Genomic DNA, 55,106 nt, shown 5'->3' with positions numbered 1-55,106 from the left:
TTCCGTAGATAACCGCGCGGACGTCCATCCGCAGCGTCACGATTGCGTAATCGTACCGGACTCGAATCGCGCGGCAGACGCTGCAGTGCTGCTTGGGCCTGCGCACGCTCGGAGTCGCTGCTCGAGGGCCTGCGGATGGTCTCTTTGAGCTCTGCTCGACGCGATGCCCACCGGGCGACGACGATCTTGCGTTGCTCGTTCTTCGCGATCTTCGACTTCTTCGCCATGGCTATCGCTCCTCTCGAAAGTCCACGTGCTTGCGCACGACCGGGTCGTACTTCTTCATCACCAGTCGGTCGGGATCGTTGCGACGGTTCTTCCTGGTGACGTAGGTGTAGCCGGTGCCGGCGGTCGATTTGAGTTTGACGATCGGCCGAACGTCGGTGCTCTTGCCCATCAGATCTTCTCCCCGCGTGCGCGCAGCTTCGCCACCACGGCGTCGATGCCGTCGCGGTCGATGGTCTTGATGCCCTTGGCCGAGAGGGTGAGGGTGACGCGTCGGCCGAGGCTCGGTGCGTAGTAGGTCTTGCGCTGGATGTTGGGATCCCATCTCCGGCTGGTCCGCACGTGGGAGTGCGAGACCGATTTTCCGAATCCGGGGGTGCGGCCGGTGACTTGGCAGTGCGCTGACATGAGCACTCCTTTCTTGCCGTTATGACAATCGTTTTCGACAAAGCGTGTTCACGAATGTAGCGTGCATCCACAAGTAATGACAATCGTTGTCGAGAAGAAGGGTGCTCGTGAACAACTCACCGGACGATCGAACCCCGATGGTCCTCGTCTCCGGCTGGACCGGAGCCATGGACGCAGTCGTGACATCACTGCTCGCGCCGGGGACCGTCGCGGTCCGCCACGATCTGAGCCGCGTCGCCGAAGGCGTCGTACGTCGCACGCTCTCCGTACTGGGGGAGAATCCGCGCGAGACCATTCTGGAGCTGGCACACGGCTGCGTCTCGTGCACGCTCCGGGAGGATCTGCTGCCGTTGCTGCGCGCACTGTCCGCCCGCAGCAACGTCGATCGCATCGTGCTCGCCATGGACCCCGCGCTCGAGCCCGAGGCGCTGTGCTGGGCCGTGGACAACGTCGTCGTCGCGGGTGTCGTCGGACAGATCGACGGCCCGGCCTCGCGTGACGTCCGCATCGAGGCGGTGGTCGATTGCCTGGACGCCGCAACCTGGCTGGCCGACGCCACCGGGGACGACGCCATGGCCGACCGAGGCATCGTCGCCAGTGGCGACGACGATCGAACCGTCGCGCAATTGGTGGTCGGGCAGGTCGACTACGCCGATGCACTCGTCGTCACCGCAGGCCCCGACGTCGACGCTTGGGAACGCGCCCGGCTCGCTGCCGTCCTGGCGCGGTTGGCTCCGAACGCTCCCGTCGTGTGGGTTTCCCGGGACGCAATGGTCGACGCCCCAGCACTTCTCGCGAGTGTCCCTGCCGATGCGCGACGCGGTGCGATCAGCGATGCGCACTCGCCGCTGTTGCGTGGTGAGCCGCCGTTGGCCGTCGACTGTGGAGTCACGCTCGTCGAATTCACTGCAACTCGGCCGTTCCATCCCGAGCGGTTGCACGAGGCCATCGACGTGCTGCTCGACGGCGTCGTCACCGCCCGCGGGCGGGCGTGGGTCGCCACTCAGCCCGACGAGGCGCTGTGGATCGAATCGGCAGGCGGTGGTCTTCGGGTGGCGAGCGCCGGAAAGTGGCTTGTCGCAATGACTCCGGAGCAGCAGGACCGCGTCGATGCCACCCGTCGGGCAATGGCGGCGCTGCGGTGGGACGGGAAGTTCGGAGACCGAGACACCTCACTGGTGATCCTCGTCCACGAGGCCGACCCCACCGAGATCGACCGAACCTTGCAGTGGGCGTTGGTATCCGACGAAGAATTGGCAGACCCCGCGGCCTGGTCCACCTGGCAGGACCCCTTCGGTCAGTGGCACGAAGACCCATGCGAGAGCAGCGAATCCCCCTACGCAGAACAATCACGAGAGGCTACAGAATGAAACCAGGCATCCACCCCGACTACCACCCGGTCGTGTTCCAGGATTCGAGCACCGGCAACAAGTTTCTCACCAGGTCCACCGTCACGTCCGCGCGCGAGACCGAGTGGGAGGACGGCAACACCTATCCGCTGATCGTCGTCGACGTCTCGTCCGAATCGCACCCCTTCTGGACCGGAGCCGCCCGCGTGATGGACACGCAGGGACGCGTCGAGAAATTCGAGAAGCGTTACGGTCGACGAAGCCGAAAGGACGCCTGATCATGGCTGTTCCGAAGAGGAAGATGTCGCGCTCGAACACCAGGAGCCGTCGTGCGCAGTGGAAAGCCGTTGCTCCTGATCTGGTGACCGTGCGGTTCCAAGGTCGCGAGTTCCGAGTGCCACGGAGATTGGTCAAAGCAGTACAGACCGGGGTGTACGACCCGAGCTGACCCTCTACGGGTCTATCTTCACTGTCATGAACGACGGACCCAGTGCGCGAGATGTGAAGCGGTGGCGGCAGTATCTCGCCGACGAGCGGGCCGAGGCTGCCGTCTATCGCGATCTGGCAGGACGACGCGTCGGCGAGGAGCGCGACATATTGCTCGCACTCGCCGATGCGGAGGGCCGCCACGAGCAGCATTGGCGAAACCTACTGGGCGAGCGGGTCGGCATGCCGCTCAAGGGCGACATCCGCACCCGCATCCTCGGTGTGCTGGCGCGTCGGTTCGGCTCGGTGTTCGTGCTCGCATTGGCGCAGCGCGCCGAAACGCGCTCTCCGTATGCCACCGACTCCGATGCCACCGACGCTATGACGGCCGACGAGCAGATCCATGCCGAGGTGATCAGGGCACTGGCAGCTCGCGGTCGCAATCGACTGTCCGGCACGTTCCGGGCCGCAGTGTTCGGTGCCAACGACGGCTTGGTGAGCAACCTGGCTCTGGTGCTCGGTATCAGCGGATCCGGTGTGTCCAATCAGATCGTTCTCGTCACCGGACTCGCGGGCCTGCTCGCCGGCGCGCTGTCGATGGGCGCGGGCGAGTACGTCTCGGTCCGCTCGCAACGCGAACTGCTCGAGGCGTCGTCGCCGGACAGTGCCGCGCGCGATGCCGTCCAACACCTCGACGTCGACGCCAACGAACTGGCGCTGGTCTACCGGGCGCGGGGAATGACCCACGAGGAAGCCGACGCCAAAGCCGCCGAAGTGCTGCGATTACTACCTGCCGACGAGATGGCCCCCGATGTCGATCAACACGAGTCCATCGGAACCGGCCTCGGTGCCGCCGGGGCCAGCTTCTGCTTCTTCGCCTCCGGTGCCGTCATCCCGGTGCTGCCGTATCTGTTCGGCCTCGAAGGTTATGTGGCACTTGCCGTTGCCGCAGTCCTCGTCGGAATCGCATTGATCTGTACCGGACTGGTGGTGGGACTGCTCAGCGGTGGGCCACCGGTCAAACGCGCTCTGCGCCAACTGGCCATCGGCTACGGCGCGGCTGGGGCGACATATCTGTTGGGACTCGCATTCGGTGGGGGAGTGTAGGTCCCGGCGTTGTGGGCAGGTTTGCACACTATCGGTCCCCAGCGACGGGATCCCGTCATCACAGCACACCTCTGTGCATTCAGTCCCACTACGTTTCGAATAATTCGCTCGCTTGGGCAAGGTCTCGCTCGATAGGGTCCTCGTCATGCGCGCAACCGTTCTGTCTGGTGCCGCTCTCGACACGAGAGCCGGTACGAGCCTTGTGCTGCGCGCGTATTCACCGGAGCGATGCGCCGCTCTCTGCGGCAAACAAGCTCCGCTCGTGAATCGACCCATCGAATAGCGCCCTCTTGTGCAAGGGGGCAGGAAGGAACATCATGCCCCCGAACAAGGTGGGCTTGCGTTTGCTCAATTGGGCGTCACAGCTCGAGGACAAGACTCTCGAGCAGGCCCGTGAAACAGCGTCGATGCCGTTCGTGCATCCGCACGTCGCCCTGATGCCCGACGCTCACAGCGGTATGGGAAGCGCAGTAGGAACAGTGATTCCCACGCTGGGCGCTGTCATCCCGGCCGCCGTCGGAGTCGATATCGGCTGCGGAATGATCGGCGTCCGAACGGAATTCACACTCGACGACGTCGACGGCCGTAATCTGACGAACCTGCGACTCGCCATCGAGGCAAGCATCCCTCTCTCGCCCGGCAACTACAACGTCGGCGTCGACCGGTGGGATTTCACCGCGCCCAAGTTGCTCGAACTCGAGGAGTTGGCGGCTAAGGACGGTGTCGAGCTGAACCACTCACCACAGTGGCGTGAGCAGCTCGGTTCGTTGGGCGGCGGCAACCACTTCATCGAGCTGTGCCTCGACGAAACCGATCGGGTGTGGCTGTTTCTGCACAGTGGATCGAGGGGCGTGGGCAACAAGATCGCCAAGAAGCACATCGCCATTGCCCAGCGTTTGTGCGCGCAGTGGTGGATCTCGTTGCCGAACAAGGATTTGGCGTACCTGCCAGAGAGCGCACCGGAATTCGGACGGTACATCCGAGATCTGAAGTGGGCGCAGCGGTTCGCGTACCTGAACCGTGCCGAGATGATGGATCGGTTCGGTGCGGTGTTCGCCGAGTGGATGGGAACCGACGACCATCGCGAGGTCGAGCGGATCAATTGCCATCACAATTACACGGTGAAGGAAACGCACGCGCACAAGGACGTGTGGCTCACCCGTAAAGGTGCAGTGGACGCACACGAGGGTGTCGAGGCGATCATTCCGGGCTCGATGGGAACTCGTTCGTACGTGGTGGTCGGCAAGGGTTCCAAGGCCGGCCTGTGCTCGGCTCCTCACGGTGCCGGTCGGCAGTTCTCTCGGACCGAGGCCAGGAAGCGGTTCACCCACGAGAACCTGCAGGAGCGGATGAAGGGGATCGAGTTTCGCGACAGTGCAGACTTCATCGACGAGATTCCGGACGCCTACAAGCCGATCGATGTCGTGATGGAGGACGCCCGCGACCTGGTGAGCATCGAGCACGAACTGCGGCAGATCCTCAACGTCAAGGGGACCTGAATCGACCTCCCGTCGTGCGTGGGAATTCGTAGTGGGTAACGAAGTTCCATGCACGACGGGATTGTCCGCGTTCGTCCCGTTGTGCATCGGTGTTCTCGTGTTGTTCACCCAACAACTTCGCTTGGTTAACGGATACAGAGAGCGTCACCGTCACCATTGAGGCATGACGCTCAATCCCGCAGGCGAGACCGTCGCGACCGGCATCCCGGGCACGCTCGCCGACAACATGACCATGGCCGAACAGCACGATTGGCATCGGTCGTTCCTGCGGCGACACCCCGTCAGTCGTCGAAACTTCCTGGTGGGAGCCGCCGCAACAGCCGCCGCGGTAGGCGTCGGGAATTCGGTGTTCGCGCGTACCGCCTATGCGCAGGACGCCCCGCTGGCCGTGGCCGGACGGCACATGGGCTTCGGAAACGACCCGGCGACACAGTTGCGCTTCTCGGCACAGCTCTCACGCAATCCCGGGCTCACCGGGGTCTTCCTCGATCACGGCCCCACGCCCGCACTCGGCGCTACGACGTCGGCGGAAGTGCGCAACCTGATCAGTCAGGTTCCGCAGACCGACGGCGGAATTCTGCCGGCGGAGCAGTACTACGTGCACGTACCCGTCGACAATCTGACGCCCAAGCTGCCGCACTACTACCGCTGGCGCACCGCCGACGGCTTCGTGAGCGACATCCGCAGCGCATCTCCGGCCTTGCCGTCGGGCCGCATCGCACCGTTTCGATTCACGATGATGGGCGATCAGGGCGTCGACGAAACCCCTTCGCAACCATCAGGTTTGGTCGCCGGCGATTACGACGACCAGTACTACAAAGCGGACAACGAGCCGTCGGTCAAGCACGCGCGCAACATCAATCGGCAGATCGAGGCCTCGCACCCGGACTTCCATATCCTCGCCGGTGATATCGCGTACGCGGACCCGTCCGGTGCCGGTCTGCCGCCACAGTTCGCGAAGCACGGTCAGACGCCGCCGAAGGGGTTCGACAAGTTCAACCCGTTCGTCTGGGACGGCTACTTCCAGGCGATCGAAGCCAGTGCGTCGACCGCGCCGTGGTTGTTCGCCACCGGCAACCACGACATGGAAGCGCTGTACAGCCCCAACGGATACGGCGGCCACGCGGCGCGTTTGGATCAGCCGACCAACGGACCCGAGGGATGCCCGTCGGCGTACTCGTTCGTCTACGGCAACACAGCGGTGCTCTCGCTCGACGCAAACGACGTGAGCTACGAGATCAAGGCCAACACCGGGTACAGCGGAGGAGCCCAGAACACCTGGGTGGAACAGACATTGGCGAAGTACCGCGCCGATCCGAACATCGATTTCATCGTCTGCTTCTTCCATCACTGCGCGTACTCGACCACGTCGACGCACGCGAGCGACGGCGGAGTGCGCGACGCATGGGTTTCGCTGTTCGACAGGTACGAGGTGGATGTGGTGCTCCAGGCGCACAATCACGTCTTCGAGCGCACCGATCCCATTCGCGGCAACCGTGCGACTCGGGTCGCCGGTGACAACGCCACGGTCGACGGAAAGACCGACGGCACAGTGTATTACACCGTCGGTGGTGGTGGTCGTCCCCGCTACACGTTCCAGGACGGCGAGGGCGTGAGCTACCGCGGCAACGAGTTGCCCGACACGGCAGTCCCGAACAGCTACGTGTGGGCAACGGACGGCACCAAGTCGGCCGAGTCCATCACCTGGTCTCGGGTGCGATTCCTCAACTACTCGTTCGTCAGAGTCGATGTGGTGCCGGGTATTCCGGGCATCACCGCCAGCAGGATGACCATCGGTGCCATCGACGAGTACGGCAACGAGTTCGATCGTCTTACGTTCGAGCGAGACATCCCGGTGGGTCCGGTGTTCGGCTCGTCCTAGTGCCAGCGGCAGTGGTGCGGTTGAGTGCTCCCTGGGGCACCTAACCGCACCACTGCGCGGAGCGCACTACAACCACTTCTGGCGTTTGAACACCACGAACAGTGCGGTCGAACAGATCACCATGGCGATCAGTGCCATCGGATAGCCGAGTTGCCATTTCAATTCCGGCATGTCCTCGAAGTTCATGCCGTAGATGGCGGCGATCAGGGAGGGCGCGAAAAGAATTGCGCCCCAGGACGAGATGCGTTTGACCTGTTCGTTCTGCTCGAGGCTGGCCACGGTCATGTTGCGCATCTCCTCGTTCTGCTGTTGCGCAACAATGGTCGAGTGCACGGTCAACGCATTCTGCAGGTTGGAGCGGAAGGACTCGATGCGGTCGGAGACGCGGATCGCGTGATCGTGCACGTCGCGCAGGTATCGCTGCAGTTCCACGTCGACGTTGTACTTGTCCGAACCTCGCTTGAGCGATTCGATCATCTCGACCAGCGGCTTTGCGGCACGGTCGAATTCGGACACCTCACGGAGCAACGAATAGATACGACGTGATACCGACGGGTCGCCGGTGAACAGTTGATCCTCGATCTCGTCGATGTCGTTCTGCAGTCCGGTCACCACCGGGACGTACTCGTCGACAACTTGATCGAGGATGCCGTAGAGGATCGCCTCGGGACCGAGTTCGATCAGTTCGGGCGATCCTTCGAGCCGCTTGCGCACCATCGCCAGATCGGGGGATTCGGCGTGGCGGATGGTGACGACGAAATCGGGTCCGAGAAAGATGTGCAATTCGCCGAATTCGACCTTTTCGGTCTCGTCGACGTATCGAGCCGGCCGGAGAACGACGAACAGCTGCTCGGCGTACCGTTCCAGCTTCGGGCGCTGGTGGGCTGCGATGGCGTCCTCGACAGCAAGGCGGTGTAGACCGAACTCGTCTGCCACAGCCATGATTTCGGCGACCTCCGGACGGTACAGCCCGATCCAGGCCATCCCGTGCCGCTCGCGCATGACCTCGAAGGTGATATCGAGGCTCTCGGGATTGGCAGTACGTTTCCCGTCGACGTAGACGGCATTGTCGATGATCGGCACTTGTTCGTTCACCTCGGTTCCACGAAATTCTGCTGCGCACCGAGACTATCGCCTGTGGCAACAACGCCGACAGTCCAGCCGCCGTCGGCGACTGGACTGTGCGTCCGGGCTAGTGAACAGTTCCGGTGATCACCAGAATTGCGGCGTTCTTGTCGACCTCGACACCCTTCTGGTAGTTGGTTCCGATCGCGGTTCCGTCGGTGTCCCCTCCCTTTATGTTGACGGTCGTGAATCCGAGATCCTCGAGGGTCTGTTCGGCTGCGGTCGCTGTCATGTCGTAGACGTCCGGGATCTCGATCAGGTTGTCGGAGGTCGACGCGTTGGCGACGGCTCCCCCGCCCAGCGTGAGTGCTGCGGCGGCTGCGACGGCTGCGATCGACTTCTTGAATCCTGTGCGCATGATGTGCTCCTCGTTGTGGTGATCGGTGATGTCTCGAAGCTGCTCTCCGAAGCTGTGGCGGACCTCGGATGTTGCTGTCAAATCCCTGTCAGCGCCGTGACATGCTGGTCCGATGCTTCTCGACGTGCTCGGATTGATCGGTATCGCGGCCTTCGCGGCCTCGGGTGCGTTGATCGGAGTGCATCGACGGTTGGATCTGTTCGGGGTCTGCGTCGTCGGAATCACGACGGGCATCGGCGGCGGAATCATTCGCGATCTGCTGCTCGGCATCCACCCACCGACGTCCCTGGACACGTGGCCGAACGTCACCGTCGGCTTCGTCGCCTCGCTGGTCGTGTTCGTTGCGCACCGGCAGATGGGCAAGGTTCGACGCGGAGTTCTGGTGCTCGACGCGTTCGGGATGGGACTGTTCGCATCGACCGGAGCGACGATCGCGTTGGCTGCCGGTGGTAGCGCGTTGGCGGGAGCTCTGATCGGCACCACGACGGCGGTGGCAGGCGGCGTGATTCGAGACGTGCTGGTCAACGAGGTTCCCCTGCTGCTGCATCGGGACCTGTACGCCCTGCCGGCCTTGCTCGGCGCGACGGCCGTCGTGTTGGCCGATGCTGCAGCTCTGCCGGAGAACGTCGGTCTGATCGTGGGAACACTGCTTGCGACGGGGTTGCGTCTGCTCGCACTGTGGCGCAAGTGGAATCTCCCGCTGGCAAAGAACCTGCCTACGCTTTAGATCGCTATCCGTACCCCTCTCAGACAGATCTCAGTCGACCAGGACAAACTGTACGAATGCGGATATTGGTGGTCGACGACGATCGAGCAGTGCGTGAGTCGCTGCGCAGGTCGCTGACGTTCAACGGGTACACCGTGGACCTGGCGGTCGACGGTCTCGATGCGCTCGAGCAGGTTGCGGCGGCGCGTCCCGACGCCCTGGTGCTCGACGTGATGATGCCTCGCCTCGACGGCCTCGAGGTGTGTCGTCGATTGCGCAGTGTCGGTGACGACCTGCCGATTCTGGTGTTGACGGCACGGGACTCGGTGTCCGAGCGCGTCGCCGGCCTCGACGCCGGTGCCGACGACTACCTGCCCAAGCCGTTCGCTCTCGAGGAACTGCTCGCCAGGCTGCGGGCACTGCTGCGTCGTACCGCGATGGAAGCGGGTATCGACTCGGAGACCATGACGTTCGCGGACCTGTCGTTGGACCCGGTCACCCGTGAGGTCTCGCGCGCCGAGCGCTCGATCAGCCTCACCCGGACCGAGTTCTCGTTGCTCGAGATGCTGATGACCAATCCGCGCCGAGTGCTCACCAGAAGTCGCATCCTCGAGGAAGTCTGGGGATACGACTTCCCGACATCGGGCAACGCGCTCGAGGTGTACGTCGGTTACCTGCGGCGCAAGACCGAGGCGGAGGGGGAGTCGCGGCTGATCCACACCGTTCGCGGTGTCGGGTACGTCCTGCGCGAGACGCCTCCGTGATGGTCGCTTCGTTCGGGCGCAAGTCGGCCGACGGTGTCGGCTCGTCGCCGACGGGAATGCGACCACCGACGCCGCTGACGCGGTCGGTATCGCTGCGGTGGCGGGTGACGTTGCTCGCGGCCTCCGTCGTCGCAATTGCGGTGGCGGTCATGGCCATTGCCGCGTACACGGTGGTCTCGCGAGCACTGTACGGCGATGTGGACACTCAATTACGTTCCCGCGCTTCGGCTCTGGCTGAGTCCAGTCTGGTGTCCTACGACCCGCGGTTCGTCGCGGGAGCCACGTTGTACAGCACCGATGTCAGTGTTGCGCTTATCTATCCGGACATGTCCAGCTACAACCCGCCCGGGCCCAAGGTGCCGATCGGCGATGCCGAACTCGCGGTTGTCAGCGGAGAGCAGGAGTCGTCGCTGCGCACACTCGACGATCAGCGGGTGCTCGCACTACGTACCAAGGACGGCAGCACTCTCGTCGTCGCACAGAGACTGCTGCCGACCGGGGAAGTGCTCGACCGACTGGCATGGGTGCTGTTGATCGTCGGTGCCTGCGGAGTGGTGCTGGCTGCCGGAGCAGGTATGGCCGTGGGACGCACCGGTTTACGCCCGATCGCCCGACTGACGGCAGCAGCCGAACGGGTGGCGCGCACCGACGACCTCACGCCGATCCCGGTGACCGGCGACGACGAGTTGGCGCGTCTGACCGAGAGTTTCAACACGATGCTCCGCGCACTGGCCGAATCTCGCGGCAGGCAGAGCAGATTGGTCGCCGATGCGGGCCACGAACTTCGCACCCCGTTGACCTCGCTGCGGACCAACATGGAGTTGCTCATCGCGGCGGGACGCCCAGGAGCGCCGTCCATCCCGGACGAGGACATGGCCGAGCTGCGGACCGACGTGGTGGCGCAGATTCAGGAATTGTCCACCCTGGTGGGTGATTTGGTCGACCTGGCGCGAGAGGATGCGCCGGAGACGGTGTTCGAACGTGTCGATTTGGCCGATGCCGTGGAACGCAGTCTCGAGCGAGCACGCCGCCGTCGCAACGAAATCGACTTCGATGCGACGTTGATGCCGTGGTTCGTCTACGGCGATCAAGCAGGACTGTCGCGGGCCGTGCTGAATGTGCTCGACAACGCGGCAAAATGGAGTCCGAGCGGCGGTGAGGTGCGAATCGCGATGCGGCAGATCGGCGATGGCCTGCTGGAGTTGACGGTGGACGACGCAGGCCCCGGTATTCCCGAGGAAGATCGCGAGCTGGTGTTCGAGCGCTTCTATCGCTCGACGGCGTCGCGTTCGATGCCCGGATCCGGTCTGGGACTTGCCATCGTGCGACAGGTGGTCGTCAAGCACGGCGGCACCATCGGGGTGGAGGTGTCCGAGCGGGGCGGCGCGCTGATCCGAATCGTGTTGCCCGGCGAAGGTGCTCCTGATCCGACGACACTCTCGGCAAACTGATAGCCGGATCTCAGCGCGCTCTCAGTACCGCCCTGCACAGTGAGTAGCAAGAAGGCGGGCGGACCCTCTGGGTCCCTACTGAAGGAAGCAGCAACGATGAGCGACGACCGTAACGAATCCGAACAGAGCGGACAGGGTGCCGGTGGCGAGCAGCATCCGGCGGACCGGGCTTCGCGCGGCGACGAGCAGAGTTACTCGGCCCAGCAGCCTCCGACTCGGCAGGATTCCAGTCAGCAGCACCGGACGCAGCAGTTCCCGCCGCAGCAGGGCTACCCGCAGCAGTACGCCGGTTACGGGCAAGGGGGCTACCAGCCCGGCTACGGTCCGTACGGACAGCAGGGCGATCCGCAGCACACCCAGGCTCACCACGCTCAACCTCAGCACGTTGCGCCGCAGTCGAATTCGGCACCGAGCGCGGTGAAGTCGCGCCCGGGTCGGTCGGTACTGGTGGCCGGAGCCATCGCGCTCGTTCTGGTCGGTGGCGGAATCGGCGGCGCGGTCGGTGCGATCGCCACCAACAACGCCAACGGCAACGGCGGGGGAGTGACCAACTCGTTGAACTCCACGGTCACTGCAGCTCAGCCTGCCGCCAACTTCCCCGACGGATCGGTTCAGGCGGTAGCGAACAAGGTTCTGCCGAGCGTCGTGCAGATTCAGGTGAAGGGCTCTCAGGAAGAGGGTGAGGGCTCGGGCGTCATTTTGAGCAGCGACGGCCTGATCCTCACCAACAATCACGTCGCGACGGGTGCGGGTGCCAATGGCAAGCTCACCGTCGCGTTCTCCGACGGATCGGTCGCCGACGCGACGATCGTCGGTGCCGACTCGGTCTCGGACATGGCCGTCATCAAGGCCGAGGGCAAGTCGAATCTGACGCCGATCGAACTGGGTTCGTCGTCGAACCTCGAAGTGGGCCAGCAGGTTGTCGCGATCGGCTCCCCGCTCGGCCTGGCGGGCACCGTCACCACGGGCATCGTGTCCTCGCTCAACCGGCCGGTGTCCACCTCGGGAGAGGCAGGCAACCAGAACTCGGTGATCGACGCCATCCAGACCGATGCTGCGATCAACCCGGGCAACTCCGGCGGTGCGCTCGTCAACACCGACGGACAGTTGATCGGTATCAACACCGCGATCGCCACGCTCGGCGGCAGCCAGGGATCCGGAGCCCAGAGCGGTTCCATCGGGCTCGGGTTCGCCATTCCGGTGGATCAGGCGAAACGAATCGCCGACGAGCTGACCACCACCGGTAAAGCCACCCAGGCCATGATCGGGGTGCAGGTGCCGTCGCAGGACGATGCCAACGGCGCAACCGTCGTCGAGGTCACCGAGGGGGGCCCGGCGGCAGCGGCAGGTATCCCCACGGGTGCGGTGATCACCAAGCTCGACGATCGCATCGTCTCGAGCGGTGACGCGTTGATCGCAGCGGTGCGCTCGCACGCTCCGGGAGATTCCGTCACCGTCACCTACACCGACGGCGGCAGCGAGAAGACAGCGACGGTGACGCTCGGTACCGCGGAACCTGCCGCGGCGCAGCCGCAGACGCAGCGGCAGGAACAGCAACTGCCGTTCCAGATCCCGTCGCTTCCGGGCGGTCGCTGATGTTGCGAGAAGCAGGCAGGCGCGGCACGGTTGCAACGATTTACGCACAGCGTGAGCCGGGTAGGGGCCTTACTACTACGGTGAGCGGTATGGAACTCGACGCACCACTGGCAGGGCGCGCGTTGGTCGTCATCGTGGACGACCGAACAGCGCACAGCACCGAGAAGGACTCGAAGGGCCCGCTCGTCACGGAACTGCTGACCGAGGCAGGTTTCCTCGTCGACGGCGTCGTTGCCGTGACTGCGGACGAGGTGGACGTGCGCAATGCACTCAACACCGCGGTGATCGGCGGTGTCGATCTGGTGGTCTCCATCGGTGGCACCGGCGTCTCACCCCGCGATGTGACTCCGGACGTCACCGCGGAGGTGCTCGACCGTGAGATTCCGGGTATCAGCGAGGCGCTGCGATCGTCGGGGCTGGCGGCCGGTTCGTTGGACGCAGGTCTCTCCCGTGGACTGGTCGGTGTCTCCGGTAGCACCCTGGTGGTCAATCTGGCCTCGTCGCGGGCTGCGATTCGCGATGGGATGGCGACGCTGACGCCGCTGGCGAGTCAGGTCATCGCCGAGCTGTCGGGATTGGACGCATAGCGATACCGATGAGCGACAAGCCGAACGACGATCGATCGGCCGAAGACGACGCGAGCCGGGCCCGAGCAGAACGGGCCCGGCTCGCTCGCATCTTCGGTGAGGTTCTGCCGGAGACCACCGGAGACGAGCGAGGAGCCGGCGCAGGCACTGAATCCGGCGGCTCGTTCTCGGACGAATGGTTGAAGCAACAGCGACCACCTCATTACTTCTGATGTGATCCACGACACATTTATCGGCCCGGAATGACAGGTCTGTTAGTTGCTCGTTTACCTGCCGTTAGCGGCCGGACGGGCCGTCGAGGCCGAGGACACGGGCGGATGCGGGGCATCCGGACCGTCTGTAGCACCGATCGAGCGCTCTCCTCGATGGGGTCCGGATTGCTGTCTTCCCATATCAGGGCTGTTTCACCCACGGTTTCGATGTGTAACGGTTTGGCGTCTCCGGAAGATGGTGTGACGCGGGTTACCACCAATGGTCATGTGAAAGTTGTTCACGCCGCCGAAACACATCACGAGAGAGCAACTTTCCAACGCCGATCGTAGGGATTGTCACGATCAGGCATCTCCTCTAATGTTCCCCTCAGCTTCCGACAACCGGGGTGTGGGACCAACCGGTCCCGAGCCCCGAACTCGGAACTGAACAACAGGATGAGGCCGCCACGGTCGCATCCGGCTCGGGCTCGTCTGCACTGACGCAGGCGATCCAGTTCGAGGGTGAAAGCCACAAGCTTCCCCGTGCGACACCGCGCTGGGACTGAACATGATGAGGAATAAATGACGGAGATCCAGAAGTCGCGGCGTAGCCGGGGACTCAAGTCCATGAGCGCTGCGGTTGTCGCCGGCGCGTCGGTCGTCGGTCTGGTACTCGGTACCGGAACCGCGTCCGCTGCAGTGGACAGCACCAACACGGTCGTCGATGCCAACGGCAACGTCATCACCGTGTCGCTGTCCGACACCTTCATCAACAGCGTCTCGCCGCTCGACGGCAACCCGCTCACCCGTGAGTGGTTCGCCAATGGTGTCGCAGGCTGGACCGTCACCGGTCCCGACGCCGACGACTTCGAGGGCACCGTCGCCATCGGCTACCAGGTCGGCTACCCGGCCAGCATCGGTGGATCGATCACCTTCGGTTACACCACCCCGAACATCAGCGCAGAGTTCGACGTTCCGCTGGGCTCCGAGCCCTCGGCTTCGATCTCGACGAGCGACCTGCTGCCGTCCGCTGGCTTCGAGGCCGAGATCGCTCCCGGCCCCGGCATTGTCGACGCCACCGCTGCCTCGGGCAACATCCAGGGCACCGAAGGTGACGCCGAAGGCCCCTCCGGCACCATCCAGATCGCCAACGCTCACGGCACCGCTACCGGCATCCTCGGTAACGTCCGCGTCCGTCCGTACGTCTCCGTCACCAGCTCCACCGGTGACGTTGCTGTCACGTACGGCGCACCGTGGACCTTCAACTGATCTCGATCGGTTGATCAACAGCAGCACCCTCGGCTGACCTAGCCGAAATCGATTGGGCCCGCCCGGGTATCCCGGGCGGGCCTGATTGCTGTGTACCAGTGGAACCGAACGAATCGACACCGCAGGACAGTGCTTCGGAGCTGGCTGCGAGAAGGGGTCCGGGGGACCGACAATGAAAACGAAAGCTCTCTCTGCCGCCGCCTGCGCGGCATTTCTACTTCTGGCCGGCTGTAGCAGCGATTCATCGGATACGGCGTCGGGGGAGAATGCCGATACCTGCACGGCCTTCGCGTCATCGCACAATGCCTTTGTCGCCACCGTCGAAGCCGTCCCCACCGATCAGGCCGGCGTCGAGCAGTGGACCGCGGACAAGGCCGCTTCGCTGAGTGAATTCACCACCCAGTCGGAGCAGGCGACAGGCGAGGTCAAGAATGCTCTGACGACGCTGGTGGCCGACCTACCTGGCGATTCGCTGGAACTCTCCGAGCCGGACAGCGAATCCGGCCAGAAATTCGTCGACAATTCGAATGCCGTTGCATCGGCTTGTGAAGCGGACGGCACTGCCGTCACGCTGGACGAGTTTCCGTTGTTGAAGTTCTAGTTCGGGGGAAATGCTCGACGATGCCCTGCAATCGAAAAAATTGCAGGGCATCGTTGTATCGGTCGAATGAATGATGCGGAGAAAGAGATCGCCGGATCATGCCTGCGTCGGTACTGGATTCGGTTTGTTGCATACATTGTGTATTTGAGGTGCGTTCTCTTGCTTTGCGTCAGCACAATTCGAGCGTTCGCTCCGAATACGGACGTCGAGTTGCGAGCGCAGGCGCTGTTTGGGTAGCGCAAGCAGGGAAGGTATCTGTGAGCTGCTGAAACATGCATCGATAGTGCGTCCGTTGTGGATGCTTCGTACCGATTTGTACAGTATTCTTCTGCGAGAAAAGATGTCTCCCGATCGGTCCGGCCATCGGATGGGGCATCGGCCGGTCATACGAGGGGAATCATGAACAATATTCGTCACTCCGTGCTGCGCAAGGTAAGTCGAATCGCTGCAGTGAGCGCGGCGTCGGCCGTTGCCATCGGAATGCTCTCGGTCGGCGCAGCCAACGCCGATACGTTCGTTCCATTGCCGAACGGTGAGAAGGTCGCGGGGCCGTACAAGATCTCGCACGTCGACGAATCGGCTGTCATCTCGCCCGCGATCGCGAACAACCCTCTCAACCGAAACGGCTGGGTCACCGGCACCGCTACCGCCGACGTTCCCGAGGGAGTGACCGGAACCCTGAAGACGGGCTACCTCGTCGGTTGCCAGCTCGACATGGATGATCTGAGCCTCGACATGAACGCGGGCTTCGGTATCGAAGGCGGCAACACCAACATCATCACGCTGTTCCCCATCCCGTTCCTCATCGGCGGCGAGGGTGAGACCACCAACAAGTTCGAGGGCGGCGTCGGAGTCAACGTCCCCATCAAGGACAAGGAAGTGGCGCAGGTCGAGCTCGGCAGCAAGGACGTCAAGGGCCCGTTCACCGCGATTCAGTACCAGGACGTCGGGATCTCCGTGGAGAACTGCGGTGGCTACGCGCAGGCTCGCTCGTACACCACACTCGAACTCACCGGCAACTACCGCTACAAGGGCACGCTCTACGGCCAGCCGTTCAGCCTCGGCTGAGCATCCCACCACTTCATTCACCCTCGCCTAGAGCGCGTGTCACTTTCCCAAAAGGGGTAGCTATGCAGAACACCACCACCATGCGTCGTGGATTCCAGACCGCCGCGGTCGGAGCCGTCGGCGCGATCGCCATCGGGTTCCTGTCCGCCGGAGCGGCCAACGCCGACACCTTCGTTCCACTGCAGGACAACGAGATCAGCAAGACGCTGATCGACGGAACCACCGTGACCGTCAAGGGATTCGGCCAGAGTGCACTGATTTCGCCGTCGATGGGTGCCACACCCACCCAGCGCAACGTGTGGGTCACCGGCAACTACACCGTCGAGACCTCCAACGCCAGTGGCGGATCCATCGAGCCGGGCTTCCTGGTCGGCTGCCAGGTGGACTTCAGCGCCGCGATCGGTGCCGACGGCAACGCATCGTTCGGCCAAGGAAATACGATCGGCCTCGAGCCCGGCACGCTCGACCTCACCATCGAGAGGACTCAGCCGAACACCTACGACATCGGTGCAGGCGTCGAGCTGAATCTCGCCCCCGGGCAGTTCAACGACGTCAAGCTTGTGGCCGACGAGAAGTCCGCCGAGATCGACGGCGTCACGGTCGCCACCGAGGTTTCGAACAAGTTCTCCTTCGACGGCAACGGCGGTGGCTACACCTACGCCGACGAAACCCTGAGCGTCGCTGGATGTGCCGGTTACGCCGAGGCCCGTTCGTACGTGAAGGTCACCATCGACAACGATGCCGTCACAGCAACGACCACACTGTGGGGACAGCCGTTCAGCATCGGCTGACGCCACAGCCGTAAGTCGGCTAGGGAGTCGGCCCCGGCCCCCGGCCCCCGGCCCCGGCCCCGGCCCTCGGCCCCCCGCCCCGCAACGAATGAATGCGCCATTCACGCTGTCAGACAGCGTGAATGGCGCATTCATTCGTCGAAGCAGACCGGCGTCAGTCCTTGGAGTGCTTGCCCAGGTCCGGGGCAGCGTCGATTGCTTCGCCGCTACCGCCGGTGGTGTCGGCTGCCGTCGAAAGCTTCTGTCCCGCTGTGGTTCCCCCCGCGAGGATGTCGCGAATCTGCACCAACACGTCGACGTCGCTCAGTTCCTTCTCGGGCTGGCTCACGAAGCGCTTCTTCGCCGTGTTCACCGGGAGAATCAGAACGAAGTAGACGACTGCCGCGATGATGACGAAATTGATGACCGCGGTGATGACTGCGCCGACGTTGACGAACGATTCCGGCGACGACGTGATGTTGAAGCCGAACCCGTATTCGTTGCTGCCTCCGAGGGCCGCGACAAGGGGATTGATGATGTTCGTGGTGAATGCGGTGACGATGGCGGTGAATGCCGCGCCAACGACCACGGCGACTGCGAGATCCACGACGTTGCCGCGGAGTAGAAAGTCCTTGAAGCCCTTCAGCATGAGCCCTTCTCCCAACGTTCGGTTTGTTCTGTCTCGAGAGACGTTAGTGCAGGGTGACGGTTATTGCACTGACCAACGAGGCGGCCGCGACCGTCGTCGCATCGTTCGTCGGTAGAGCCAGCAGTACGACGCGGTCTCGCTGTCGATTGCCACCGGCGTCGGCGGAGACGAGTACGACCATCGCTCCCGACGCCAGCACCCGTGCCGCGGGTACGGCATTCGGGTCGTCCTGAGACTCGACCGTCAACACGTCGACGCGGTCGCCTTCCCGCAGCAGGTCGGTCACCGCGGCGTCGGCGAGATGCACCGGTACGACGCGTGCCTCGGTCCCCAGAGCCGTCGTGGCCGTCCGAGATCCGAGCAGGCGTACGTCCGTGAGCAATTCGCCCGCTCGGACCGGTCCGGTGAGTGTCCGACCGTCCACGGCCTCGGATTCGACGAGTGAGCCCTCGGGAACGTTCGCCCGGTCCCAGTCGGCCACCACCACATCGGCCGACGTCAATACGGTGCCGGGCGTCAGGTCGCGTCCGGCCGTGATCACCCGTACTCGGTCGTCGCCGGCAGCGTCGTCGACGAAGAGCACCGCGGCGACAGCGACCAGAACTCCCGCTGCGATTCGTCTGAATTTCGTGGATCCGACCCACGCCGGACGCATGGTGATGCGATCGAGCAGCGTCGAGTCGAGTCGATTCTTGCCGGCAACCATGGCCGAAACGCTATAGCCGACGCAGGTGTCTCGGACACCGAAAAGGCCGGGCTGTGGATAACGGCCCGGCCTGTGGATGAAGCGGAAAACTACTGGCTGGCAGCAGCTTTCGTGGTGGACGAGGAAGGCGAAGAGTTCGACGACGACGAATCGGAAGATTTCTTCTCGGCGGGCTTGGACTCGGACTTCGAGTCCGACTTCGCGGCGGCCGCATCGGACTTCTTCTCGCCTGCGCCCTCGCTCGAGGTGCTCGAACCACCGCGGCTGTCGGTGCGGTAGAAGCCACTGCCCTTGAAGACGATGCCGACGGAGTTGAACAACTTGCGAAGCTTGCCCGAGCATGCGGGGCACACCGTCAGTGTGTCGTCTGTGAAGGACTGAACGATGTCGAAGCGGTTGTCGCACTCGGTGCATGCGTATGAATAAGTGGGCATCGTGTTTCCTCCGCGCTGGTCACCGAGGAAATTCGCCGCTCTGCTGGCCGAGGCCGAACCACGCCGGTGTCTTGTCTGTTCGTCGAAACTGTCGAAACTGGGGAGAGCATTAGCACTCTACAGTCAGGAGTGCCAACGAATCGAATCGTAGCGTTATTCCGTACCCAAGCGTACGAGCCCGCTGCCCGGGGTCAACGCGTGCGTCACCCGTCTGTCGTGCGGCTCGGCGGGTAGCCGATCGACCACTTCGCTCTCGCGGACCACCGCGACCAGCATGGCGTCGGGTCTGCACAGGTCGAGGGTGCGGTCGTAGAAACCCGCGCCTCGGCCCAACCTGGTTCCGCGCCGGTCGACGGCAAGCGCCGGAATCAGCACCAGAGAGCACGTCGACACGGCGTCGGGATCGAGCGTCGGTCCCGACGGTTCCAGCAGCCCGAACGGGGCCGTCACCAACGACTCGCGTCCGGCGTACCGAGCCCAGCGCAACGGCCCCGGCTCGTGCGCACTCGGAAGCAGAACGGTCGACCCGGCCGCGGCCATCGCGTCGAGCATCCGAAAAGAACCGGGCTCCCGGCCGACGGGAACGTATGCGGCCACGACCTGGTGTTCGGCTGCCAACTCGCCGAGGACGTGACAGAGTGCAGAGGACTCCATTGCGCGTTGCGCACCGTCGAGCAGTCGGCGTTCGGCGAGAACATACTTTCGCCATCGATCCTTGGGCGTGTTCTCCGTGAAATCGGGAACGGTCACAACGATTCGTCCTCCTTCCTGTGCTGTCGTTCAACGATATGCACTCGGGGGTAAAACGCAGCACACGGCAAGCAGATCACCAGAAACCATGGATAGGGTGAGCACCATGACAGAAGCCGTTACAGCGACGACCGCCGCCACGCCCGTGCATTTCCGCACGGCCATCGTTCCCGCAGCGGGCATGGGTACCCGGTTCCTGCCGGCCACGAAAACCGTTCCCAAAGAACTGCTTCCGGTGGTCGACACTCCCGGTATCGAGCTCGTCGCCGGCGAAGCCGCAGATTCCGGCGCGCATCGACTCGTGATCGTCACCTCCCCCGGCAAGGACGGCGTCGTCGCCCACTTCGTCGAGGACCTCGTACTCGAGAACAAGCTCGAGGCCAGCGGCAAGCTCGAGATGCTCGAGAAGGTGCGCGTTGCCCCCGGTCTGCTCGACGTCCAGTCGGTCATCCAGCACGAACCGCTCGGACTCGGACATGCCGTCGCCTGTGCCGAGGAAGTCCTCGACGACGACGAGGATTCCGTTGCCGTTCTGCTTCCCGACGATCTGGTGATGCCCCGCGGTGTGCTCGACGTCATGGCCCGCGTGCGCGCCAAGCGCGGTGGCTCGGTGTTGTGCGCCATCGAGGTCCCCGACGACAAGGTCTCTTCCTACGGCGTCTTCTCCGTCGAGATCGTGCCCGACGCGGTCAACCCGAACGTCCTCAAGGTCACCGGTATGGTCGAAAAGCCCAAGCAGGAGGACGCCCCGTCCAACCTGGCTGCCGCGGGCCGTTACCTGCTCGACCGCGCGATCTTCGACGCCCTGCGCCGGATAAAGCCCGGTGCCGGCGGCGAGCTGCAGCTCACCGACGCCATCGCGCTGCTCATCGAAGAAGGCCATCCCGTGCACGTGGTGGTGCATCGCGGATCGAGACACGACCTCGGAAATCCCGGGGGATACCTGCGCGCTGCGGTTGACTTTGCTCTACAACGTGACGACTACGGCCCCGCCCTGCGCGAATGGCTGAACGAACGCTTGAGCGACAGCTGGGCACCGGAACTGACCACGTACGAATAGCATCGCGGGTCGATGCCATAGAGGAAGGGCCAGATGCGCTCGGTCGAAGATCAGCAGACCCGGGTGACCGCAGCGGCGGTGGCTCCACGGCCTGTTCGGGTCGCCATCTCGGAAGCACAGGGTCTGCTGTGTGCCGAAGAAGTGGTCACCGAGCGTCCCCTTCCCGGTTTCGACCAGGCAGCCATCGACGGCTACGCAGTACGCAGCGTCGATGTAGCGGCCGCGGGCACCGACCTGCGCAACGAGGACGACGAACGCATCGATCTGACGCTTCCCGTCGTCGGCGAGGTGTCCGCCGGATCGCGTCAACCCATCCGGTTGCAACCGCGTCAGGCAGTACGAGTCGATACCGGCGCGCCACTGCCCACACTGGCCGACGCGGTGTTGCCCCTGGATCGAACCGACAGCGGTCGCGCCCGCGTCAAGGTGTTCCGTCCGGTGCGCTCGGGTGACTACGTCCGGAAGATCGGCGACGACGTGCAGCCCGGTGACGTGGCGGTCCGCGCAGGCACGATCATCGGCGCAGCTCAGGTGGGACTGCTCGCCGCCGTCGGGCGCGACAAGGTGCTGGTGCATCCTCGGCCGCGTCTGTCGGTGATCTCCGTGGGCGGCGAGTTGGTCGACACCGATCGGACCCCGGGGCCCGGTCAGGTGTACGACGTCAATTCCTATGCGCTGGCCGCCGCAGCGCGCGACGCCGGGGCAGACGTCAACCGCGTCGGGATCGTCAGCACCGATCCCAAGCGACTGCGCGAGGTGGTCGAGGGGCAGCTGATTCGATCCGAGATCGTGGTCATCGCCGGAGCAGTGGGCGGGGGCGCATCGGACGGTGTGCGTGAGGCGCTCGGCGAACTCGGCGACATGGAAGTGGAGCGAGTTGCCATGCACCCCGGATCCGTCCAGGGCTTCGGTCAACTCGGACGCGACGAAGTACCCACCTTTCTGTTGCCGGCCAACCCCGTCAGCGCGCTGGTGGTGTTCGAGGTCATGGTGCGTCCGCTCATTCGCATCGCTCTGGGTCGACGGCAGCCGATGCGACGGACCGTCACCGCCCGCACCGTCGCGCCGATCACCTCGATCGAGGACCGCAAGGGATTCCTCCGCGGCCAGCTCATGCGCGACGAGGGGACGGGCGAATATCTGGTCCAGGCCCTCGGCGGTGCACCCGGATCGTCCTCGCACCTACTCGCGACACTCGCCGAGGCGAACTGCCTGGTCGTCATCGATCCCGAGGTCACCGAAATCCGCACCGGCGAAGAAGTGAAGGTCTCGTTCCTCGCTCAGAGAGGCTGACGCCAGTGGTGCGGACAAGTGCCGCCTGGGGCACTTACGCGCACCACTGCGCGTAGCGCATAACATCGACGGATGCCGCGAACGTGGTCGAGCCACCCAGGTTGGCCGGCGAAATTGGGTCCAGTGAGAGTGGCCGGCGGAACCGTGACCGTACGGCCGGTGCGGATGCGCGACGCGGCCGCCTGGAGCCGGATTCGCACCGCGGATCGCGCCCACCTCGAACCGTGGGAGCCCAGCGGCGAAGGCAGCTGGAACTCGCGGCATCACATCTCCTCGTGGCCGAGCCTGTGCTCGGGGCTCAAATCCGAGGCGCGCAAAGGACACATGCTGCCGCTGGTGATCGAGGTCGACGGCGAATTCTGTGGCCAGATCACCACCGGAAACATCGTGCGGGGAGCACTCCGATCGGCCTGGATCGGGTACTGGGTGTCCAAGGAGGTCAACGGTAAGGGCGTGGCGACCGCGGCTCTGGCTCTAGGGCTCGACCACTGCTTCGGTCCCGTCGGACTCCATCGCGTCGAAGCGACGGTGCGACCGGAGAACCTTGCCAGTCAGGCAGTGCTGCGCAATGTCGGTTTTCGCGAAGAGGGGCTGCTCTACAAGTACCTCGACGTCGACGGCGAATGGCGCGATCACAAGCTCGTCGCGATCACCTCGGGCGAGGTGCAGGGCACCGTCGTCGATCGGTTGGTTCGTGCGGGCCGGGCTGCGTGGGCCTGATTTCCACTGCTGCTGCGCGAGCGTTCGTGTTGTCAAAGTGACAGGAGTGTAATTCGGGTCGGCGCGTCTGCGTCGTTCTCGTTCCTCCTCCGCATAGCCTGAGGACGTCTTTCACTGTCGCAGTCGTCCAAGGGGAGGAGAACAACGCCGATGCCGAACTCGATCATCTGGATCGGTCTCGTAGCCGTCTGGCTCTTCGTTCTTCTGCCCATGCTGATGACCAAGCGTCCGCAGATCATGCAGACCACGGACGCTGCGCTCGCCACGCGCGTGCTGCATCGGGGTGGCACGAAGCGAAAGCAGCGCGGCCCCGCGACCGGTCACCGCAGCGATCCCGACTGGCGACCGGAGGACGACCTGCGAGTCTCCGCGCCGGCCCGCGAGATCTTCGGCCCCACGATTGCGACTGCTCGTCCAGACTCACCCGATCTACCCGGTACCGCGGAGGACCCGATGGACACTCACGCAGCAGACAGCGACCTCGATCGCGAGGCACTGGACACGGATGCACCGCGTGCAAGTTCGCCCGCGCACGAACCCGGTGTAGTCGACGACGATTTCGTCCCTCGCCGTCGCGGCCGCGGCGGTTTCGATCCCGAGGCCGACGCGATTGCTCGGGCCGCGCGGTATGCATTTCGACAGCGCGCAGTTCTGGGGCTGGTCTTCGCGGCGATCACCACCGCGGCCCTGGCCTTCATCATCTCCCCGACGGTGTGGTGGCTGTGTGGACTGTCCGTCGCAGTTCTCGTCGGCTACCTGTACTACCTGCGTCGTCAGGTGCAGATCGAGGAAGAGGTGCGCAGGCGTCGGCTCACTCGGATGGGCCGATCCCGTCTCGGCGTGGAATCGGAAACCGACGACGAGCTCGAGCTCGTTCCTCAACGACTGCGTCGCCCCGGTGCGGTGGTGCTCGAGATCGACGACGAGGATCCCGAATTCGAGCATCTCGACCACTACGAGGAGCCGTTCCAGGCACGTCGTGACGAGGACCGGGACTTGCGCAGAGCCCAGGGCGCGTAGCCACCGTCCGACGCGGCTTTGCTAGAGTTACCCAGTCGGTCGGCATGACGGCAAAGGGGCTGTGGCGCAGTTGGTAGCGCGTCTCGTTCGCATCGAGAAGGTCAGGGGTTCGATTCCCCTCAGCTCCACCATAGAGTCCGTACTTGAACCGGCGACCGAATAGATGCCGGCGAGGGTGGATTCAAAGAAGTTATGTTCATGACCAGGAACTTTCGCAAAGCGGGAGTCCCTTTGGTTTGGCACCCTTGCCGGCTGACCCTACCCCAAAGTTGTCGCACGAAAGATGGTCGCGGCATTCTCGATGTCGTCGAACGGTGGGTTCAGCTCGTCGCTGACGCGCCCTCCTAGCTGATAGCCGATGAAACGGCAAAACCTCTGATTCGAGCTTCGTTCTGCAGTAGCGGTGCCCGAAGCCTGTTCGTGCACCAGGTGGTGGTTCTGCGGCGATGCATGTTCGTCGTGATGTCGGTGCTGGCTCCTACGCTGAGCGCTACCAGCGAACTACTCAGGAGCTTCTCGTGACGACCGCACAGTACATCGGCGACAACAGCAACGGTAACCAGCAGATCCGGGCGGACGGCGACGTTACTGCCTCGCTTACTAAAGACGGCGGCATTAACATTGGCGGAGACAACCACGGCGTCGTGATTACCTCGGTGCCGAGGGCGGAGGAGCCGCGGTACACCTTCGACATCACCAAGAAGACGCGGATCCCCACCCCGGCCGCGCTGATCGGCGTCGTCTCTGGCCTGATCACGATCGCGGGGTTCGTCACGGGCGGCTTCTCGATCAAGCAGCTCGTCGATGTCTTCGTGTCGGGCAATGGCGTCGACCTCACGAGTGGGACGCCCAAGGGGTACTGGTGGCTCCTCGTCTCGATCCTCGCGGTCGCCATTGGCATCATCGGTTGGTCGTTTTTCCGTTTTCTCCGCCGGAATGTGCTTCGCCTTCCGAAGCGGTGGTGGTTCTTCCGTGGCTGGGCGGGTATCAAAGAGGAGAACGGCAGGACGTACCCATATTCGCTTCGTCTCGCGATGTGGTGCCCGAAGTGCAAGAACCAGAAGCTCCGTTTCCAGCAGATTCCGGCGACGTGGGTCGATTTCTACGACAACACGGGCAAGCGCACCAAGCGCGACGTAACGAAGTGGGCATCGATGGCTGTCTGCCCTCGGGACGAGGCGCACTCGATAGCGGTCGATATCTCGGGCAACGATTTTGACGACGCGCTTCCGAGATAATGGGCATTGCACTCGAGGTTGCTGACATCGATACCGCGAACGCCACGTGCTGGTGTGCCGGGGTTCTATCTCTTGACACGGCTGGTCAAGTACTCATCAACCCACTTCCGGCTTGACCGCCACTGGCCATCTGGCCCCTTGTGGGCCTTGAGCCTGCCTCGGTTTGCCGCGACCCGCAGGGTGGTGCTCGACGCCTCACCGTTGGCCAAAGCCGCTAAGGGCACGATCTTCGAGGGACCCGCAACAGCGGGGACGATGAATTGATGAAGATTCTGGAGGATGGCCCGTGCGATGAACTCACCCAACGCCCCAACATCGCCGTTGTCCGCCCTGGCCAAAGCCTTCAAGTATTTGCTTCGGTCACCTTTGTAGATGATTGCGGGTGGGTAATAGGACCGAACCAACAACAGATTTAGAACCAAGCGTCCAGTTCTGCCGTTTCCGTCGAGGAATGGGTGAATGTACTCGAAGTCGCGGTGTAGCTGCGCGATCTCCTCTGGGAATTGCTCTCCCCGGGCCTTCAGTTTGTTTGCCCGGTCGACCCATCCGCGAATCTCGGCGTCGATCAACGTCCAGGAAGGGGGTTTCATACCGCTCGAGAACTGCGCGATCTCGTGCCGTCGAAATGATCCCGGTCCTTCATCTCCTCCGGCATCAGGGTGGGGTGCGACGTCCCACACGGGCTGCATGACGAGCTGGTGAATGTTGCGGATTTCGTGAAGTGTGATGATTGACCCCGGTGAGAAACTGGAAGGCTGAATGCCTTCCCGATAGACCCACGTGGCCGCATCGGCGTACCCTTTTACCTCGTTGTACTCTTTGAGCGCTTTGCCGCCGACTGCACGTCCTTCCTTGAGGAGCTGTTCGACCTGCTTGATCACGAGGGTGTTGCCCTCGATAGCAGTCGAGTGGTGTGCTTCCGCTGTCCAGATGTCGTCCCAGATGTCTGCTGCTTCGTCGGGGGTCGGCAAGCCGCCCAGCCGAAGCCACAACTCCTCAATTTGAGTGTCCAGGGTCAGGTAGATGTCAGACCGAGCTGGTCGACCGCTTCCTTTACCACCCATGATTAGCCAGTGCAACGTGTACGCTTGTCATAATAAAAGCGTACCGTACACACTATCGATGTATGTGCAGGTCAGAGGGCCTTGGTGTATGTACACCCGGGTCAAAGCGATCAATTCAATTTGTGTCGCAAATCACCGTAGCGGGAGGCTAGGTATCGGACACGTCCGCAGCACATTCCTGGGTGGGCGGCGTTGCACGGTATGCGGGATCGGAAGTACTACCAAAACCAGAACGATGAAGACCAGCGATCACGGGCGTGTGGCTGCCTAATCCGAACTATGCGTCTGTAGTGGGCGCACAAGACGGCAATGGCCGGTCTCGTATCTGGTTTGCGACGACGTCCATCGGGATTCGTTCCTGCTCCAGTCTCAGCCCCTCACTTCGTAGCAGTGTCAGCGCCGCGAGTTCACCGGCGGTCAACAGAGCGGCGTCCACCGGTTCGACGGCTGGGTGTGGCACCGCGAGATCACGCCAGCCTGCCAAGGTGGCGAGGTCCATGAGCAGGCTCTCGCAGGAACGTCTCCCTCGGAAGCGGGCCAAGATGGCGAAACCGTCGGTGTCCAGATCGCCCCAATAGAGCACGTTTTGAGCGTTACGCACCCATGGGAAGTCGGCAACCGCCAGCGCATGGCCGCCCCACCCGAACACGGCGATGGTATCGGGTAGGTCCGCCAGTGCTTCAAGCGTCTGCAGGTTTTCGACGACGAGAACCCGCGGCGGTGCCAAATTCAGAGCCGACAGCTCTCGGTCGGATGCCGCCACCAGGCGTGGAAGTCCCTGGCGCAGCGTGGGATCGAGGATTGCGATCGCACGCAGCAGCTCGCGCTCCCGCAAGCCCAGGTGCTCGGGTATGCCGAGCGGGACGGCGAGCGATGTCACGGCTGCCCGGTGGGTGCCGAGCCATTTGGTGTCGACGCCAGGAATGGGCAACTGTCGAATCAACAGCCCGGAGGCCGGGTTCTGCCGCAACCAGTTGAGTATGGCCATGAGTCGATCGAAGTCGGCGTCAGTCAACGAGTTCCAGTGCCGGAAGGAGACAGGCAGCGCATCGGTCCATGGTGGCCGGTCGTCGAGGGCACGTAACCTAGCCAGCCGCATATTGACAGTTCGCCAACGCTCAGTGGCACCGGCTGTGGCGGCGATCGCTTCAGCCCCACCCAGTGTCACCGACACCGGCAGCAGTTGCCGACCCAGGCTGGGCCAATGCCGCTCCTCCCAACGGATCTCGAGGTAAGAACTCTGCCATGCCCGTACCCACGCTTCGACTGTCGAGTGGTATGCGGCGACGAGTGCCTCGCTGGGGCTGCCGAGTCGCACCGTCAGCGGTGAGGCGGCAGCACCGAATAGCCAGGACTTGAGATTTCGGTCCAGGCTCCGTCGCGCCCTTTCCACGACATCGTTTGGCAGCACTAGTTTCGGAGGGTCAGCCATCGGCGGCTTCGCTGATCGAGGCAACTCCTAGTCGGGACGCCTTCGAATCTCGGATCGAGACGGTGGCAACTCCGCCGACATACTCTTGAAGGGTTCGGATCATCTTCAGAGGTGTGGCGAGAACGAGGTGAAAACCGAACTGGTCGAATACGCCTGCCGCCCGGCGTGTGTACTCGGGGTCGGATCGGTCGAATGCCTCGTCGAGAATGACTGTGCCGTAACTTGGCAGATCGCCGTCAGGTCCGACCAACTGGTACCGAAGTGCCGCGGCGAGGCAGAAGAACACCAGTTTTTGGGCCTGCCCGCCGGACAGGGCGTCCGAAGAGTCATGGTGATTAACCGCCCTCCCTTCAGTATCGACCTCGACGCCTACGAACGTGACATGGCGACGGGTGTCGAGGCAGCGAGTACGCCAGGCGACGTCACTGGGATCCGATGAGCCGAGCCGAGCCAGCAGCTCGCGTATCCGCTGGAAACGCTGTTCCTGGGCCGCTCTGTTATCGGCGAGCAGCGACCGGTCCTGCATGCGTGCGATGGACGCGAGGAATTCGGTCACGTCGGGGTGCTGGGAGTCTCGAACATCGATCGTCAAGAAGCGGCCGCGGTCGAATTCCGAACGCTCCAGTGAGGAATTGACCTCATCGATTCGTCTCCGGATCTCACCGGGGGCACGGCGAATCCGCATCGCCAACGTGCCCAGGTTCTGGTTCGATTGCCGATCATTGAGCTCGAAGAACCGATTCTCCACGCTCGGCAGGTCGTCCGCGCGCAGCCGGCGTAGGAAAGCCACGGCATCATCACCATAACCGTGTGCGACGGCAAGTTCGGGATGTGCCCACTGATTCAGGTACTGCCGCAGCACAGTTTCGATGTCGTGCTGTGCTTTCATCAGCTCCTTCACCGCCATTGAATGGGCGGCTTGAACCTGCTTCGCCACAGCCCTTTCTGCGGACTGGAAGCCCCTATCCGCAGGGAGGCCCGCCGGCCGTCGTCGAACCGGGCGCGATATCGAGCAGTCAGTTCATCCGATGGATTCGCAGTTCGGCCGCTACCTCGCGTAACTTATCGATCCGCGCCACGACCTGGTCGGCATGTTCTTGCGCAGAGCGCAGTGCGTCGCGCGCGTGAAGGTATGCGTTTTCGGCATCAATCGACGAATCGCGTGCCGAAACGACTGCTGCCTCCAATCGGTCGATTTCCGCATCACCACGCAATGCCGCGAGACGTTCGGCGATATCCAGGCGATGATCCTCGGCACTCCGCAGGTCGAGCTCGTCCCACTGTATCGGCGCAATGCTGGGGGCCGACACAATACGGTCCCGGCGATTCCTGGATTCCGAACCTGCCGCCGTGGCGCTCTGGCGAGCGGAGACGGCGACGGATTCCGCGCTGCGTAATCCGTCGCGCAACGCCTGGAGCTTGGTGTCATTGCTGGTGCCGAGCACGTAGTTGCGGCGGTCGCCGATTGCACCCCGGTCATCCTTGATGTGGCGGTCGCCATTGCGGGTCTGGCCGGCGCGGCTGACCGCACGCTGGTGCTTGCCGAGGTCTCGGGCATCGTCGACCCGGCGGTAATCGAATCGGGAGGTGAGCTCGTAGTGCAGCCAGAGCTGCCACGGCGATTCGGCGATCCTGAGCACACTGACGATCGATTCGCTATCGACGGCCTGCACACGGTGTGTGCGGTGCAGATCGACCCGCCGCCACACCAGCCGGGTACCGAGGTGGGCGGCGTCGACGGCGGACGCCACGTCATCGGCGTGCTCGCCGGCTACCAGTAGAGTCCGGCCCAGTCCGCCGAGCACCCTCTCGGCTGCGCCCTCCCAGCTGGGGTCGGTGACATCGATGAGCTCGCCCGCAAACGGCAGTGAACGCGCCGGCAGGCCAGTCGCCTGCATGATCAGCGCTCGTGCATCCAACAGCTTGGGGTCGATGTTCGACTTCACTTTCGCCAGTGCGGCGATCTGCTGTTTCAGCTCGGTGACACCCTCCTCGGCGCGAGCCGATGCCAGCATCAGGGCGCCGTCCGCTGCGTCGTGCTCAGCGGCCTTTGCTACCAATTCCGCTGTTTCACTGGCAATCTGGGACTGGATGGTTGCGAACTCATCGGCAGTGTCAGGCACCGTCGCACCCCAGGGGAGCAACGCGACGTCCAACCGGTTGCGCTGTGTCACGACTCGCTCAACCCGCTCAGCGGCGTGGCCGAGGGCGTCGGTGAGTTCGCGCAGGGACTGATTCCCGTCGCGGGCGCGCTCGGCATCCTTGAGGGCAGCCGCGGCGTGCTTATGCGCGGCATGGGACTGCCTTTCACGGGTAGCCGCGTTGGCGTGTGCCGCATCGGCATCGGTGTGCCAGCCGCGCGCAAGGTCGAGCTCGAAGTACGCGGCCAGCCCGTCAAGGGCGGCCTGTTCCTCGCCGAGCTCACGGGTATCCCGATTGGCGTGGTCTCGAGTGGTGGTCAATTCCTCGAGCGGTGTGAGCGTAGTGATTTGCTCGCGTGTCTGCACCACTCTGCGGTGCGCCTCGTCCAGGTCGGCGAAGAACTCCACCGCACGCCGCGCTTCCGCAAAAGTCTCCGGCTCGTCCAGCATGTAATCACGGAACAGCCGGTCGAGGCTGTCGAGCCCCTTAGCTGACATGGCGCGATGCAACAACAGCTGGGCGTTCTCATCGGCGATGCCCAAGCGCGCGCGCAACCGCTGCCCGAATTGCGGGTAGCTCTTGTTGTAGAGCGCATCTGGCCAGCATTTCTTCAGCGCTCGGACGTTGATGCCTTCGGTCACTACTTGTCGTAGTTCAGTGATGTCCAGGTGGTGGTCGAACAGCAGGAAGGCACGGCCTGACTCGCCAAGGTCGTTGCTGCCGCGTCTTAAATGGAACAGCGCCACCAACGTCGTGACTGTGTCGACATCACCGGGTCCTGCGGTGGTCATCGTGAGTCCGACTGCGCTCCAGGTGGCTCCCTCCCGCAGGTAGCGGGCCCGCAGCTCGCGTGTATCCGCGTCCGATCCACGTGCGTATGCACCCCGAACGTAGGACGGCACAGTGCGGCCGCGGCCCTGCGCGGCGGCATTGAAACTGAGCTTCGTCGGTGGCACGAGAACTGCGGAGATCGCGTCGAGCAGCGTGGATTTGCCCGATCCTGAAGGGCCTGTGATGAGGAAACCTCGCCGGGCGACGGGCAGGTCGTGGTAGCCGTCATAAGTACCCCAGTTGAACAGCTGCACGCGGGCGAGTCGGTGTTGGCCGTGACGCAGCAGGTCCTCACCCATCGGTGTTCTCGTTCTGCAGACCGTCGCGGCCCTCGAGTAGGCGGCGGTATTCGGCTTCGACAAGGGCGACCTCCTCGGCGTCGAACAACTGTCTGAGCACCGGAGACACCTCGAATCGGCCGGGTGTGTCGGCGGCCGAGACCAGCGAATAGTTCTTCATTTTCTCCCATGATGCGTTGATCCGCTTCCGAAAACCGGCGTCATCGGTGGTGTAGCGGCCGCGGTACGGATCCATGTCCGCCGCGATGTCGTTGTACTCCACGATGACGCGCTGACCAGGTGAGGCCACTAGTAGTTGGTATCGCAGGGTGAGCAGAACCAGGGTGTCCATAAAGGTCAGGGTCTCAGTGCGAAGGACCTGTGGCGGAGCGAGTTTGGGATCGTCTGGGGTGGATTGGGGTCGGGTGAACGCGATGCCGTCGTCCTCATCGAGGACCAAGGTCAAAAACACGTCGGCCAACCGGCGTTCAATCTCATTGCGGTGGGCCAGAATTGCCGACCACTGTTGCTTGTGGATACCGTGCGTGACCACCGGGCCGCGTAGCAATTGGACGAGCGCACGTTTGGCTTCGAATGGAAAGGTCTCTTCGGGGTTCATCGACTGTCCTCGAAATCGCCTTGCCGGAAGGTGATTTCGGGAAGAGTGACAGTGCGTCGCTCCAAAGTAACGCGTTCGGTGTGCTCGACGGTGGTGTCACCATGTTCGGCACCCAAGACCATCAGCCCCACAATGCTGGCCAGGCCTTGCGTAGCGGGATACGCATCGAGCACCTGCGCGACGGTGACCGGCCCATCAGCATGGTGCAGCGTTGCGATGACATTGCCGCGGAGTTCGTCGAAGTCGATGTCGGATTCGCGCGCCTGTGCGGCGAGCTCGGCGAAGTCGACTGCGCCGGTATCGTGCCGCTCGAACTCCGTTGGCACCCGGCCCTCGCCGGGGTTGTGCAATTTGAGCGCGGTGATCGAGCGGATCTGCATGCCTATGCGGGTAAGGTCCAAGCTCACTGGCTTTTCAGGGCGGTGGTGGGCACTGACCTGAACGGCCAGTGACTGGCATCGCTGGATCAGTTGACGTAACCGCCGATGCTCCTCGTACTGGCGAGAAAGCACGAAGTGACGAAGCGACCTCGACAGCAGGAGCATGGTCTGACGCACGGTGGCGGCTTCATCTTCCAGACGCGAGAGCAGCGTTCTGAGGTCCGTCCGTTCCTGTTGCGGGAGATCCTCGGCGAAATCACGGGACAAGATCGCGGCGATCGCCTCCTGTAGGCGGGTAGATTGCTCGGCATCGAGTATCACGTCGTAGAAGCCGTTCACGGAGCGCCCGGCTTCAGATTCGGCAAGCAAGTCGACGCCACGGAACACATTGCCCAAAGTCGCTCCACCGTCGGCCGAGTCGTCCAGGATCTTAGCGCGTAGCTTTCGGCTGAGTTCCTCTATTGTTGATCGCACCCGAGCGAAATCCACGGGCACCTCCCGCGCCAGGCTCAGTGTTTCGGCAACGCGTTCCTTGGCATCGTCCGGGTCCAGCACCGTGAAACTGCCAGTCTGCACCTCGGCGATGCGCAGATCGATCGCGTCCCGTTCAGCGTTCAGCAAAGCGAGGCGGGTTGCAGAATTGGGGTCCGAGTCACGCTGGAGGGCGATCAGGTTCGAAGCGATTGAGCCCAGCCGTGATGCCGACGCGGCGCGTTGAGGCGATTCGACTCCGCTCACTATGCCCGCTGCGTTCAGGGCGGCCGCCGACGGTGTGAGCGTTTCGGTACCACGTGTCTCGCCTGGGCGACGAATGAGATAGCCGGCACCCACCCAACCGGAGACGTATGCCGCGGCGGTCGACTCGAACTCCGGAGTGGCCTCGCGGAGCTGCACCAGATCTTCGTCGAGCTCTGCAATTACCTCGGCCGCCGGGCGAACACGTCGCTCGGGCGGGAAGTAGTCCTGGACCACGGCGACGATCAGGGCTGCGGTTCGGGCGCGAAGCATGGACCACTCCGGTGCCTCCTTGTGCAGGCGCTGATAGCGCAGCACTGACGACGAAATACCCATCGTGTGAGGGTAAGCCCCGGTGGAGACAAGTTCGGCGTGTACGCAGGGGATTACCAGCCTGAGGCTGGTGCCGAGGCATCGGCTGCGCTCGTGCAGTGCTTTGGGCGAGACGGCGTCACATGTGTTGGCGCATGTCGGGCGGTCGATCCGCGAACCGCGGCCGGAGTTGCTCCGGGGATCGTCAGGGTTGCCCGCTTCCAGTGTGACCCTGAGGAGGCCAATCGGAAACCGTCACTCACACGAGTGGCGGTTTTTTCGTTGTCCGGCGACGGCGGAGACGAACGTTACCGCGAAGTGAATTCCACACGGATTTATATCGACGGAAATAGGTCGTCGGTTCGGGATTCGTCTTTCGAAGACGCGCGTCGATGAACTCGAATTGCAGAATTGCCGTGCGAAACCTTCGATTCGAATGCTTGGAACGCCGCGAGCCAACTCGAAGAATTGTTCAGGCCGCTGAGCTGCGGATATGCAATTTGGACAGCTTTAGGCAATTTCTGGAACATGTCGTAAGTTCGAAGACGTGGCTTCGCTGTATTCAATGTCCGAATTTGTCAGGGGATCGAAATGAACACTCTCAGTGTGGTAATTCCGGTGCTCGACGAGGTCGATCATCTGGGTGAATGCCTGACGCTGCTGCTCGATCAGGGCGACGATATCGACCGCATCGTCGTCGTGGACAACGGGTCGACCGACGGAACGCTTCAGCTGGTGAACAACGTCCGCACGGTGACGAACAAGGTCGTGTTGGTGCACGAGCCCAATCGCGGCGTTGTCCATGCTCGCAATACCGGATTCGACCTGGTGGACTCGTCGATCATCGGTCGAATCGACGCCGATACCCGTGTTCGGCCCGGGTGGGCGCGCTCGATCGTCGATTTCTTCGACGAGCATGCTTCCGTCGCTGCCACGGGTGGCCGGACGTTCCTGTACGAATCACCCTGGGCTCGACCCCTGGCGTGGATGCATTCGCGCGCCGAACGACGTGAGCCGTCGGTGCGGGCGGCCCTGGCGGTATCGGGCAACAACTTCGCGATTCGCGCATCCGCCTGGCGCACGGTTCGCGGCGCGGTCAGTGAGCGAACCTGCGTCCACGAAGACATCGACCTGTGCCTGTGCCTGGCCGCCGAGCATTTGCCCGTCGCTCAGAACGGTTGGATGAAGGCCTCGGTGTCCGGTAGGCGCGCGACGACATCGCCGGTGAAATACGTCCACTATGCGTTGGCGGGCTATCGCTCGTACCAGGAGCACGGTCTCGCGTCGCGCAAGCTCGGTCGCATCGTGGCCATGGACTGGCTGATGCACACGCTGCGGTGGCCGATCTCGCGACTGTTCGCAGCAGTGCCGTGCCGGGCATTGCCCGTCGACGATCGTGCCGAGTCCGACGAACGGATGCGAGCCGCCGCGTGACGGCCGGCTCGCGTATCCGCGACTGGATGCGTAACCCGTCGGACGTCCGCTGGGCCCTTGTGCAGATGCGTCAGGCCACTGTCGTCTCGTTGGCGAATGCGCCGTTCTTGCCTGCCGTGCTGCGCGCGTCCGTCCTGCGGCCTGCGGGGCTGCGGACAACCGGTCCGTGCCTGATGTACGGCGGTTCCATGATTCAAGGGCGGGCATCGATTCGGCTGGGCACCGGTGTGTTCGTGAATTTCGGCTGCTACTTCGACACCGTTGCCGACATCGTGATCGGTGATCATGTCTTCATCGCCGATCACGTCCGCATTCTCACCAGTACTCACGAGACCGGACCGTCGCGTCAGCGAGCAGGCGAATTGCGGGGAGAGTCGGTGGTGATCGGCCCAGGAGTGTGGATCGGGTCCGGCGTGGTGGTGATGCCGGGCGTACACATCGGTGCCGGATGCATCATCGGGGCGAACTCGCTGGTGACGGGAGACTGCGAACCGGACGGTGTGTACGTCGGCTCTCCGGCGCGCCGCCGCCGAGAGTTGAACGACCTTCCCGCAGCGGAGCAGTGGATCGGGGAGAAGGCCGATTTTTGTGATCGGGAGGCAATGCAGAGATTGATACTTCCGCCGAATTCCGAATTCTGAACCATAAAGTCCGAATAATTCGACGGGTTCTTTTCTTGAAGTAATGATGTAGCATCGTCAACGTCAGCGGCTCGGAATCGAATGCATTCACCGTGTAAGGATGTCGGGCTACACGATTGCCAAAAATGTGTCAGGGGTTGGCGTTGTGAATACTCTTTCCATTGTTGTGCCTGCGTTCGACGAGTCGGCTCACATAGGCGAATGCCTGGACGCTTTGCTCGTTCAGCGCGAACACATTCACGAGATAATTGTCGTCGACAACAATTCGACCGACGACACCGCGGCCATCGTCACCGAATACGCGCGGCGTTTTCCGCAGGTGGTTCTGCTGCGAGAGTCCGAGCGCGGCGTCGTGCACGCCCGCAACGCCGGTTTCGATCACGCTCGCGGATCGGTCATCGGCCGCATCGACGCCGATACCCGCATCGAGGCCGGCTGGGTCGACTCGGTGCTCGACTTCTTCGAGCGCCGCCTCGACTATGTCGCAGTCACCGGGCCGATCTACCTCTACGACTCCCCGTGGGCGCGACCGTACCGGGCGTTCGTCGACCGTTCCGTACGGAAAAGGCCCTCTGAGCGTTGGGTTTCCGCCGCTTCGGGCAACAATTTCGCTATCCGCAGATCCGCGTGGGAAGCGGTTCGCGCTCGCACGAGTCTGCGTACCGATCTACACGAGGACATCGATCTGTCTCTGTGTATCGACAAGGTCGGTCTGCGGATCGCGCAGATCGAGCCGATGCGCGTCGAGGTGTCCGGACGTCGTTTGCTGACGCCACCCCTCGAGTACCGGCACTACGTCCAGAGTTCGTATCGCACGTGGGCCCATCATGGGCTGGCCGGCGGTTGGCTGCGCAGATTGCTGATTTCGGACCTGGTTCTGCACACGATGCATTGGCCCCTGACGCGAATTCTGTCGTCGTGCGAATCTCGAATTCTTCCGGTCTCGCACTCCGGAGCGGGCACTACCTCTGTGCGTGAGCTGTCCGGTATTCGCGACCAGAGTTACGCTGCAGCAACGCGCGGAGAGTGAATCGTTCGACATTGTTCTGTGCCCGATTCGCAGTTGGGGGAATGTAGGACCGCGCTCTGCGCGGGGACCGTCGATCCGTACCGGTTTCCTGTATCGGTTCTTCGGTAGGTGCAGGCACGGCCGAAATTGCCTGCGGAATCGAGCGCGTCCGGTCGACGGGACAGGGTGGGACGAGGTAACCGATGCGGCCTCCGGGTCTCCGGAGAAACCGTCGACGACAGCTGTTGCGGCGATCGAAACGGGTGCGAAGTACGGTTGATCGATTGACGATCCACCTACCAGTCGCGCCGGTAGATTGACGGGCGATATTGTGAACGGACCGGTTCCGAGCACAGGATCTGCCCCTGCAACTTCTCTACGGAGTGTGAATGTCGTTCGAGATCGTCGACCTCGCTGAAACGTGGGTCGCGGGTCTTCCCGTTCGCAGCCCCAAACGGGCGCTCGGCCGCCTCGACGACCCGGCTCTCGATCAAGCGTGGTCCGCAGTTCTCAATCAGGAGACCTCGGGTCCGCTCGCGTCCATTTATACCGACTTCGCCCCCGGTATCGGCTCGTACAATACGCAGGTAGTCGGTTATCAGTGTTCTTCGCTCGATCGAGTTGCGCGCGGACATCTGGTGGCAAAAGTGCCCGCGGCGAAATACGCACGGTTTTCTGCGGTGGGGTATTTCCCCGACGTTCTCACCCGATTGTGGAACCAGATCGATCATGCCGAAGAGCAGGGCGAGATAGTGCGATCGTTCACCGGCGACTACGAGTGCTATCCCCACGCGTACAAGATCGACCTCTATCTGGCGATCACCGCGCCCGGCGGTTCGTGATGACCTTCCGGGTGACGGCGCGCAGTGCAGAGCTGTTCAGTGGGTTGGTGGCACCGCGAGTGGAGCCCGGCGCGGAATCGAGCGGCAGCGAATGGATGCGATTCCTGCGAGATCGTCTGCGCGAGAAGCATATCGACGCGCACCAGGTGTGCACGGTGTACGTTCCGGACCCCCACGGTACGGTCAACGCGGTGGTCGCCGTCTCGGTGGACGCGCCCGGCGACGTCGCGGTGGGGGATGTCTTCGTGTCGGTACCGACCGGAGTGTTCGCGGTATTCACGCCCACCGGAGCATTGGCGGATCCGATCGAGGACGTGTGGGCTCAGGTCGAAGAGTGCGTTATGTCCGGATCGATATTTCGCGCCTACAAAGAGGAAGTCGAAGTCGTTACGAATACCGGAGAAGTGGAACTTTTCATTTCAATCGTTTTGTAAACGAGCTGTTCTTCATGCAATTGTCACTTTCGAATCACAAAATCGCCACCGAACCGGTTACTATTGTCGAGCGCTGGCAGCCCGATATGGCGAAGTGAATTCCACGTTCACCTCGATCGGACTACGGGTAGGCAGCGGATACAGAGCGTCGATGTCATGCAAGGTCGACAGAGCAGGGGTGTTCCAACATGGTGAGACAACTGAGAGCAGAAGCAACACGAGCGGCCGCGCTGCGCGCTGCAGCAGATCTCTTCCTCGAGGTGGGGCATGCGAATGCCACGCTGAGTCAGGTGTCAGCGCAGTCCGGTGTGACCAAGGGTGCGTTGTACTTCCACTTCGCGTCCAAGGAAGAACTGGCGCGTGCGATCGTCGACGAGGGACATGATCGCGTGTCCACCGCGTGCGCCGGCCTGGTCGACAGTCGTAGCCCGGCTCTCGAGTCCGTCATCGGAATCTCGTATTCGGTACTCGAGCTCGCCGCATCGGATCCCCTGGTGCGCGTCATGTACCGGTTGCAGATGGAGATCGACGGATCCGACACCGCCCGCGGCAGTGTGTTCGGTACCTGGGGAAACATCTTCGAGCATCTCTTCGAGCGGGCAATCGAGCACGGGGACGTCGCCGACCATCTGGATGCAGGCAACGCTGCGCTGCTGGTGTGCGAGATGCTCGCCGGAGTTCTGATGGTGTCCGAGGCGCAGTCCCGTCTGGAGGATGCCCCCTCGCGCATGGAGAAGGTCTGGAACACAGTCCTTCCGTCCCTCGTGCCCGCTGACAAACTTGCCTACTTCCGCGAATTCGCGGCTCGTAGTCTGTCCAGTTTCGTGCGCGAGAGCATCACGTCGGCATCTGTCACAGTCTGAGAAATTCCGTGATCTCGGGGTGCTTGCCGCGCACCCGGTTGCCGGGCACACTGTGTGACATGGAACACACTGTGCACCGTCCGCGGATGTCGGACAACGAGCTCCGGAAAGCGATCGGCACCCTGCAGCAGCGTGCGGACGACGCACGTAAACAGGGTGCCGACGACGATGCTGCGCGAATCGAGCGCACCATCGCCGACTACCGAGACGAGATGTCGCAAAGATTGTGACAACCCTCCCGGTCGTCACCGCGTAGGGTCGAAATCGAACTGACACGTGGCAACCGGTGGGGGTTACAAGCTTCGATGGCTACATACGATCTGCGCGGTAAGAAGACGTTGATCACTGGAGCAGGCAGCGGAATCGGTCGGGCAACGGCCATCGCTGCTGCAGGAGTGGGAGCGGAACTCTTCCTGACCGATATCAACGGCACCGGTTTGGCGGAGACGGTGGACCTGGTCGGTCGCGCGGGCGGTACCGTCAGTCACTCGTTGCCCTTCGATGTGTCCGATTTCGAGGCCGTCACCGCGTTCGCGGACGACATTCACGCCGAGTTCGGCAGCCTGGACGTCGTGATGAACGTTGCCGGAATCTCCGCATGGGGAACCGTCGAGAATCTCGAACACCGGCACTGGAAGTCGATGGTCGACGTCAATCTGATGGGGCCTATTCACATCATCGAGAAGTTCCTACCTCCGATGATCGACGCCGGACGGGGTGGCCATCTGGTCAACGTCTCGTCCGCCGCCGGATTGATTCCCCTTCCGTGGCACGCTGCCTACAGCGCCAGCAAGTACGGTCTGCGCGGAGTCTCCGAGGTGCTCAAGTACGACCTCAAGCGCCACGGAATCGGCGTCAGCCTGGTGGTACCCGGTGGCGTCAAGACCGGGCTGGTGCAGACGCTTCAGATCGCCGGCGTCGATCGTGACGATCCGCGCGTACAGAAGCTGCAACACCGGTTCGAGAAGCGTGCCGTGGAACCCTCGGTTGTCGCCGACGCCATTCTCGCCGGAATTGCCAAGCGCAAGTACCTCGTCTACTCCTCCAACGACATCCGGTTCGGGTACTGGGTCGCCAGAAAATTCGCCCCGCCCTACGAATTCGTACTGCAGAAGGCGAACGATCAGTTCTCCAAGCTGCTCGTGCCGCGTCGAGTCGAGGGTTCGTCGAAATCGACGTCCAGCGTGCGCGCACCGGGCCCCGAATAGGACAGTTCGTCGTGTGGGTTGACCAATGCGCAGCCGGCCAGCGACAGGCAACCGCACCCGATGCACCCGGTCAAGTTGTCCCGAAGCCGGATCAATTGCTCTATCCGAGAGTCGAGTTCGCGATGCCACTGCGTCGAGAGCCTGGCCCAGTCCTCGCGCGTCGGAGTCCGCTCGTCCGGTAGTTCGCTCAACGCCTGCCGGATGTTCGCCAGTGGGATCCCGACCTTCTGCGAGATCCGGATGAAGGCAACCCGGCGCAGAGTTTCGCGATGAAATCTGCGCTGGTTTCCCGAGGTTCGGCGACTGCTGATCAGCCCCTGTTTCTCGTAGAAGTGCAAGGCCGAGACCGCAACTCCGCTGCGCTCGGACAGCTGGCCGGGAGTCAGTTCTCGGACGTTCCACTCGGGCATCGGCACGACCTCGACAATACTTCAGGTCCTGATCCCAGCGGCGGCCGGCGAATGGGATTACCGTTCGTTCATGAGTGTCGATGCGGTTGCGGGCCCGTTGGGTGCCGACTCCGAGGTAGGGGTGCTGCGCACCGTCATGCTGCACCGGCCGGGAGGTGAGCTTCGACGCCTCACACCGCGCAACAACGATCAGCTGCTGTTCGACGGTCTGCCGTGGGTCGATCGCGCACAGGACGAGCACGACGCGTTCGCCGATCTCCTGCGAGGTCGAGGGGTCACCGTGCTGCTTCTCGGCGAACTTCTCACCGAGGCCATGACGGTCAGCGGCGCAGCGCGAATGCAAGGTATCTCCGCCGCCGTCGATGCCCGACGGCTCGGCCGGTCGCTCGCCGAGGACCTCGCCCAACATCTACGAGGTGTGCCGGCGGCCGAATTGGCGCAGATCCTCATGGCGGGAATGACTTTCGACGAATTGCTCGAAGCGGAGACGGGGGAGCCGCAACCGAGCGGGGCATCGCTGGTTCGGCGAATGCATCACGGTGGGGACTTCGTCATCGACCCGCTGCCGAACCTGTTGTTCACCCGCGACTCGTCGTTCTGGATAGACGACCGAGTGGCGATCACCTCGCTGGCGCTGCCTGCCCGTGTGCGGGAGACGTCGCTGACCGATCTGATCTATGCATTCCATCCGATGTTTCGCGGCGTGCGGCGCGCGTACGAGTCGCGGACCGCTCCGGTCGAAGGCGGCGACGTGCTGCTGCTCGCTCCGGGGGTGGTGGCAGTCGGAGTTGGCGAGCGCACCACGCCCGCAGGCGCAGAAGCGTTGGCGCGCAGCCTGTTCGAGGACGATTTGGCGCACAGTGTGCTGGTGGTGCCGATCGCGCAGGAGCGCGCGTCCATGCATCTGGACACGGTGTGCACCATGGTCGATACCGACGCGGTGGTGATGTACCCGGCGATTCAGAACACGTTGTCCGCGTTCACCATTCACCGCGAAGATGCAGGGGTCACCATCCGGGGCGGTGACCCCTTCCTCGAGGCGGCCGCCGATGCGATGGGCATCGGCAAGCTGCGGTTGATCGATACCGGACTCGATCACGTCACCGCCGAGCGCGAACAATGGGACGACGGCAACAACACGCTCGCCATTGCGCCGGGAGTCGTCGTCGCGTATGAGCGCAACGTCGAAACGAATGCACGGCTGGAGGCGTCGGGCATCGAGGTGCTGCGGATCTCCGGATCGGAACTGGGTTCGGGGCGGGGCGGCCCCCGCTGCATGTCGTGCCCGGTGTCGCGCGAGAGGTTGTAGCGCTCTACAGCACGGTCTGTACCTTGTCGGCCGGGCGAGCGAGCACGGTGCCCTTGTCGGTCACCACGATCGGGCGCTCGATGAGTATCGGGTGCTGGACCATCGCCGCGATCAGCGTGTCGGCGTCCGCGCCTGCCAGCCCCAGTTCCTTGTAGATGCTCTCGCGAGCTCGAATGGCCTGACGCGGTTCGAGGCCGGCGTCGGCAAGGAGCGCGCGCAGCTCGTCCTCGGTGGGAGGCGACTCGAGGTATCGAATCACCCGCGGCACCACACCGGTTTCCTCGATCGCTTTGAGGACCGTACGAGAGGTGTTGCACCGGGGATTGTGGTAGATGGTTGCCGAGGCAGTCATGTTTGCAATCCTGCCACGCGGGTAGCCACCCCGACAGATTCACGTCAGGAACGGGAGTGGTTATGACCGACAAGCGCATTGTCATTGCAGGTGGCCACGGCCAGATCGCGCAACATCTGACTCAGGTGCTCACGGCGCACGGAGATCGTGCGGTATCGCTGATTCGTAACAGCGACCACGTCGATGCCGTCACCGCGCTGGGCGCGCTGCCGCAGGTGATCGATCTCGAATCGGCCTCCGTCGACGAGGTTGCCGCAGTGCTCGCCGACGCGGACGCGGTGGTGTTCGCCGCAGGTGCGGGCCCGAACAGCGGTCCCGAGCGCAAGGACACGGTCGATCGTGCCGGCGCAGTGCTGCTGGCCGATGCGGCAGAGAAGGCAGGCGTTCGCCGCTACGTGCTGATCAGCTCGTTCGGTGCCGGGGAGCCGGTCGCCGAGGATCTCGATGCCGGCTGGAAGGCCTACATCGAGGCCAAAACTGCTGCGGAAGAAAACGTTTCGGCAAGAAGCGGACTGGACTGGACGATTCTGCGTCCGGGCAAGTTGACCGATGAGGACCCCACCGGCTCGGTATCGCTGACCGAGCCGCCGCTGGAATCGGGTGAGGTGACCCGCGCCGATGTGGCCGCGGTGATCGCGCAGTTGCTCGATACCGGCTCGGCTGTGCGCAAGACGCTGATGTTGACGTCCGGGCCGACTTCGATCGTCGACGCAGTCGACGCGCTCGGATAGGGCATAGACCGTGCGCGTACACATCGATTCGTCGAACACCACCCCGGTGTTCGAGCAACTACGAATGCAGATTCTGGGGCTGGTGCGATCGGGCGATCTCATCGCCGGTACCAAGATCCCGACGGTCAGAGGTCTGGCCGAGGAACTCAAGATCGCACCGAACACGGTGGCGAAGACCTACCGGGAGCTAGAGCAGCAGGGAATCATCGAGACGAGGGGCCGGTCCGGTTCGTTCGTCGCATCGGGCGGCGATCCGTCGCGCGACATCGCGGCCCGGGCGGCGACGGAGTTCGTCAGGACGGTCCGGTCCATCGGACTGGACGACGATCAGGCTCGATCGTTCCTCGAATCTGCCCTCAAGGGTGCGAACGGCAGTTAAGTTGACGCTTCAACCTACTTCTGTCAGGGTAGGGCTGCCCTTGTAGCCCTGTCAGAAGGATGTGTCATGAACTCCACCGTCGTACGCGACGTCGTTGCCCTCGTAGCTCGAATCGGCCTGGGTATCGTTTTCATCGCCCATGGCTGGCAGAAGCTCAACACCTACGGCCTCGACGGCACCGCAGCAAGCTTCGAGATGATGAATGTTCCGCTGCCCACGGCGTCCGCCTACTTTGCCACGTTCGTCGAACTCGTCGGCGGCGGTGCGCTCGTGCTGGGCATCTTCACTCCGGTCGCCGGCCTGCTGCTGTTCCTGAACATGCTCGGTGCGGCCGTCTTCGTGCACTTCGAGAACGGCGTGTTCGCAGCGGACAACGGCTACGAACTGGTCGTCGCCCTCGGGGTCGGCGCGCTGCTGCTCGCCGCATTCGGTGCCGGACGCATCAGCATCGACGGACTCACCAAGGGCAAGACCGCGCTGCTTGCATAGGGTCGTTGAGCTCCACTCCTAGTTGGCCGGCCTAGCGCCAACTTGGCAGCCACAACTGTTCCTGCCACATCTGCGGCGTGATCGGCATAGCGGTCAGGATTGGCCACAGCCAAACGAAGTTGGCTATCACCACGGCGAGGTACAGGGACACCAGCAGTAGTCCGGTACCTCGCCGTTCTGCCGACGCGGTGGCTTTGCCGATGATGTCGCCGAGCACCAATGCAAAGCCCATCACCATGAACGGTGCCAGCGCCACTGCGTAGAAGTAGTACATCTGGCGGTCGAGTGTGGTGAACCACGGCAACAGTGCTGCGGAATACGCGACGAGCACTGTGGCGTAACGCCAGTCCCGTCGGACGAACACCGACCAGATCACCCAGGCCAGCATCGGCAGTGCCAGCCACCACATCGCGGGCGTGCCGATCAGCATGATCGCCTTCACGCACGAGGACGCCGAGCAACCGGACACGCTCTCGCCGTCGGCGAAGTAGTACAGCATCGGTCGCAGGCCCATCGGCCACGTCCACGGCTTCGATTCCCACGGGTGCCGGTTGCCAGCCGAATTGGTCAGTCCCTCATGGAATTGCAGCACACTGCCGCTGTAGAACCACAGGGAACGCAACGCGTCGGGAACGAACGAGAACGGCCCGCCGACGCCGACACCGTCGCCGACCTCGTGCCGGTAGACGCCGGTCTCGGAGGTGAACCATGCCCACCACGTCATCAGATACACCGCGATCGGAACGACCACCAGCGCGTACAGCGCAGGCCCGATGTCGCGCAACGCTGTTCCTCGCCACGGGCGTTCGACGCCGTACGAGCGCCGCGCCGCCACATCGAATGCCACACTCAGCAATCCGAAGAACGCGATGAAGTACAGCCCCGACCACTTGGTGCCGCAGGCGAGACCCAGCATCACGCCGGCCCCGAATCTCCACCACCGCACACCCATTCGCGGCCCCAGCGCACTGGCATCCATTCGCCCTTCGGCGCGCACTCTCGACAGTCGCTGCCGCATGTCGTCGCGGTCGACGACCAAGCAGCCCAATGCAGCGGTGACGAAGAAGGCGAGGAAGATGTCCAGCATGCCTATTCGGCTGCTGACGAACGTCACGCCGTCGACGGTCAGCAGAATCCCCGCGATCGCACCGACGAGTGTCGATCGGGCGAGCCGTCGCACGATCCGAATGACCAGCAGTACCAACAGGGTTCCGGCGACCGCCGACGAGAAACGCCAACCCCACCCGTTGTAGCCGAACAACGCTTCCCCGACGGCGATCAGCTGCTTGCCGACCGGTGGATGCACCACCAGCCCGTATGCCGGATTGTCTTCGAGCCCACCTCCGGTGAGTACCTGATAGCCCTGCGGAGCGTAGTGCTTCTCGTCGAAGACAGGAGTTCCTGCGTCGGTGGGGTACCGCAACATCGTGAAGCGGGTGATCGCGCAGATGACGGTGATGACGACGGTGACGATCCAACCGCGGCGGGCATCGGTGTCGTGGAACCAGTCGCGCGCGGCAACGGTGGGCCCGGGACTGACCATCGACCGGTCGCCGGAGCGCTCAGAGGTCAGCAAGGTCACGTACCGATCGTAGGCGTTGATCGGCATGGCCCGACAAACCGCGCCGCCGCATGCGGGACACTGGAGCCATGCTCATCCTTGCCGCCACCCCGATGGGCGACGTCGGTGATGCCTCGCAGCGCCTGCGTGATGCCCTCGGCAGTGCCGATGTCGTCGCCGCCGAGGACACCCGGCGCACCAAACAACTCGCCTCGTCTCTCGGCGTGGCGATCACGGGCAGGGTCGTCAGTTTCTATGATCAGGTCGAAACGGCCCGCCTTCCGGCTCTCGTCGAGGCCGTGGCCGAGGGCAAGACGGTCTTGCTGGTGACCGATGCTGGGATGCCGTCGGTGAGCGACCCGGGCTATCGCCTCGTGGCAGCCTGCGTCGAGGCCGATCTGCCGGTGACCTGTCTGCCCGGTCCTTCGGCAGTGACGACGGCGCTCGCGTTGTCCGGTCTGCCCGTCGAACGCTTCTGCTTCGACGGCTTCGCCCCGCGCAAGCAGGGACAGCGCCGCACCTACTTCCGGTCGGTGCTCGCCGAGCCGCGCGCCATCGTGTTCTTCGAGGCGCCGCATCGCCTCGTCGCGTGCCTGGAAGACGCCGTCCACGTCCTCGGCCCCGACCGCCGCGCAGCGGTCTGCCGTGAGCTCACCAAGACCTACGAGGAGGTCCGACGCGGCGGCCTCGGCGAGCTGCTCGAATGGTCGAGAGACGGAGTGCGCGGCGAGATCACCGTCGTACTCGAAGGAGCCGTCGCCGTCGCCGAGGAGCCGGAGGACCTCGTTGCCGACGTCGAGACGCTGGTGGCGTCGGGCATGCGGTTGAAGGACGCCTGCGCCCAGGTTGCGGTCGACGGCGTCTCCAAGCGCGAGGTCTACGAGGCCGTTCTCGCCGCGCGGAAAGAGCAGTAGCGGGTCAGCCCACCACTTGCTGACGCAGGCCCTCGGTGGCCGCTTCGAGGATCGTCTTGGTCCCCTTCTTCACCAGGAAGCCGGGTAGCGGGATCTTCGGGTCGACCGTCAGCTCGAACTCGACGTGAGTGCCGTTGCCCTTGGGCGTCAATGTGTATCGGCCGTCCTGGGCCTTCTGCTGAGTGCTCTCCACCAGCGTCCACGACACCTCGCTGTCGGTCCACGTGTACTCGACGAGCTGCTCGTCGTTGACGCCGATGATCGAGACGTGCATCTTGACGTGGTGTGGCTTGCCGTCGTCGAACCGATCGACGACCTCACACTTCTTGTGGACCGGGGACCACGAGGGAAGGCCCTCGACGTCGGCGAGAACTTCGAGGATTGCCGATGCATCTGCGTCGATGTCGACTGACTTGTTCGCTGTGACTGCCATGGGGAGAAGGTATCTCAGCTTTCTCTGCGAGGACTGACGTTCCGCGCGAACTCGCCGATGGCTCTCAGCGCGCGGCGGGCTTCGGGGATGAAGTCGGCTGCCTGGAACACGTGTACCTGATCCTCGTACACCTGTAGTTCGCACTCGACTCCAGCGACAGCGAGGCGCTGAGCCATGAGTTCTGCGTCGGGATAGACCATTTCGGTGGAACCGACCTGAATCAGGACCGGAGGCAGATCTGTCAGATCGCCGTCGACGGGTGAGACCCGCGGGCCCCGTTCACCGTCGACGACGATGCGCGAGTCGACGCGATCGGCCAGCGCCGTCAGTGCGGGAACTGCGGTGGACGGAAAGACCGAACACTTCGACGCGTTCTCGTGATCGAGCTTGCGGGTGGGGTCCATGTCGGTCAACGGCGACATGGTGAATATTCCTGCGGGCGCGGGCAGGCCGACGGTGCGCAGCGCCAGGGTGACCATGAACGCGAGGTATCCGCCCGCCGAGTCGCCGCCCAGGACGATCTGCTCCGGTCGGTATCCGGAATCGAGCAGGAAGCGGTACGCGTCGACGCCGTCCTCGACGGCATGGCTGATCGGATTGCGCGGCATCATGCGGTAGTTCACCGACAGCACCGAGCCGTCGACGTGTTTCGAAACCCGTGAGGTCATCCGGCGATGGGTCCGCAGACCGCAGCAGACAAAGGCACCGCCGTGCAGGTAGAGCACCACGCGATCGGACCCGGTTCCCTCGGCGCGGATCCATTCGGCCTCGCACTCGGCCAGCATGACGCGACTGCGGGTGGTGCCGCTGATCTGTGGGACCAGCATCCCGGCGTAGTCGACCAAACCCATCGGCCACGGTAGCGACGGTGCCTGCGCCCAGACGGTCAGGAACGGTCGAACCGTGAACTGCAGGTATTTGGACAGAATCTGTGACTGCACGCTCGCGCCGCGGATATCGCGCCTGCGTGCGGTGGCTGTCGGGTCGGTCGATTTCACTACGGTGAGCGCCGGATTCATAGCCGTCGCCTCCATCCCCGTTGTCGTTGCGCGGCGCGTGTGCGCCGTGCGTCGGAACCCCGCTCTATTTGGAACCCCTGGTAACGGACAATAGCGGGTAGCTTTTCGTGACCCGACGTAAGGTCGTGTTCTGAGTCACATTCGGTGCCGTACCGTGACCGAAAACAAATGGAAAAGGGACAGCTCATGGCACTCATGCCCATCACCGAATCGATGTTTCTGATCGCCGAGTCACGGGAGCACCCGATGCACGTGGGCGGTCTGGAGTTGTTCGTACCGCCCGGCGATCCGCACGACTTCGCCGAAGAAGTGCACCGCAAGTTCACCACCGGGGAGGTACACGAGCTCTTCCGCAAGCGGCCTTCGCGTCCGGTGCAGATCATGGGCAATCTGGCCTGGGCCTTCGACTCGGACGTCGACTTCGAGTACCACGTACGCCGCACCGTGCTGCCTGCGCCGGGGCGGATTCGAGAGCTGTTCCAGTTCCTCTCGCTCAACCACAGCGCGCCGCTGGACCGCTACCGACCGATGTGGGAGTTGCACATCATCGAGGGTCTGGCGGACGGCCGAATCGCGTTGTACACCAAGGTGCATCACTCGCTGGTGGACGGTGTCAGCGCACTGAAGCTGATGCAGCGAACGCTCACCACCGATCCCGACGATCGAAGCGGCGTCGCAACGTGGGACCCGTCGCTGTTCGGTCGGCGTAAGAAGCAGGTCGCCGTCGAGCAGCCGGGAAGGCTTGCTCAGCTCGGCAGTGGGCTCTCGATGGGACGCAAGATCGTCGGGGACCTGGTCGACTTCGCTCCGGCGTCGGCGCGAATCGGTTTGCGCGCGTTGAAGAAAGAAGGGGCGCAGCTGCCGTTGCAGGCACCGCGCACAATGTTCAACGTGCCCATCGGCGGCGCGCGCCGCTTCGCTGCCGAGAGCTGGTCGATCGAGCGCATCCGTACCGTCGGTACGGCGCTGGATGCGACGCTCAACGACATGGTGCTCGCGATGTGCGCCGGGGCCTTGCGTGCGTACCTCATCGATCAGAACGCACTCCCGGAGGAGCCGCTGATCGCGATGGTGCCGGTCTCGCTCCGCAAGGAGGAAGACGACAGGGACGCCGGTAATTCGGTGACGACCATCCTCTGCAACCTGGCCACGGACGAATCCGATCCCGTTGTGCGGCTGGAGCGAATCAAGGATTCGACCGTCAAGGGCAAGCAGATGATGAGCGAACTCAACACCCTCGAAGCGCTCGCCGTGGGCGCAGTCACCATGGCCCCGTTGCTGTTCGGCCCGGTGCCGGGATTCGTCGACTACACCCCGCCGCCGTTCAACGTCATCATCTCCAACGTGCCCGGATCCAAGGAGGACCTCTACTGGAACGGTGCGAAACTGGACGGCATCTACCCGGCATCCATCGTGTGCGACGGCCAAGCCCTGAACATCACCGTCGCCAGCAACGGTGACTCGTTGAACTTCGGGCTCATCGGCTGCCGACGCAGTGTGCCGCACCTGCAGCGCATGCTGACGCATCTGGAGAACACGTTGGAGGAACTCGAGAAGACTTTGTGAGTGCCTGCGGCAGTGGTGTGGTCAAGTGCCGCAGGGGGCACATAACCACACCACTGCGCGGAGCGCTCTACTCGTACTTGGGGAACACCGGCGTCGGGGTCGGCAGGGCTGTACCGGGCACCGAACGTGTTGCGATGTCGGTGAATTCGCGATTCGATGCACCGAGCAGGTCGAGGATGCGTGACGCGGAATCGGGCATGACGGGTTGCGCCAGGATGCTCACGATGCGCAGCACCTCGATCGTCACGTACAGCACGGTGGCCATGCGATCGGGATCGGTCTTGCGGAGCACCCACGGCTGCTGCAGCGAGAAGTAGCGGTTGGTCTCACCGAGTACCGACCAGATCGCCTCGAGCGCGGAATGCAGTGCCTGAACCTCGAATTCGCGTCGGCAGATCTCGAGCAGTGCGTCCGCCCGAGCCAGCATCGCGTCGTCCTCGGCGGTGAATTCCCCCGGTGTCGGGAGTGCTCCGTCGAGGTTCTTGGCGACCATCGTCAGCGAACGCTGCGCGAGGTTGCCGAGTTCGTTGGACAGATCGGCGTTGACGCGGGCGACGATGGCCTCGTGGCTGTAGCTGCCGTCCTGACCGAACGAGACCTCGCGGAGGAAGAAGAAGCGCACCGGGTCCAGACCGTAGTTCTCCACCAACGACTGCGGGTCCAGAACGTTGCCGAGAGACTTGGACATCTTCTCGCCCTTGACGTTCAAGAACCCGTGCACGAACACGCGCTTGGGCAGTTCGATGCCCGCGGACATCAGGAACGCCGGCCAGTAGACGGTGTGGAAGCGGGTGATGTCCTTGCCGATGATGTGCAGATCGGCCGGCCAGAATTTCCGGTACGACTCCGACTCGAGGTCGGGATAGCCGGCGCCGGTGAGGTAGTTGGTCAGCGCGTCGACCCACACGTACATCACGTGCGCAGGGTCGCCGGGCACCGGCACGCCCCAGTCGAACGTGGTTCGGGAAATCGACAGATCCCGGAGGCCACCCTTGACGAAGTTCACGATCTCGTTGCGACGGGTGTTCGGCGCAATGAAGTCCGGCGACGCGTCGTACAGCTCGAGCAGTTTGTCCTGGTACTGCGAGAGCTTGAAGAAGTACGACGACTCCTCGGTCCACTCGACCGGAGTGTTCGTCTCCGTCGCGACGCGCGAGCCGTCCTCGGCGAGGGTGGTCTCGGCCTCGGTGTAGAACGCCTCGTCTCTTACCGAGTACCAGCCGGAGTAGGAGTCGAGGTAGATGTCGCCGTTCGCTTCCATCCGCCGCCACAGTTCCTGGCTGGCGGCGTGGTGATCGGCGTCGGTGGTGCGGATGAAGCGTCCGTACGAGATCTTCAGCAGGTCCTGCGCGATCTGGAATGCATCGGAGTTGCGCGCGGCGAGCTCGCGCACGTCCACGCCCTCGGTCTGCGCGGTCTGCTGCATCTTCAGGCCGTGCTCGTCGGTGCCCGTCAGGAATCGCACGTCGTAGCCGTCGAGGCGCTTGAAGCGCGCGATGGTGTCGGTGGCGATGTACTCGTAGGCGTGTCCGATGTGCGGAGCGCCGTTGGGGTACGCGATCGCCGTGGTGACGTAGAACGGTGGCCGTGGGGCATCAGCTGGCGCAGTCATGGTGCGCCTACTCTAACCAGCGTGAGCAGAGACCGTCCCGCACCACCGTTGCCCGAGCCCGTCGGCACTCTCGTCGATGCGCACACCCACCTCGACGCGTGTGGGGCGACCGACGCGACGAGTGTGGCCGCGATCGTGGACAAGGCCGAGTCCGTCGGTGTCACGCGTGTGGTCACCATCGCCGACGATCTCGATGGCGCGCGCTTCGCCGTCGACGCGGCGTCCTGGGATCCGCGGGTGTGGGCCGCGGTGGCCATTCATCCCACCCGCGCGAACGTGCTCGACGACGCAGCCAAGGCCGAGATCGAGCGGTTGGCGTCGGACCCTCGCGTGGTTGCCGTGGGGGAGACCGGGCTGGACTACTACTGGCCCGGCAAGCTCGACGGTTGCGCCACGGTGGCCGAGCAGCACGACGGATTTCGCTGGCACATCGATCTGGCGAAGCGTCTGGGCAAGCCGTTGATGATTCACAATCGTGAGGCCGACGAGGACCTGCTGGCCGTTCTGACGGCGGAAGGTGCTCCCGAGACAGTGATCTTCCACTGCTTCTCCGGTGGTCCCGAGACCGCGAAGGCCTGCGTCGACGCCGGCTACGTTCTCAGCTTTTCCGGGACCGTCAGCTTCAAGAATGCGCACGCGTTGCGGGAGGCCGCGGTACTGGTGCCCGACGAATCGGTACTGCTGGAGACCGACGCACCGTTCCTCACGCCGCATCCGTATCGAGGTGCACCCAACGAGCCGTACTGCCTGCCGTACACCGCGCGGGCGTTGGCCGAGGTTCGCGATCAGGATCCGGCAGAGCTCGCTGCGCACGCCACGGCCAATGCCGAGCGGGTGTACGGCCTCTAGCTGCTGAAGTTGCGGCGTGGGTACTAATTCGTTACCGTACCGTGACCGAACTCGGGCGCTTCGACGCCGAAGTCACGCTCGCAACCGCCAGGAATACGAAACTTGTCGACTATCAGACGCCTCAACTCCGCCCGCTCGACCACTCTCTACCTGGTCATCGCGGCCCTGTTGATGACGCTCGTCGCCGGCGGCGTGATGGCCGTGAGCCGTCACAAGACCGTGACCATCGACGTCGACGGCGACATGATTTCGCTGAGCACGATGAAAACCGACGTCAGCAGTGCGTTGGCCGACGCCGGCTATGCCCCGTCGGACAAGGATCTGGTCGTTCCCGCTCCCGATTCCGGTCTGAGCGACGGCGACACCGTAGTCCTGCGCCGCGCCCGCGAGATCACGCTGAACGTCGACGGCAAGCCCGAGGACATCTGGACCACCGCACTGACCGTCGAAGAAGCACTGCAGCAGACCGGCCTGGCCGACGATGTGCACGTGTCCGCCTCACGCTCGGAGCGGCTTCCGCTCGACGGCACCGAGTTGGACGTGGCGTTGCCCAAGCAGGTCTCGCTCGTCGACGGCGGAGCCCCCGCCGCGCCGGTCACCCTGGCCGCACCGACCGTGCGTGAATTTCTCGAAGCAGCAGGCGCACCGCTCGAAGAAGCCGACACCGTCAGCCCCGATCCCGACGCGACCGTGACCGACGGCTCCGAGATCGTCGTCACGCGCGACCGCACGATCACCAAGACCGAAACCACCGATACCGATGCCCCGGAGCAGCGCATCGAAGATCCGACGATGAACATGAGCCGTACCGTCGTCGAGAACCCGGGTGCTCCGGGCGTCTCCGACATCACCTGGAAGATCAACATGGTCAACGGCGTCGAGGTCGGTCGCGAGAAGGTCGACGAAACGGTCAAGGTACCCGCGCAGCCGAAGACCGTTCGCGTCGGAGCCAAGCCCGGCACCGAGGTGCCGCCGGTGGAGAACGGTGCGATCTGGGACGCGCTCGCGCAGTGCGAGGCGACCGGCAACTGGGCCATCAACACCGGCAACGGTTTCTACGGCGGCGTGCAGTTCGACCAGAACACCTGGGAACGTCAGGGCGGCCTTAAGTACGCCCCGCGTGCCGACCTCGCCACCCGCGAGGAACAGATCGCGATCGCGTCGGTGACGCAGAAGTCGCAGGGCTGGGGCGCATGGCCCGCCTGCACCTCCCGCTTGGGTTACCGCTGATCACCTGCCCGCCCGTAGAGTTCGCACCGTGTCCGAACATGTGAGGGGATCCGCGGCCCTGCTCGGTCCCGCCGAGGTCCGCTCCCTCGCCGCCGAGCTCGATGTGCGCCCCACCAAACAGCTCGGGCAGAACTTCGTGCACGACGCCAATACTGTTCGACGCATCGTCGCCTCCGCGGGCGTTGGCCCACAGGACACGGTCCTCGAGGTCGGCCCCGGCCTCGGTTCGTTGACTCTGGCGTTGCTCGATGTCGCCGAGTCCGTCATCGCAGTCGAAATCGACCCCAAGCTCGCGAACCGCTTGCCCACCACGGTGGCCGACCGTGCCCCGACTCTGGCCGATCGGCTGACGGTGATCGAGGCCGACGCGCTTCGCGTACGAGCGGCAGACATTGCGGGGGAGCCGACGGCTCTGGTGGCCAACCTGCCCTACAACGTAGCAGTTCCCGTGCTGATTCATCTGTTCTCGGAATTGCCGAGTCTTCGTGTCGCCGTGGTTATGGTCCAGGCCGAGGTGGCCGATAGGCTCGCCGCGGTACCGGGAAGCAAGATCTACGGCATCCCCAGCGTCAAGGCCCGGTTCTTCGGCGACGTCAAAAGGGCAGGCGCAGTGGGCCGTTCGGTGTTCTGGCCGGTGCCCAAGGTCGAATCGGGGCTGGTGCGCATCGATCGGTACGCCGAGCCGCCGTGGCCGACCGACACCGCGCATCGCAAGGCCGTGTTCGCGGTGATCGACGCCGCATTCGCGCAGCGACGCAAGACTCTGCGAGCCGCTCTCGCCGGGTGGGCCGGCTCTCCGGTGGCGGCCGAACGCCGCCTGCGGGAGGCCGGAATCGACCCGACGGCGCGCGGCGAAACCATCGACGCCGCAGCGTTCGTCCGCTTGGCCGCCACCGAAGCCTGAGGCGCTCCCTACAGGCGGATGTCCTGCAGGGCAGTGAGCTCGGTCCACGTCGACGCGCCCTCGCGGGCCGCGGCCACGGGAGCGTAGCGGTCGGCGGCGATCAGTGTGCCCAGTTCCAGGCTCGTCATCGACGCGATGTCGGCCACCGGAACCTGGTAGGTCCGGTACGGGCCGAGGGGCGGGGGATCGGTCTCGAGTCGCAGTGGCTTGTCGAGGATCGGGTCGAGAGACGGCGACTGGTCGAGCACGTATCCGGTGCATGCGAGAGTCGAATCCTGCGACCATGCCGCGATCTTGAAGAACTGCCGCGGAATGGCGACGCCTCGGTAGACCGGATCGTCGTCGGCGAAGACGCAGCCGCTGAAGACCGAGAGCTTCCGGTCGTACTGCTCGGCGTTTCCCAACACGTAGTCCTCGAGCCCCAACCACAGTGTCTTCGACTGGTTCAGCGTGGCCGTCTGCGGAGCACACACGGTGTAGTGGAACGTGTCCTCGTTGGCGCGCTCGGCCACCGCACGCTCACCCCACACCGGATCTCGTCGGCGAACCAGGTGCCCTCGATCGAGGTCGTTGTTCTTGTACAACTCGTTGCCTGCCTGCTGCGCAGCCGGTAGCCGATCGTCGAGTCGCCAGTTGTCTCCCCGCCCGACATCCTGCAGGCTCGCGCCGTCGATGTTGACACCGGTGACCGCGGCGAGGCGTCGGGCAGGGTCGATGGACACCGAGAAGTGCGTGTACGGAAGCACCACCACGTCAGCGCGATCGGGCAACGGAACGTCGATGTCGGCCAGAAACTTCGGGTCGAAACCGAGTGGTGTCGTCATCTGCCCATTGACTCACGTACCGGTTACCGGAGGGTGAACCGCCGCGAGGTATCGCTCGTTCAGCCTTGCGTGCCGCTCGGCCACGATGCGGCATTCCTCACGCAGTTCCGGTGGATCGAGCACCGTGAAATCGGTGTCGAACGCTGCCAGCCACCGCGCGATCGAGGGCAGTGAATCTCCGGCCAACACCACCGCGCAGGTGCGCTCGTCGATGGATTCGAGTGTGCCCCATTGCTCGTCGATCATCGGAGCGATCGTCTCGATCGGGGCGTGCAACGCGATCCGCGCCTGAACCTGGGCGAACGCACGATCGATACCCTTCGAGACGAACGCCGCCGCACCGCCCGACGGCAACTCCCGGGGCGTGAACCGCGGACCCGTCGGAATCTTCGGAGTCAGGCGATCCACTCGAAACGACCGCCAATCCTCCCGCAGCACATCCCAACCCAGCAGATACCAGCGCGCTCCCGCCCGCACCAGGCTGTACGGCTCCACCTCGCGCCTGGACTCGGAACCGTCGTGTTTGCGGTAATCGAACCGCAACCGCTCGTGTGCGTGACACACCGCCGCCACCGTGGACAGCACCGACGCATCCACCACCGAACGCGGTGTCCTGTCCACGACGTCGATGCGCAACGCGTCGAGCCGATGCTGAATGCGCGAGGGCATCACCTGCCGCAACTTCGTCAACGCCCGCAACGACGCCTCCCCGATGCCCGCGACCGAGCCACCCGCTGCCGACTGCAGCCCGAACGCCACCGCCAACGCCTCGTCGTCGTCGAGCAGTAGTGGGGGCATCTCGGCACCGGGACCGAGCTGATAGCCGCCACCGACACCCGGCGTCGCATTGACCGGGTAACCGATGTCGCGCAGCTTGTCCACGTCACGCCGCAGCGTGCGAGGAGTGACATCGAGCCGCTCCGCCAATTCCGCGCCGGCCCAGTCACGACGCGTCTGCAGCAGAGACAACAGCCGCAACAACCGAGCCGATGTTTCCTTCATGACGTCACGATGCCACGCAATGCGGACAGTTACAGTCCGCATTGTG

The 55,106-nt window shown here is 63.7% G+C and carries 61 protein-coding genes and 1 tRNA gene (1 of these 62 only partly in view); 39 read left to right on the top strand and 23 right to left on the bottom strand.

What is annotated here, in order from left to right:
• The 3 genes in view from rpsN to rpmB are tightly spaced (at most 2 nt apart) and all read right to left on the bottom strand, a layout consistent with a single transcriptional unit that may run on beyond the window.
• On the bottom strand, nt 1-227 hold the 5' portion of the coding sequence (gene rpsN / locus AYK61_RS09890) for a 30S ribosomal protein S14 (RefSeq protein ID WP_121870665.1). The gene continues 79 nt to the left of window position 1, outside the view; the window shows 227 of its 306 coding nt (coding positions 1-227); its start codon is at nt 225-227; its stop codon lies off the left edge, out of view.
• A 2-nt stretch (nt 228-229) separates the two neighbouring features.
• A complete protein-coding gene (rpmG, locus tag AYK61_RS09885; RefSeq protein ID WP_170944568.1) occupies nt 230-400 on the bottom strand; it encodes a 50S ribosomal protein L33 in 171 nt (56 codons plus the stop codon).
• Entirely contained in the window at nt 397-633 is a 237-nt protein-coding gene (gene rpmB, locus AYK61_RS09880; RefSeq protein ID WP_008719020.1) for a 50S ribosomal protein L28, read from the bottom strand. The genes rpmG and rpmB overlap by 4 nt, the downstream gene beginning before the upstream one ends.
• 137 nt (nt 634-770) lie before the next feature.
• Here rpmB and mrf point away from each other — a divergent pair, with 137 nt between their 5' ends.
• The 6 genes from mrf to AYK61_RS09850 all read left to right on the top strand — a co-directional run bounded on the left by mrf (nt 771) and on the right by AYK61_RS09850 (nt 6,896).
• Nucleotides 771-2,003 (top strand): ribosome hibernation factor-recruiting GTPase MRF, encoded by a 1,233-nt coding sequence (gene mrf / locus AYK61_RS09875; protein ID WP_121872624.1) that lies wholly within the window; start codon nt 771-773, stop codon nt 2,001-2,003.
• Nucleotides 2,000-2,260 (top strand): type B 50S ribosomal protein L31, encoded by a 261-nt coding sequence (locus AYK61_RS09870; protein ID WP_121870664.1) that lies wholly within the window; start codon nt 2,000-2,002, stop codon nt 2,258-2,260. Before mrf ends, AYK61_RS09870 begins: the two co-directional genes overlap by 4 nt.
• Nucleotides 2,261-2,262: 2 nt before the next feature.
• Nucleotides 2,263-2,430, top strand: a complete 168-nt coding sequence (gene rpmF, locus AYK61_RS09865; protein ID WP_032388658.1) for a 50S ribosomal protein L32 — start codon at nt 2,263-2,265, stop codon at nt 2,428-2,430.
• A 26-nt stretch (nt 2,431-2,456) separates the two neighbouring features.
• Nucleotides 2,457-3,515 carry a VIT1/CCC1 family protein gene (locus AYK61_RS09860; protein ID WP_121870663.1) on the top strand — a complete coding sequence of 353 codons (1,059 nt, stop codon included), beginning with the start codon at nt 2,457-2,459 and terminating at the stop codon, nt 3,513-3,515.
• A 317-nt stretch (nt 3,516-3,832) separates the two neighbouring features.
• Entirely contained in the window at nt 3,833-5,014 is a 1,182-nt protein-coding gene (locus tag AYK61_RS09855) for an RtcB family protein (RefSeq protein WP_121872623.1), read from the top strand.
• A 163-nt stretch (nt 5,015-5,177) separates the two neighbouring features.
• Complete coding sequence (locus tag AYK61_RS09850; RefSeq protein WP_121870662.1) at nt 5,178-6,896, top strand: metallophosphoesterase; 1,719 nt, start codon at nt 5,178-5,180, stop codon at nt 6,894-6,896.
• 66 nt (nt 6,897-6,962) lie between these two features.
• On the opposite strand, the gene corA is transcribed toward AYK61_RS09850, so the two are convergent.
• Nucleotides 6,963-7,979: a magnesium/cobalt transporter CorA gene (gene corA, locus AYK61_RS09845; RefSeq protein WP_121872622.1), complete on the bottom strand. Its 1,017-nt coding sequence runs from the start codon at nt 7,977-7,979 to the stop codon at nt 6,963-6,965.
• A gap of 109 nt (nt 7,980-8,088) precedes the next feature.
• The gene (locus AYK61_RS09840) at nt 8,089-8,379 is read right to left on the bottom strand and encodes a PASTA domain-containing protein (RefSeq protein WP_147458307.1); all 291 of its coding nucleotides are present in this window, start codon (nt 8,377-8,379) and stop codon (nt 8,089-8,091) included.
• Between the two features lie 112 nt (nt 8,380-8,491).
• Here AYK61_RS09840 and AYK61_RS09835 point away from each other — a divergent pair, with 112 nt between their 5' ends.
• The 10 genes from AYK61_RS09835 (at nt 8,492) to AYK61_RS09790 (ending at nt 17,403) form a co-directional block, all read left to right on the top strand.
• Entirely contained in the window at nt 8,492-9,106 is a 615-nt protein-coding gene (locus AYK61_RS09835; RefSeq protein ID WP_121870660.1) for a trimeric intracellular cation channel family protein, read from the top strand.
• A 56-nt stretch (nt 9,107-9,162) separates the two neighbouring features.
• Nucleotides 9,163-9,849, top strand: coding sequence for a response regulator transcription factor (locus AYK61_RS09830; protein WP_032395747.1), 687 nt, complete (start codon nt 9,163-9,165; stop codon nt 9,847-9,849).
• Complete coding sequence (locus AYK61_RS09825; protein WP_121870659.1) at nt 9,849-11,300, top strand: HAMP domain-containing sensor histidine kinase; 1,452 nt, start codon at nt 9,849-9,851, stop codon at nt 11,298-11,300. Before AYK61_RS09830 ends, AYK61_RS09825 begins: the two co-directional genes overlap by 1 nt.
• Before the next feature lie 96 nt (nt 11,301-11,396).
• Entirely contained in the window at nt 11,397-12,896 is a 1,500-nt protein-coding gene (locus AYK61_RS09820) for a S1C family serine protease (protein ID WP_121870658.1), read from the top strand.
• Nucleotides 12,897-12,985: 89 nt separating this feature from the next.
• Entirely contained in the window at nt 12,986-13,483 is a 498-nt protein-coding gene (locus AYK61_RS09815) for a molybdenum cofactor biosynthesis protein B (RefSeq protein WP_037191958.1), read from the top strand.
• An 8-nt stretch (nt 13,484-13,491) separates the two neighbouring features.
• Complete coding sequence (locus tag AYK61_RS09810) at nt 13,492-13,695, top strand: hypothetical protein (RefSeq protein WP_121870657.1); 204 nt, start codon at nt 13,492-13,494, stop codon at nt 13,693-13,695.
• A gap of 561 nt (nt 13,696-14,256) precedes the next feature.
• Complete coding sequence (locus AYK61_RS09805; protein WP_121870656.1) at nt 14,257-14,943, top strand: MspA family porin; 687 nt, start codon at nt 14,257-14,259, stop codon at nt 14,941-14,943.
• A gap of 172 nt (nt 14,944-15,115) precedes the next feature.
• Nucleotides 15,116-15,544 (top strand): hypothetical protein, encoded by a 429-nt coding sequence (locus AYK61_RS09800; RefSeq protein WP_121872620.1) that lies wholly within the window; start codon nt 15,116-15,118, stop codon nt 15,542-15,544.
• A 399-nt stretch (nt 15,545-15,943) separates the two neighbouring features.
• Nucleotides 15,944-16,612 (top strand): MspA family porin, encoded by a 669-nt coding sequence (locus tag AYK61_RS09795; RefSeq protein WP_094633220.1) that lies wholly within the window; start codon nt 15,944-15,946, stop codon nt 16,610-16,612.
• Between the two features lie 62 nt (nt 16,613-16,674).
• Nucleotides 16,675-17,403 (top strand): MspA family porin, encoded by a 729-nt coding sequence (locus AYK61_RS09790; RefSeq protein WP_259467998.1) that lies wholly within the window; start codon nt 16,675-16,677, stop codon nt 17,401-17,403.
• Between the two features lie 154 nt (nt 17,404-17,557).
• Here AYK61_RS09790 and mscL read toward each other — a convergent pair whose 3' ends face one another.
• The 4 genes from mscL to AYK61_RS09770 form a co-directional block, all read right to left on the bottom strand.
• A complete protein-coding gene (gene mscL, locus AYK61_RS09785; protein WP_121870655.1) occupies nt 17,558-18,031 on the bottom strand; it encodes a large conductance mechanosensitive channel protein MscL in 474 nt (157 codons plus the stop codon).
• Between the two features lie 43 nt (nt 18,032-18,074).
• Nucleotides 18,075-18,737 (bottom strand): SAF domain-containing protein, encoded by a 663-nt coding sequence (locus tag AYK61_RS09780; protein WP_121870654.1) that lies wholly within the window; start codon nt 18,735-18,737, stop codon nt 18,075-18,077.
• Nucleotides 18,738-18,826: 89 nt separating this feature from the next.
• On the bottom strand, nt 18,827-19,171 hold the full coding sequence (locus AYK61_RS09775; protein WP_121870653.1) for an FmdB family zinc ribbon protein: 345 nt from the start codon (nt 19,169-19,171) through the stop codon (nt 18,827-18,829).
• 153 nt (nt 19,172-19,324) lie between these two features.
• Nucleotides 19,325-19,921: a 5-formyltetrahydrofolate cyclo-ligase gene (locus tag AYK61_RS09770; protein WP_121870652.1), complete on the bottom strand. Its 597-nt coding sequence runs from the start codon at nt 19,919-19,921 to the stop codon at nt 19,325-19,327.
• A gap of 106 nt (nt 19,922-20,027) precedes the next feature.
• Here AYK61_RS09770 and AYK61_RS09765 point away from each other — a divergent pair, with 106 nt between their 5' ends.
• The 6 genes from AYK61_RS09765 to AYK61_RS09740 all read left to right on the top strand — a co-directional run bounded on the left by AYK61_RS09765 (nt 20,028) and on the right by AYK61_RS09740 (nt 25,252).
• Nucleotides 20,028-20,981, top strand: coding sequence for a UTP--glucose-1-phosphate uridylyltransferase (locus AYK61_RS09765; protein ID WP_121870651.1), 954 nt, complete (start codon nt 20,028-20,030; stop codon nt 20,979-20,981).
• Nucleotides 20,982-21,014: 33 nt separating this feature from the next.
• Nucleotides 21,015-22,274 carry a gephyrin-like molybdotransferase Glp gene (gene glp / locus AYK61_RS09760; protein ID WP_032395737.1) on the top strand — a complete coding sequence of 420 codons (1,260 nt, stop codon included), beginning with the start codon at nt 21,015-21,017 and terminating at the stop codon, nt 22,272-22,274.
• Nucleotides 22,275-22,346: 72 nt separating this feature from the next.
• Nucleotides 22,347-22,994, top strand: coding sequence for a GNAT family N-acetyltransferase (locus tag AYK61_RS09755; protein WP_037191969.1), 648 nt, complete (start codon nt 22,347-22,349; stop codon nt 22,992-22,994).
• 150 nt (nt 22,995-23,144) lie between these two features.
• A complete protein-coding gene (gene glpR, locus AYK61_RS09750; RefSeq protein ID WP_121870650.1) occupies nt 23,145-24,014 on the top strand; it encodes a gephyrin-like molybdotransferase receptor GlpR in 870 nt (289 codons plus the stop codon).
• Between the two features lie 55 nt (nt 24,015-24,069).
• A tRNA-Ala gene (locus AYK61_RS09745) sits at nt 24,070-24,145 on the top strand.
• 387 nt (nt 24,146-24,532) lie between these two features.
• Nucleotides 24,533-25,252, top strand: a complete 720-nt coding sequence (locus AYK61_RS09740; RefSeq protein WP_147458306.1) for a DUF1275 domain-containing protein — start codon at nt 24,533-24,535, stop codon at nt 25,250-25,252.
• Nucleotides 25,253-25,317: 65 nt separating this feature from the next.
• Here AYK61_RS09740 and AYK61_RS09735 read toward each other — a convergent pair whose 3' ends face one another.
• From AYK61_RS09735 to AYK61_RS09710, 6 genes are all read right to left on the bottom strand, one after another.
• Nucleotides 25,318-26,316 carry a Fic family protein gene (locus tag AYK61_RS09735; RefSeq protein WP_121870648.1) on the bottom strand — a complete coding sequence of 333 codons (999 nt, stop codon included), beginning with the start codon at nt 26,314-26,316 and terminating at the stop codon, nt 25,318-25,320.
• Between the two features lie 277 nt (nt 26,317-26,593).
• A complete protein-coding gene (locus AYK61_RS09730) occupies nt 26,594-27,709 on the bottom strand; it encodes a DUF3322 domain-containing protein (protein WP_183130224.1) in 1,116 nt (371 codons plus the stop codon).
• Nucleotides 27,710-27,740: 31 nt separating this feature from the next.
• A complete protein-coding gene (locus AYK61_RS09725) occupies nt 27,741-28,637 on the bottom strand; it encodes an SbcC/MukB-like Walker B domain-containing protein (RefSeq protein WP_259467997.1) in 897 nt (298 codons plus the stop codon).
• A 127-nt stretch (nt 28,638-28,764) separates the two neighbouring features.
• Nucleotides 28,765-31,020, bottom strand: a complete 2,256-nt coding sequence (locus tag AYK61_RS09720) for an ATP-binding protein (RefSeq protein ID WP_121870645.1) — start codon at nt 31,018-31,020, stop codon at nt 28,765-28,767.
• Complete coding sequence (locus AYK61_RS09715) at nt 31,013-31,618, bottom strand: DUF4194 domain-containing protein (RefSeq protein ID WP_121870644.1); 606 nt, start codon at nt 31,616-31,618, stop codon at nt 31,013-31,015. Before AYK61_RS09715 ends, AYK61_RS09720 begins: the two co-directional genes overlap by 8 nt.
• On the bottom strand, nt 31,615-33,051 hold the full coding sequence (locus AYK61_RS09710) for a DUF3375 domain-containing protein (protein WP_183130223.1): 1,437 nt from the start codon (nt 33,049-33,051) through the stop codon (nt 31,615-31,617). The genes AYK61_RS09715 and AYK61_RS09710 overlap by 4 nt, the downstream gene beginning before the upstream one ends.
• 585 nt (nt 33,052-33,636) lie before the next feature.
• On the opposite strand from AYK61_RS09710, the gene AYK61_RS09705 reads away from it, so the two are divergent.
• The 8 genes from AYK61_RS09705 (at nt 33,637) to AYK61_RS09675 (ending at nt 39,476) form a co-directional block, all read left to right on the top strand.
• Nucleotides 33,637-34,479, top strand: coding sequence for a glycosyltransferase family 2 protein (locus tag AYK61_RS09705; RefSeq protein WP_121870642.1), 843 nt, complete (start codon nt 33,637-33,639; stop codon nt 34,477-34,479).
• A complete protein-coding gene (locus AYK61_RS09700; protein WP_259467996.1) occupies nt 34,476-35,120 on the top strand; it encodes an acetyltransferase in 645 nt (214 codons plus the stop codon). Before AYK61_RS09705 ends, AYK61_RS09700 begins: the two co-directional genes overlap by 4 nt.
• A gap of 145 nt (nt 35,121-35,265) precedes the next feature.
• On the top strand, nt 35,266-36,150 hold the full coding sequence (locus AYK61_RS09695) for a glycosyltransferase family A protein (RefSeq protein ID WP_183130222.1): 885 nt from the start codon (nt 35,266-35,268) through the stop codon (nt 36,148-36,150).
• 368 nt (nt 36,151-36,518) lie between these two features.
• Nucleotides 36,519-36,971: a GyrI-like domain-containing protein gene (locus AYK61_RS09690; RefSeq protein WP_068049769.1), complete on the top strand. Its 453-nt coding sequence runs from the start codon at nt 36,519-36,521 to the stop codon at nt 36,969-36,971.
• On the top strand, nt 36,971-37,405 hold the full coding sequence (locus AYK61_RS09685; protein WP_183130221.1) for a GyrI-like domain-containing protein: 435 nt from the start codon (nt 36,971-36,973) through the stop codon (nt 37,403-37,405). The genes AYK61_RS09690 and AYK61_RS09685 overlap by 1 nt, the downstream gene beginning before the upstream one ends.
• Nucleotides 37,406-37,593: 188 nt before the next feature.
• Nucleotides 37,594-38,268 (top strand): ScbR family autoregulator-binding transcription factor, encoded by a 675-nt coding sequence (locus tag AYK61_RS09680; RefSeq protein WP_068049771.1) that lies wholly within the window; start codon nt 37,594-37,596, stop codon nt 38,266-38,268.
• Nucleotides 38,269-38,327: 59 nt separating this feature from the next.
• The gene (locus AYK61_RS27255; protein WP_176460553.1) at nt 38,328-38,498 is read left to right on the top strand and encodes a hypothetical protein; all 171 of its coding nucleotides are present in this window, start codon (nt 38,328-38,330) and stop codon (nt 38,496-38,498) included.
• 75 nt (nt 38,499-38,573) lie between these two features.
• Nucleotides 38,574-39,476 (top strand): SDR family oxidoreductase, encoded by a 903-nt coding sequence (locus AYK61_RS09675; protein ID WP_068049773.1) that lies wholly within the window; start codon nt 38,574-38,576, stop codon nt 39,474-39,476.
• On the opposite strand, the gene soxR is transcribed toward AYK61_RS09675, so the two are convergent.
• Entirely contained in the window at nt 39,392-39,892 is a 501-nt protein-coding gene (gene soxR, locus AYK61_RS09670) for a redox-sensitive transcriptional activator SoxR (protein ID WP_068283494.1), read from the bottom strand. The genes AYK61_RS09675 and soxR overlap by 85 nt on opposite strands.
• A gap of 64 nt (nt 39,893-39,956) precedes the next feature.
• Here soxR and AYK61_RS09665 point away from each other — a divergent pair, with 64 nt between their 5' ends.
• A complete protein-coding gene (locus AYK61_RS09665) occupies nt 39,957-41,195 on the top strand; it encodes an arginine deiminase (protein WP_121870640.1) in 1,239 nt (412 codons plus the stop codon).
• 4 nt (nt 41,196-41,199) lie between these two features.
• Here the strand turns inward: AYK61_RS09665 and arsC are convergent, their stop codons facing one another.
• Nucleotides 41,200-41,547: an arsenate reductase (glutaredoxin) gene (gene arsC / locus AYK61_RS09660; protein WP_121870639.1), complete on the bottom strand. Its 348-nt coding sequence runs from the start codon at nt 41,545-41,547 to the stop codon at nt 41,200-41,202.
• 62 nt (nt 41,548-41,609) lie between these two features.
• On the opposite strand from arsC, the gene AYK61_RS09655 reads away from it, so the two are divergent.
• From AYK61_RS09655 to AYK61_RS09645, 3 genes are all read left to right on the top strand, one after another.
• Nucleotides 41,610-42,278, top strand: coding sequence for an NAD(P)H-binding protein (locus AYK61_RS09655; RefSeq protein WP_121870638.1), 669 nt, complete (start codon nt 41,610-41,612; stop codon nt 42,276-42,278).
• Between the two features lie 10 nt (nt 42,279-42,288).
• Entirely contained in the window at nt 42,289-42,657 is a 369-nt protein-coding gene (locus AYK61_RS09650; RefSeq protein ID WP_068049785.1) for a GntR family transcriptional regulator, read from the top strand.
• A gap of 66 nt (nt 42,658-42,723) precedes the next feature.
• Complete coding sequence (locus tag AYK61_RS09645) at nt 42,724-43,146, top strand: DoxX family protein (RefSeq protein ID WP_121870637.1); 423 nt, start codon at nt 42,724-42,726, stop codon at nt 43,144-43,146.
• 31 nt (nt 43,147-43,177) lie between these two features.
• Here the strand turns inward: AYK61_RS09645 and AYK61_RS09640 are convergent, their stop codons facing one another.
• Nucleotides 43,178-44,689, bottom strand: coding sequence for a dolichyl-phosphate-mannose--protein mannosyltransferase (locus AYK61_RS09640; protein ID WP_121872616.1), 1,512 nt, complete (start codon nt 44,687-44,689; stop codon nt 43,178-43,180).
• Nucleotides 44,690-44,796: 107 nt separating this feature from the next.
• Here AYK61_RS09640 and rsmI point away from each other — a divergent pair, with 107 nt between their 5' ends.
• Nucleotides 44,797-45,621, top strand: coding sequence for a 16S rRNA (cytidine(1402)-2'-O)-methyltransferase (gene rsmI, locus AYK61_RS09635; RefSeq protein WP_259467995.1), 825 nt, complete (start codon nt 44,797-44,799; stop codon nt 45,619-45,621).
• Nucleotides 45,622-45,625: 4 nt separating this feature from the next.
• On the opposite strand, the gene AYK61_RS09630 is transcribed toward rsmI, so the two are convergent.
• Together AYK61_RS09630 and AYK61_RS09625 are read right to left on the bottom strand one after the other, a co-directional pair.
• Nucleotides 45,626-46,054, bottom strand: coding sequence for an SRPBCC family protein (locus tag AYK61_RS09630; protein ID WP_121870635.1), 429 nt, complete (start codon nt 46,052-46,054; stop codon nt 45,626-45,628).
• A 14-nt stretch (nt 46,055-46,068) separates the two neighbouring features.
• Nucleotides 46,069-47,088, bottom strand: coding sequence for an alpha/beta hydrolase (locus AYK61_RS09625; protein WP_121870634.1), 1,020 nt, complete (start codon nt 47,086-47,088; stop codon nt 46,069-46,071).
• Nucleotides 47,089-47,259: 171 nt separating this feature from the next.
• Between AYK61_RS09625 and AYK61_RS09620 the strand changes: the two genes are divergently transcribed.
• Entirely contained in the window at nt 47,260-48,639 is a 1,380-nt protein-coding gene (locus AYK61_RS09620; RefSeq protein WP_121872615.1) for a wax ester/triacylglycerol synthase family O-acyltransferase, read from the top strand.
• Nucleotides 48,640-48,706: 67 nt separating this feature from the next.
• On the opposite strand, the gene metG is transcribed toward AYK61_RS09620, so the two are convergent.
• On the bottom strand, nt 48,707-50,251 hold the full coding sequence (metG, locus tag AYK61_RS09615; RefSeq protein WP_121870633.1) for a methionine--tRNA ligase: 1,545 nt from the start codon (nt 50,249-50,251) through the stop codon (nt 48,707-48,709).
• 21 nt (nt 50,252-50,272) lie between these two features.
• Here metG and AYK61_RS09610 point away from each other — a divergent pair, with 21 nt between their 5' ends.
• The 3 genes from AYK61_RS09610 (at nt 50,273) to rsmA (ending at nt 53,234) form a co-directional block, all read left to right on the top strand.
• Nucleotides 50,273-51,100, top strand: coding sequence for a TatD family hydrolase (locus tag AYK61_RS09610; RefSeq protein ID WP_121870632.1), 828 nt, complete (start codon nt 50,273-50,275; stop codon nt 51,098-51,100).
• Between the two features lie 102 nt (nt 51,101-51,202).
• On the top strand, nt 51,203-52,330 hold the full coding sequence (locus AYK61_RS09605) for a resuscitation-promoting factor (RefSeq protein WP_121870631.1): 1,128 nt from the start codon (nt 51,203-51,205) through the stop codon (nt 52,328-52,330).
• Between the two features lie 28 nt (nt 52,331-52,358).
• On the top strand, nt 52,359-53,234 hold the full coding sequence (rsmA, locus tag AYK61_RS09600; RefSeq protein WP_094631242.1) for a 16S rRNA (adenine(1518)-N(6)/adenine(1519)-N(6))-dimethyltransferase RsmA: 876 nt from the start codon (nt 52,359-52,361) through the stop codon (nt 53,232-53,234).
• An 8-nt stretch (nt 53,235-53,242) separates the two neighbouring features.
• Here the strand turns inward: rsmA and AYK61_RS09595 are convergent, their stop codons facing one another.
• Entirely contained in the window at nt 53,243-54,058 is an 816-nt protein-coding gene (locus AYK61_RS09595) for a DNA/RNA non-specific endonuclease (RefSeq protein WP_121870630.1), read from the bottom strand.
• Nucleotides 54,059-54,070: 12 nt separating this feature from the next.
• Nucleotides 54,071-55,060 carry a YafY family protein gene (locus AYK61_RS09590; protein WP_121870629.1) on the bottom strand — a complete coding sequence of 330 codons (990 nt, stop codon included), beginning with the start codon at nt 55,058-55,060 and terminating at the stop codon, nt 54,071-54,073.
• Nucleotides 55,061-55,106 lie beyond the last annotated feature (46 nt).

The sequence above is a fragment of the Rhodococcus sp. SBT000017 genome (assembly GCF_003688915.1).
Classification (GTDB): domain Bacteria; phylum Actinomycetota; class Actinomycetes; order Mycobacteriales; family Mycobacteriaceae; genus Rhodococcoides.
Note: the sequence above shows the minus strand (reverse complement) of the source record. Positions and strands in the feature narration are given on the sequence as shown.

Bases quoted from the DNA above. Each gene is read 5' to 3' on its own strand.
- rpmB (WP_008719020.1), bottom strand. From the start codon at position 633: ATGTCAGCGCACTGCCAAGTCACCGGCCGCACCCCCGGATTCGGAAAA.
- mrf (WP_121872624.1), top strand. From the start codon at position 771: ATGGTCCTCGTCTCCGGCTGGACCGGAGCCATGGACGCAGTCGTGACA.
- AYK61_RS09870 (WP_121870664.1), top strand. From the start codon at position 2,000: ATGAAACCAGGCATCCACCCCGACTACCACCCGGTCGTGTTCCAGGAT.
- rpmF (WP_032388658.1), top strand. From the start codon at position 2,263: ATGGCTGTTCCGAAGAGGAAGATGTCGCGCTCGAACACCAGGAGCCGT.
- AYK61_RS09860 (WP_121870663.1), top strand. From the start codon at position 2,457: ATGAACGACGGACCCAGTGCGCGAGATGTGAAGCGGTGGCGGCAGTAT.
- AYK61_RS09855 (WP_121872623.1), top strand. From the start codon at position 3,833: ATGCCCCCGAACAAGGTGGGCTTGCGTTTGCTCAATTGGGCGTCACAG.
- AYK61_RS09850 (WP_121870662.1), top strand. From the start codon at position 5,178: ATGACGCTCAATCCCGCAGGCGAGACCGTCGCGACCGGCATCCCGGGC.
- AYK61_RS09840 (WP_147458307.1), bottom strand. From the start codon at position 8,379: ATGCGCACAGGATTCAAGAAGTCGATCGCAGCCGTCGCAGCCGCCGCA.
- AYK61_RS09835 (WP_121870660.1), top strand. From the start codon at position 8,492: ATGCTTCTCGACGTGCTCGGATTGATCGGTATCGCGGCCTTCGCGGCC.
- AYK61_RS09830 (WP_032395747.1), top strand. From the start codon at position 9,163: ATGCGGATATTGGTGGTCGACGACGATCGAGCAGTGCGTGAGTCGCTG.
- AYK61_RS09825 (WP_121870659.1), top strand. From the start codon at position 9,849: ATGGTCGCTTCGTTCGGGCGCAAGTCGGCCGACGGTGTCGGCTCGTCG.
- AYK61_RS09820 (WP_121870658.1), top strand. From the start codon at position 11,397: ATGAGCGACGACCGTAACGAATCCGAACAGAGCGGACAGGGTGCCGGT.
- AYK61_RS09815 (WP_037191958.1), top strand. From the start codon at position 12,986: ATGGAACTCGACGCACCACTGGCAGGGCGCGCGTTGGTCGTCATCGTG.
- AYK61_RS09810 (WP_121870657.1), top strand. From the start codon at position 13,492: ATGAGCGACAAGCCGAACGACGATCGATCGGCCGAAGACGACGCGAGC.
- AYK61_RS09805 (WP_121870656.1), top strand. From the start codon at position 14,257: ATGACGGAGATCCAGAAGTCGCGGCGTAGCCGGGGACTCAAGTCCATG.
- AYK61_RS09800 (WP_121872620.1), top strand. From the start codon at position 15,116: ATGAAAACGAAAGCTCTCTCTGCCGCCGCCTGCGCGGCATTTCTACTT.
- AYK61_RS09795 (WP_094633220.1), top strand. From the start codon at position 15,944: ATGAACAATATTCGTCACTCCGTGCTGCGCAAGGTAAGTCGAATCGCT.
- AYK61_RS09790 (WP_259467998.1), top strand. From the start codon at position 16,675: ATGCAGAACACCACCACCATGCGTCGTGGATTCCAGACCGCCGCGGTC.
- mscL (WP_121870655.1), bottom strand. From the start codon at position 18,031: ATGCTGAAGGGCTTCAAGGACTTTCTACTCCGCGGCAACGTCGTGGAT.
- AYK61_RS09780 (WP_121870654.1), bottom strand. From the start codon at position 18,737: ATGGTTGCCGGCAAGAATCGACTCGACTCGACGCTGCTCGATCGCATC.
- AYK61_RS09775 (WP_121870653.1), bottom strand. From the start codon at position 19,171: ATGCCCACTTATTCATACGCATGCACCGAGTGCGACAACCGCTTCGAC.
- AYK61_RS09765 (WP_121870651.1), top strand. From the start codon at position 20,028: ATGACAGAAGCCGTTACAGCGACGACCGCCGCCACGCCCGTGCATTTC.
- glp (WP_032395737.1), top strand. From the start codon at position 21,015: ATGCGCTCGGTCGAAGATCAGCAGACCCGGGTGACCGCAGCGGCGGTG.
- AYK61_RS09755 (WP_037191969.1), top strand. From the start codon at position 22,347: ATGCCGCGAACGTGGTCGAGCCACCCAGGTTGGCCGGCGAAATTGGGT.
- glpR (WP_121870650.1), top strand. From the start codon at position 23,145: ATGCCGAACTCGATCATCTGGATCGGTCTCGTAGCCGTCTGGCTCTTC.
- AYK61_RS09735 (WP_121870648.1), bottom strand. From the start codon at position 26,316: ATGGGTGGTAAAGGAAGCGGTCGACCAGCTCGGTCTGACATCTACCTG.
- AYK61_RS09725 (WP_259467997.1), bottom strand. From the start codon at position 28,637: ATGAAAGCACAGCACGACATCGAAACTGTGCTGCGGCAGTACCTGAAT.
- AYK61_RS09720 (WP_121870645.1), bottom strand. From the start codon at position 31,020: ATGGGTGAGGACCTGCTGCGTCACGGCCAACACCGACTCGCCCGCGTG.
- AYK61_RS09715 (WP_121870644.1), bottom strand. From the start codon at position 31,618: ATGAACCCCGAAGAGACCTTTCCATTCGAAGCCAAACGTGCGCTCGTC.
- AYK61_RS09705 (WP_121870642.1), top strand. From the start codon at position 33,637: ATGAACACTCTCAGTGTGGTAATTCCGGTGCTCGACGAGGTCGATCAT.
- AYK61_RS09690 (WP_068049769.1), top strand. From the start codon at position 36,519: ATGTCGTTCGAGATCGTCGACCTCGCTGAAACGTGGGTCGCGGGTCTT.
- AYK61_RS09685 (WP_183130221.1), top strand. From the start codon at position 36,971: ATGACCTTCCGGGTGACGGCGCGCAGTGCAGAGCTGTTCAGTGGGTTG.
- AYK61_RS09680 (WP_068049771.1), top strand. From the start codon at position 37,594: ATGGTGAGACAACTGAGAGCAGAAGCAACACGAGCGGCCGCGCTGCGC.
- AYK61_RS27255 (WP_176460553.1), top strand. From the start codon at position 38,328: ATGGAACACACTGTGCACCGTCCGCGGATGTCGGACAACGAGCTCCGG.
- AYK61_RS09675 (WP_068049773.1), top strand. From the start codon at position 38,574: ATGGCTACATACGATCTGCGCGGTAAGAAGACGTTGATCACTGGAGCA.
- AYK61_RS09665 (WP_121870640.1), top strand. From the start codon at position 39,957: ATGAGTGTCGATGCGGTTGCGGGCCCGTTGGGTGCCGACTCCGAGGTA.
- arsC (WP_121870639.1), bottom strand. From the start codon at position 41,547: ATGACTGCCTCGGCAACCATCTACCACAATCCCCGGTGCAACACCTCT.
- AYK61_RS09655 (WP_121870638.1), top strand. From the start codon at position 41,610: ATGACCGACAAGCGCATTGTCATTGCAGGTGGCCACGGCCAGATCGCG.
- AYK61_RS09645 (WP_121870637.1), top strand. From the start codon at position 42,724: ATGAACTCCACCGTCGTACGCGACGTCGTTGCCCTCGTAGCTCGAATC.
- AYK61_RS09640 (WP_121872616.1), bottom strand. From the start codon at position 44,689: ATGGTCAGTCCCGGGCCCACCGTTGCCGCGCGCGACTGGTTCCACGAC.
- rsmI (WP_259467995.1), top strand. From the start codon at position 44,797: ATGCTCATCCTTGCCGCCACCCCGATGGGCGACGTCGGTGATGCCTCG.
- AYK61_RS09630 (WP_121870635.1), bottom strand. From the start codon at position 46,054: ATGGCAGTCACAGCGAACAAGTCAGTCGACATCGACGCAGATGCATCG.
- AYK61_RS09625 (WP_121870634.1), bottom strand. From the start codon at position 47,088: ATGGAGGCGACGGCTATGAATCCGGCGCTCACCGTAGTGAAATCGACC.
- AYK61_RS09620 (WP_121872615.1), top strand. From the start codon at position 47,260: ATGGCACTCATGCCCATCACCGAATCGATGTTTCTGATCGCCGAGTCA.
- metG (WP_121870633.1), bottom strand. From the start codon at position 50,251: ATGACTGCGCCAGCTGATGCCCCACGGCCACCGTTCTACGTCACCACG.
- AYK61_RS09595 (WP_121870630.1), bottom strand. From the start codon at position 54,058: ATGACGACACCACTCGGTTTCGACCCGAAGTTTCTGGCCGACATCGAC.
- AYK61_RS09590 (WP_121870629.1), bottom strand. From the start codon at position 55,060: ATGAAGGAAACATCGGCTCGGTTGTTGCGGCTGTTGTCTCTGCTGCAG.